Below are 57671 nucleotides of genomic sequence, written 5' to 3'. Positions count from 1 at the left end.
GCCTGCGCCCCTATAGTGTTCACAAAAAAATCACGAGAAGGCTGGGTGTTCTGACGATCGATCAGCCAAGCGTCTCTTGGCATAATCCACGTGATATGGTCTGGGTCAATTTGGTTCTCAAGTAGCCATAAAACTGCATCAATACCTGTTTTCCCACCACCGATAATGACGTAACCATCACGGGGTTTGGTTAGACTCGGCAAGTCATTTAACGGGCCAAATTTCACGCCTTCAGCAATCTCGAAGTTTGGGGTATGGGTTGCTGGTACTGAAGTTTTGAAATAAGTGCCATCAATGATTTTTTTGTTGACCTTGACCTCATAGCTGGTATCAGACAGTAACGATGAAAACTTACCGTCGCCTTTGTATTCACACATCGGGAAGTATTTCACGCGGCCACTTGGTAAAAACGTATGCTTCATGACTTTATCAAAGTACGCAATGACTTCTGCGCCTGACGCCAGCTCGGACAAGCCTTTGTTTAAACCAATCTTATCAATCATACCGCCGCAAAGCTCACGTGAGCTCACACCATAAAAAGACGAAGGTTGATGCAGTGTGACAAACGAATAGGCATCGTTCCAATGACCACCTGGCTTATGATGTTTATCGACGATAATAATATTGGCATCTGTCTCTGTAAGTAGTACGTCGGCAAAAGCCATGCCCACCGCGCCACTGCCAATAATTAAGTAATCTGTTTCTAGGTGTTGAGTATTCATAGCATCCTTACTCTTAAGTTGAATTTATCCATATAAATCTTATATAACTGTTTGTGCATAACAGTGTTATATACTAAAATAACACTGTTATAATTGTCAAGACCTAGTGAGAATCTAATGGATGCCAGAACCAAAATATTAAATGCTGCATCAGAGCTTTTCTTAGAAGGAGGCGGGGATGCCTTAAGCGTGCGTGGTATCTCTAAACGCGCAGGCCTGTCTACAATCGGTATATACAGTCATTTTCAAGGCAAGCAGGGCATACTAGATGCGCTGTACATAGAAGGGTTTAACCTAGTCCGTGAAGCCATGAATGTCATTCCGGACGGTAGGGCAAATAAAGAACAAGTACTAGAGGCGTGCCTAGGGTATCTCAATGTCGGTGAGAAATATGAGGCGCATTATAGACTGATTTTTGGGGAGTCTGATGCAGGATATCAGCCCTCAATCGAAGCCATTGCAGCAAGAGACAGTGCGTTTTCGAAACTGGTGCGGGTGGCGGGTTCATATCTACCAGATGGTGCTACTATTGAGGAGCGCAGACAAATAGCGCTAGATATTTGGGCTATCGTACATGGGTACGTGAGTATCAGTCATCACATGGTGTTTACTGATGATATAAATTTGGACTGGAAATCAATGGCGCTACGAGTGGTAGAAGTACAGTTAGATGCCATTGATATATGACATATGACATAACTAAAGCTAAGCATCAGTAAAGCATTCCGAAATGAACCGACAAATCAGCAGTATGGAGGTGAAAATCAATATCAAACAGCGATCCGTAAGTATTGATTATAGCTATGTAGATAGCTTTTTGATGGGCCACCATTTTGCTTAAAAAGTTAATTAAAAAACATATGTCTTTTATCTTGTAAACTGTATTGCTTTAGGTTATTTTTTACTATTGATTGCAGTTCTTTAACCAAGGAGAAGCAGTTTGGATACTAACTTATCACCGCTTAAGATTTCAGTGGTTGCGGCGCTGACACTGCTTACAGGCTCGCAAGTATTTGCAGAGGCCAAGTATGGTGATTATGGTACAGAAACGGCGCTGACGCTTGCCCGTGACTATGCTGGTCGTTATACAGGTTCCGATAAAGAAGTCCAAGCTGTTGATTATATGCAGCAGCGTATGACAATCGATGGCAGTAATAACCAAGTCAATCGTCAAACTTTTGATTTCATAGCGCCTCGTGGTTTATTCAAAGGTCAAACGTTAACGAGTAATAACGTTGTCGTAACCCAAAAAGGCAGTGCTGACACCAACAGAACGTTGTTTGTTGGTGCACATTACGATTCTGCCGTCGCCTATCCAAACTATGCAAATTTAGAGGCACTGGATGATAATGCTTCTGGGTCTGGCGTCTTAACTGAGTTGACCAGAAACCTGACAGGCATTGAGACAGAGTATGATATCCAGTTTGTGGCATTTGGTGCAGAGGAGGGCGGTCTCAATGGTTCAAAGGCGTTTGTTGATCAGCTAACGGACGCAGAAAAATCAACAGCGTTGGGCATGATTAACCTAGACAGTCTGATTACAGGCGATAAAATGTACGCCAATGCAGGGCGAAATGCTTATGACAATGATGGCAACGAAGTGGCTGCCAATGTAAGTTTGCGTGAAAACGCACTACGTATTGCAAAAGAGCTTGGTATTACACTAGAAGTCAATCCAGCCATTATTGCACCAGGTGAGACAGCGCCATACGAGCCTTATGGCGTTGGATGCTGTAGCGATCAGGAGTCTTTTGATAGTGTCATGCAGGTCGTCGGATTTGAGGCTACTAACTGGGGCCTTGGGCCTGATTATGATGGTTACACACAAACTGAAAACCCAGATATTCCAGGCGGCTATACGTGGCATAACCCTGCATTAGATAACGAAGAAGTGCTTACTGCGGCCTTTGGTGAAGAACGCATAGCGCAAAGAATGCGTGACTACTCTCGTATCATCAGTAGATTGATTGTTGAACAAACCAATGCTGATATCATCGCCTCAACCAAGAGCGCTATTAATCTGCAAAATACGATAGGTGCTGCGTCAAAAATCAATGCTACCGACTCGCACTCAGCGGTGCTTGAGCGCGCCAATGCTTTAGCATTACATACTCTCGATGATGCGGAGCCTTTGGATTCTGAGTCGCGTACTCAGGTTTGGGTAGATGGCTCCCAAAGCTACGTGGATGCTAATGAGGTGCAAGAGGGCACTCGCGCCAATATTGGTCTGTATGGCGAATATACTGTACAGCCGAGCTGGCGTGTTGGCGCAGGTGTGCAAGCGGCCAATCAAAACAATAACACCGTAGAAAATGGTATTAAAAAAGATACGAGTTATGGTGTTCAGGCCTACTCGTTACTGGGCGGAAAAGACACGGCTTGGTGGAACACCACATCTCTGAGCTTATCTAAACATAACTTAGACGTTAATAGAACGGTAAAACTGGATGGTAATGACGGCATCAACATTATCAACAATAGCGAACGCGGTGATGCGGATGCCGATGTGTTCAGCGCATACAGTGAGCTTGGCTACAATTTTCTTATCAAGAAAAATGTCGCGCATGGTGCATTTTTGGGTCTGAATTATAGTGATACAGATATAGATGGTTATACCAGTGGTAATGCTAATTCTCGCACTGCACTAAAGGTTGATAGCACGTCTAGCGAGGCATGGGATTCAGAGCTTGGTTACCAGTTGCAGTATGGTTTTGATTTGATGGGCACGCCGGCCAAACTTCAAGGCAAAATCGCTTACGTGCATGTTTTCGAAGATGGTTTAACAGACAGTTTATCGACAACGTCTTTAGCTGATGGACAAACGAGAAACGTTAGTATTACCCAAACAGATGAAGAAGACGACTATGGGCGTTTTGAGCTGAGTGTGAGTAACAAGGTTCATAAAAACGTTTATGCTTACCTGAATGGCGATACCACCTTTGCACGTGACGATAGAGACAGCTCAGTACAGCTGGGATTGCAATATCAATTTTAAATCTTAATGTGTGAATGTCAGTATGCGCTGCTCAATAATTCATTTATGAGCAGCGTTTTTTGCTTATACATGTCAATATATTAATTACAAGTGCGTATTACTAATTACCGCTACAATACTCAGGTTCAGTAATACCAATGTGTGCGAAATATTAAAATAATAGGGGTGGCGTATATGTTTAGCATCATAAGAGATTGGCGTGAGCAGCGCATACTAGATAATAGTGAATTTACCCATGCCGATTGGATGGAGGCAGCTGAGCGTATCGTGATACTCGACAGGTTGAGTGTTGACGAGATGACGCATTTATTCGAGCTCGCGACGTTGTTTTTGGCTGATAAATCCATCACTGGTGCACAAGGTTTTGAGATTACCAATGCTGTCAGGCAGTCTATTGCACTGCAAGCGTGCCTACCAATATTAAACCTAAGTCTCGATTGGTATACTGGCTGGTCATCCATCATCATTTATCCTGGCTCGTACAAAAGTGACAGCACCACGGTAGATGAGTTTGGTATCGTCCACGAAGGCACTCAGCACCGTAGCGGAGAAGCATGGCTGCGAGGGCCTGTTATTCTTTCATGGAAAGATGCCAAACACTCAGGTGAGCGTGATGGACACAATGTTGTCATTCATGAGTTTGTACATAAACTAGACATGATGAATGGGCGTGCCAATGGCTTTCCACCGATGCAACCTGATATGGATCCTGCTCGATGGACACAGATTATGAGCCGCGATTTTGAAAATTTTCAAACACATCGCAGGTCAGGTCTAGATCGTTATGGAGCGACCAATCCTGCTGAATTTTTTGCGGTTCTGAGTGAAGTGTTTTTTGAAACCCCGCAAAAACTGATAGATGCTTATCCGGATATTTATGAGATTATGGTGAAGTTCTTTCGTCAGACGCCGTTATGAGTGATATTTATAGAGATTGTGACAGTAAACTGTATTCAAGACAGCGTAAGCACATATATTAGGATTGGGAAGCTGAGATGATTAACGCTATAAATGACGATACGGCAAAAGTAGAGATCTATGAAAGTGCTGATGGAAAGGCGCAAGTAGATGTACGTTTTGAGCAAGAGACAGTCTGGTTGTCGCAAGCACAAATGACTGAGTTATTTGGTCGTGACCAATCAGTGGTTTCTCGTCATATCGCCAATGCCATAAGAGATGAAGAAATCGATGAAAAAAGCAATATGCAAAAAATGCATATTGCATATTCAGACCGTCCGGTGACTTTTTATGACCTAGAGGTTGTTATATCAGTCGGTTATCGCATCAAATCTCCTCAAGGTGTGCAATTTAGACGTTGGGCAACGCAGCGCTTACGTGAATACTTGGTACAAGGCTATACACTCAATCAACAGCGCTTCGATAAAAACTCTATTGAATTGCAACAAGCGCTAAAACTAATCAAAAAAACCGCACAAAGTCCCGAGCTTAAAACCGACGAAGGACGCGGACTGGTTGAGATTATAAGCCGCTATACGCAGACATTTTTATGGTTGCAGCGCTATGATGAAGGTTTACTGGATAATCCTACAGGACAAGATGGAGGTATCTTACCAAGTACGACTGGGGCTATGGCAGCACTGACTGATTTGAAATATCAGCTGATAGATAGGGGTGAGGCGACTGAATTATTTGCCAAGCCTCGCGGTGACGGTTTAGATAGTGTATTGGGTAACTTAGAGCAAACGGTCTTTGGTGAGCCTGCGTATCCGACTATCGAGAGTAAAGCGGCACATCTACTATATTTTATGGTAAAAAACCATCCTTTTACTGATGGTAATAAACGCAGCGGTGCGTTTCTATTCGTGGATTTTTTACACCGTAATCACCGACTGCTGAATGATAAAGGCGACATGGTCATCAATAATACTGGGCTTGCGGCATTAACCTTATTGGTCGCTGAATCTGACCCCAATCAAAAAGAGACTTTGATTAAATTGATTATGAATATGCTGTCGTTAGAGGGCTAGTAAAAAAGCTTGTCATTAAAAACTATACCAAAAACAAAGTAACATAAGTTGCAAAATATATATTAATATTTGAATATATGGTATTTATAATCAGATGGCGTAGGCTGCCATTTTAAACGCGCCTTACAAAAGTGGTCAGTCAATCGTTTCTATAAACTCTAAACCGTCCATTGGTCATTAATAATCGCCACCAGATAACGTTTTCCTTGATATTCATCAAATACTAGGCGTAGAGCGCGCCAGTCCATTCCAGCGTATTTTTCTGTACCTTTATGATAGAACTCTACAACATCTGATTTTTGATATATGTTGTCTATGTTATTAATCATATTGCCATGAGACTTGTCATTGCTGCTAGGCGTAACGCTATTAAACTTGTTGGCTGCAACCCAAGCATCTAAATATGTTGTTAGTGGCGTGATTAATAGATCGCCAGTGCCGTCTTTTTCGCCCCAAGTGAAGCGAATTTTGGACTGCTGTAGATATTGCGCATATTGTTCACGACTAAAGACTTTGTCAGTCTCTGGACGCACATAAGCATACATGGAAAAGCGAACGCCACGTGTGGGATGAATATCATCAATGATAGCAGCATAGTTTTGATTTGCTAATGCTTGCTGAATATTTGTGGCTTGCTGTATCAGCATCTGTTGGTTGTTTTCCAGTGTAGCGTGACTTTCAGATGAATGACCGCTGTTATGAATATCAGATGTTGTCGCCAAAGATTGGCAACCAGTGATAAATAATACTGGCGTTAAAATCCCAATAGTCGACAGTTTTGAAAAAGAGGCTCTTGTCATAAAAATTTCCTTAAATACGTGATCAAGTATGATTAGACGTTAGCATAAAAATACTGGAACAAGTTAGTAAAGAGAATTTTAATGCTGTTCAGAATATTTATTCAAAACCACTTCAAACCGTTGGTTTGTTTTCGCATAATGTATATTATGTTAAATGATGTCTATTGAGCATTAGATTGATGAATCATTCACTACAAAATATTGCATGGCGTTGTGTTGTATGGTCGTGATAAAAAATATACCGTATTACATCATCACAATCACAACCGCTCAACCAACTTGTTAACCAATCTTTTCATCAACCTACTCAGTGGCGTTAAGCCAATTCAAAAATATTTTTTGTGCTGCTAAAGTGATCGCCGCTCCATATTTTTTAGCCTCATAGCGAATCTGTTTAACATCGATATTCGTGCTATTCAACTCGTGAGCATGGCCGACGAGCCACTGTTCAATATTATCTGGCCGTGCTTCTATATGAAACTGTAGCGCCAATATGTTATTCCCACGTGCAAAAGCTTGATTTGGGCAGATATCCGTTGCTGCCAAAGCGCGACAGCCTTGAGGAATCTCAAACTGATCACCATGCCAGTGCAATACAGGAATGTCTGACAGTCCTATAAGAGGATTACCAGTTGAGTGATGAATTTGCATAGCACCAAACCCAATCTCTTTGCGACCCATAGAGGCGACGTTAGCTCCCAGTAATCGAGCAATGAGCTGTGCGCCTAAACAAATACCCAATAAAGGCTTGTTTGCTTTTAAGCGCTTGTCAATAAATGCCAATTCTGACTTGAGGAATGGGTAAATATCCTCATCGAAAGCACCAATTGGCGCACCAAGAACCACCAATAAATCTGCAGATAGAGGGTCTATCGTATCGAAATCGACAGTAGCAGCATCGATATATTCGATGTGGAAGTTTGAGTTTATGAGTACTTCCTCAAACACGCCAAGGTTTTCAAAATACACATGTCTAATAGCCAAGACATTTTTCATGTTCAATCCTTTATCAAATGATTGAGTGAGTTCGAATAAGCAGACCTAATGCATCAAAATTTACGGACTGTTAAAGCGTAAATAACTGACACAAAAGATCTGATTTGTCGAGTACTAGGGCATATCTCCCGTCTGAACCCTAAACGGTAAATGACCTAAGAAAAACAGCCTAAATCGATTAGCATGCTTTTCAGCTTTTCTTGCTTCAAGGGCGTTAGAGGCAGCAAAGGCTTTCTAGGATGACCGACTTGGATACCCTGTGCAGACATGCCAGCCTTCACTGCAGCAGCCAAACCTGATTGGACAATAAACTCTAAAAACTCGTACTGTTGATAAAACAGTTCTCTAGCTTTTTCGTTATTGCTGTTTTTGATCGCGTCAAACAATTGCTTTGGTTGATCGCCAATCAGGCACGGAGCGATAGTACACCAGCCTACTGCGCCTGCATTGAGTGCCTCTAAAGCCATATGGTTACAGCCGTTAAAGAAAGGCACGCTCCCCTTTGATAATTTATAAATCTTATGCATGCGCTGTATGTCACCGGTGCTTTCTTTAATCCAACGCGCATTTTCGATGCCATCTACCATTTTTAGCATAAACTGAGGAGACATATCCACACCGCAAGTCGCTGGGTTGTTGTATATCATGATAGGAAGCGGTGTGGCATCTGACACACTTTTATAGTGTAAAAATATCTCATCTTCATTCAATTTATAATAAGAGAAAGGAGACAACATGACGACGTCAGCGCCAATTTTGTGAGCATATTTAGCACGCTTCACGGCTTGTGCAGTCGTCAGTTCAGCGATACCAACCACCACGGGTACTTTGCCTGCGACATAGCTGACAGTATGGCTGGCCACACTCTCCCACTCGTCTTCACTCAAATAAGCGGCTTCCCCTGCACTTCCCAAAGCCGCGATTGCATCGACTTTTGCATCAAGTAACGTGTCAATCACTGTTTCGAGTTGCTTAAAATCGACGTTATTATTTTCTGTAAACGGGGTTATCGTATAACCTATAATGCCTGTTAAATTCATTGGTTAATCCTTACATAAAGTCAGTATGGTTTTTGAGTGCTTGTCTTACATAATAGGCGAAGTTCACTTTGTTTCTTCTGTCTGTAGAAACCCAATCGTGCGCTTCTTGTGCCAACTCAGGAGATATTGGTTGAATCTGGCCACTGGCCATTGCCAATAGTTGTAACTTAGCTGCCCGCTCAATGAGTATTGCTAGGTTGCAAGCCTCTTCTATCGTTTCGCCAGCGACCAGTTGTCCATGATGAGCAAGAAACACGGCACGATTGTTGCCCAGCGCATTCGATATGAGCTGCCCTTCTTCATTTCCCACAGGCACCCCTGGCCACTCAGCGACAAAAGAGCAATCGTTGTATAGCGCGCTCGTATCCATGTGAGAGATGATTAACGGCACTTTCAACATGGACAGTGCAGCGATATAAGTAGGATGTGTATGGATAATACAGTTCACTTTTGGATGTTCTTTATATATCCATGTGTGAAAACGGTTGGCAGGATTGGCCATGCCCTGTCCATCTAAAGGCTTGAGGTCTTGATCTACTTCTATCAGATTATCAGCACTGATCTCATCAAACCCTAGTCCAAAGCGCTGAGTTAAAAACGTTCCCTGAGCCTCAGAACGGCAAGTGATTTGTCCTGCCAATCCAGCATCATGACCTTTATCAAACAAAATGCGGCATGTCGCTGCTAGCTTTTGACGATCGGTCAAACCAATGTCTTGGATAAGCGTTTCCATATCGTGCTGGGCTTTTTTCATGAGTGTGTCTTTAGTCATATTCATTGTCGTCATGGATATCTCCTTTAAGTGATGCGTTGACAATGAACACAGATTAGCGATAATCTGGACTAAAACAAAGAGCCAGATATTAAAAACTCACTGGTCCAGATACAATCTACCGTATGGTTCTGACAACATATTCCAGAATAGTCCAGAAAAAGGAGCGACAACGTTTATGCTTTGGGATACTCAATTTACTTTAGAAGATGCGTCGGGTAAGACCCTGCACTTGAAGCTACTAAACTATATAACGCAAGGCATTCAAAGTGGCCGTCTGAATGCAGGGAGAAAGCTGCCAGGCTCCCGTTCTTTAGCAAAGCAATTAGGCATAAACCGTAAAACGGTCCAGCAAGTATACGAAGAACTTGAGGTGCAAGGCTGGCTTGAAAGTAAGTTGAGACAAGGGACTTTTGTCTCTCATGTGCTACCAGAGCATCACTTACTAGAGTCAGATAAAAAATTAATCAGCCCTTTAAAGACAACCAAATCATCGTCTAAACTGACGGAAACGCTATATGAAAATGCGATAGTGTTGTCTGATTATTTATCCATAAAAAATGACGGCATACCCGATGCTCGATTGATTCCTTACGAGCTGTTAGCAAGAACCTATCGCCGAGTATGTATTAGCCTCAGTCGGCACTCCAAGCTTGGCTATGGCGACCCTAGAGGAGCTATTGAACTGCGCTGTTCTGTCCAAAAGATGTTGACGAGCGAAAGATTTATGAATTGCTCTGAACAAGAAATCTGCATTGTCAGAGGCAGTCAAATGGGGATTTATTTAGCATCAAGGATACTTAACCCGCAAGAGGGTGCTATCGTCATGGAAGAATCATGTTACTTGCCAGCACAGGCGGCATTCGAAGCAAGCGGGTTTAAAGTCTTAAAATGCCAGCTGGACGAGCAAGGTTTGAATATCACCCACTTGCGCCACATCCTGTCAAATAATGACGTGGCAGGGGTTTTTGTGACGCCTCATCATCAATATCCCACCACCGTTTGCCTACCGATGCATCGAAGACTCGCTTTGTTAGAGTTATCGAAACTCTATAATTTTGCGGTCATTGAAGATGATTATGATCATGAGTTTCACTATGACACCAACCCTATTCCGCCATTAGCAAGCCTGCACAACTCCGAAAATGTGGTTCACATTGGTTCGATGTCAAAGGTGTTTGCACCAGGGCTAAGATTGGGGTATGTCGTGGCCGATCAGCATTTTATAAAAAGAGCCGCTCAAGAGATCGTGCTTATCGACAGACAAGGCAATACGATTACAGAGCATGTTTTATCTGACTTGATGGAATCTGGAGAAGTAAAAAGGCATATTAGAAAAGTAAGGCAACAATACAAGGAAAGGAGAAATCATGCTGCTAAAGAGTTTCAAAGGATATTTGGTGATCAAATATCCTTTATCTTACCTACGGGAGGATTGGCCATATGGGTAGATATATCGAAACTTTCTAAAGGGGGAAATCTGGCAAATTTTGACAATGATGACTCGACGTTAAATGTTTTTTTTAACAAAACACAAAAAGAGCCATCACATATACGCTTTGGGTTTGGGAGTCTCAATGAATATGAAATCACTCAATCTATTGACAAGATTTTTCAAACACTAAGCGATGTTGAACCGTAAATCTTGTGAGACAAGCCCTAATCTAACGGCTGTAATCACAGGTCACTGAGTTATTTTCTAAGTTAAAAACAGCACCGCTATAACCACCCAACCAATCTACATAGACTTGTTTGAATGAAGGCTTTAAATCGACAAAGTTCTTATTTTTAAAATACAACGTATCGTAAGCGTAATCAGTTTCAGGCTTAAAGAAAATCACAAGCTTGTCGAGGTCATGGTCGCGGTAGGTCGAATTTTTGAAGTAAACACTATAACGCATACTGCCTTCTTCATCTTGCTCTATCTGAATATCATCAATGGCCTTACGGTACTGCTTGGGTATGCTGGACAATGGTTTTAGATAGTATTGGTCTTCAAATGCGGCATTAGAATCATGACCAATAAAAGAAGATTTGAACGCATCAAAGTCTTTTTCACTCGGGCTAGCATCAAAGCCATTATTTTTTGCGCCATCTACAAAACCACAGCTGTCTTCAAAGAATCGCAGAGCTTGAAGCAACTCTTGCTTTGGTTGTTCATGATTACTGATGAGTTGTGTAGGCGCGCTATCGACCTTGGCTGACACAGCTGCACTATTGGCCTTCTGCTCAGTACATCCCGATACGATAAATCCTGCACATAATGTTAGTAATAGTATGTTTTTATTATAAGAAATCAAAATTAATCACCTTAGATAATGTTATGACAGCTGCTTGGCTGATTACGTCCATACGCCATCAGTTAACAGCACTGAGCCGCAAAAAACCAGTGGCATCATACCATCTAACAATAGATAACTGACCAAGTTTACATAAAGGCAATTAAAAATAGACTGCAAATATTCGTTGGTACCCTTGATTAATACTTTGTTGTGGAGCGCATAACGAATTACTCATGTCCAATGGCATAGGAGCAATTCGTTATTCCCTCTAAATAAAATTAAGTAACCTGAATTCTGGATAATAAATCCATCTCAAGCAGCTATTGACACGTAAATTAGCTCTGTTCAATAGACCCTAAAATCTCTGGCTACATAAAGTTTTAAATATCAGATAGTTCAGTTGCTTAGTAAATATCTTAACTAGCGTTCAGGTTAATTAACGTGATCAGGGGCATCAAGTGTTGCGCCATGCATTGAACCCGTTACAGCAGCAACATATGCCTTAGCTGTGTCATCTGCCGACAGGCCACCTTCGGTGTCCATGCCCATCATAGCCATTGTTTCCTTTACAAAAATTGGAGACACAACATTAAGTCGAAAGCTGTCAATTTCAAGTGCCGCTGCTTTAACAAAGCTTTCCAATGCGCCATTAACCATACTAACGGCTGTGCTACCAATCATAGGCTCTCGTGACAATACACCCGAGGTTAACGTTATTGAACCACCGTTGCTAATATAAGCACGTCCCAAGCGTACTAAGTTAACTTGCCCCATTAGCTTGTTGTTAAGTGCTAGTTGATACTCATCATCAGAAAGTTGATCAAAAGATCCAAAGTTTGCAACCCCAGCGGTTGAGATAACCGCATCAACTTGCCCGACTTGTTCAAACATTTTTTTAATTGACTCTGCGCTACCTAAATCTACAATCACATCTGCGTTTGAGTATCCTGCAGCTATAATCTCATCGTTATTTGCTAGGCGTTTAGTTACTGCTTTTCCGATAGTGCCAGAGACACCTATTAATAAAATTTTCATATTGTTTATTCCAGTCTCTTTAAGGTTGAGTAAAGTATAACAATAGACTTATAATTGAAAAACAATCTAAAAACAAAAACACTATTCATATGAAGAGAAAAATAGATATTGTTCGTGCCATAACAACTTTTCAAGTTGTTCTCGATTTGGGCAGTTTTAGCAAGGCAGCGGACCAACTGGGTATTGTTGTTTCTGCGGTTAGCAAGCAGGTATCTGAGCTAGAAAAGCACTTTGGTTGTCAATTGCTTCATCGCACAACGCGTGCGATGAACCTCACTGCAGAAGGTGAGCATTATTTAGAGCAGTTCAATCTGATTGTTGATGCTTTGGAAAACCTTGAGGGTCGAGCTGATATCAATCAGCGCATTATTGCTGGGCACCTTCGAATTAGTGCTCCCCCTAATGCTGAACAACTTGGTATCACTCGTTTAATTGGGGAGTTTTTGCATCAACACCCTGCTGTAAAAATCACGCTTATATTACTAAATCGTTATATTAACCTGGTTGAGGAAGGTATTGATCTTGCTATTCGAGTACATGAATTGTCGGATTCTCGGCTTATCGCGCGAAATTTTACTGAATTAAATGTGTTGTATGTCGCAAGTCCTGATTACTTAGCAAAATACGGTACACCCCAACATCCTAAAGAACTTACAAAATACAACTGTATACTTGATTCCTCAATTCGTACCCCCTGTCGCTGGCGCTACTTTGAAGGTAACAATGAGCGACATGTTAATGTTACAGGAACGATTGAAGTTAATTACGGAAATATTACGGCTGAATACTCAGCCGCAGGTCATGGTATCGCGTTTTTGCCTGATTTTTTAGTGCAGGACTATATTAATAGTGGCCAACTCGTGTCTATTCTTGAACCATTTCATATGCCTGCAACACCAGTTTCATTGGTCTATCCAGCCAATCGCATGCAAAACCCCGTACTGCGTGAAATGGTACAATATTTACTTAACAACAAACCTAAACGTATTATGTAAAGCAGTACAACGGGCTATTACTTTATTACTTCTTTTTAAATATAAAATTTGGTTTACGTCACAATGCCAGTAACTTAAACACATACTTTCTAGCAATAGGAACAAATACAGCAGAAGCATGCATCCACTTATTTAAAAAATTTGCAGTGAATCCTACATTCATAGAAACCATAACAAAGGACATCACAAAACTCATCCCTAAAGAAATAATAAGGCCCATTAAGAGGCCGGCATACTTGGGGTTAATGATCACTTTTTATTCTCCACTTGTATCCCAAAAAATAAAATTAAACGCCTACTCAATAGCGAAATTAACAAATCGGGTTTATGCCCTGTCAATATGTATATTCATAGCATTGGCAATAACTATAAAGTCAGCCTCTTGTACTTCAAATAATCCGCGTCGAAATGGATAACCCCAATACTTTTTATCTTTGATGAAGGTAAGCGACTCAAACGTTACTTAAGTGCATTGAGAATTTAACCATCGAGAATTAATTCATTCTGCAATATCACTCGCTATTTAGCTATCTGTAGCCATGCTTCAGATTTGCACAGAACAGTACTATGACCCTGATTTTTATATTCTGTGCGAGTACAGGAGCATGGATTTTATTGAAAACCCTCTCAACTGCTTACCCAATCGACTGCCTATACCAAAATGACGTTTAATTATCTATCAAAATAACTGGCAAAAATGGTGTGTAGGCTAACAGTGACATGGCTCACCCCCTATTTTGACCATTATGCTATAATCATCCCCAAGTGAACCTTGGGGATGATTAGATATGAAAATCTATTATTTAAAAGGGTTTATAGATTATATATGAAAATACTGGTGTCCATACCAGTGTCCAATAGCTCTCTATGTTTGTAGATAAGAGACTTCTCATGAGTTATAAACCCTGAACCTACCATTCACCTTACTTACTATATTTACGGATACACATCATGGCTGTCGACAATGCAAATGACATTAATAAACTTGAATGCCGAGATAAAGACTATTCCGTCAGCGTCTCAGGTGTGGCTGGTTTAAGTCTTCGTATTTATCCAAATGGTAAAAAGGAATACTACCTGCGATATTCTCATCCGCACATCGATGGCAAACGACCTAGGATGATGTTGGGTAAGATTGAAGACATCAGTCTGCATGAGGTTAAGTATAAAGCAGAGACCATCCTTAATACGGTCGCAAAAGGCTCTGACCCCAAAGCCATTCAGCAAAAAGAGCAAACCAATAAATATGCTCATCTAAAAAACGCACCGTTTTCTGAGATTGCAAAAGCGTGGCGAGATCACAAAACATCAGGTCGCCAGCAAGGCAAATCTAAAAAGCTGTCATTTAGTGAGTCGACCCTCAAGTTCTGGGATTTATGCTTAGGATATATGTGCCAAGAAATTGGCGACTTGAGAATGAACGATATCACCAGCGAGATGATACTAAGCGTGTGTGAGTCTATCCAAAACAATGAGAACCAAGCGACCTTCGTTGGTGCAAGCACTCGGCTATACACTGAAAAAGTGTTTTCATTCGCTGTCGCACGAGGACTGTGTGAGAGAAATGTGGCGATTGATACACGTGGTGAGCTTGCACCTGCCAACTCAGGCAATCATTTGCCAGCCATTACCAAGCCAGATCAATTTGCGACTCTCTTAAAGGATATGTCTGATTTTAGAGGTGCAAGTAAGATTACATTAGAGGCGATGAACTTATTACCTTATGTGTTTGTGCGTAGTATCGATTTACGCTCTATGCGTTGGGATGATATCGATTGGGACAATAATTTGTGGTCATTCTCCCCTATTAAAGGCGAAGGTCGTGATGATATGGTCTCGCATTTAGTCGTACCATTGGCGACACAAGTGATTGCACGTCTAAGAAACATGCAGTCCATCACAGGCCATAAGGAATATGTATTTGCTTCGATGCGCGGTTCAAGCAATGCTTATATTAGTAAAGCCACGTTGGTGCAGGTATTTCATCGGTTGGGATACAAAGATGTGCAATGTGCGCATGGATTTCGGGCATCGGCTAAAACATTGCTGATGGAACAGCCTGAGTTACGTTATTCGGATATCGTCACAGAATTGCAGCTGGGTCATAGAATCAAAGATACGCATGGTGGTGCTTACAATAGACTCGATGAGATAGATATCAGAGTAGATATGATGCAGGATTGGGCAAATTATATAGATGAGCTCCGAAATAACTCTAAAAAGTAATGATGTCGTTTCTACGACGTGTAGGTAGCCGTATTACTGACAATCAAAACATAAAAAACCCTTCACGCTAAATTTTCATAGCGTGAAGGGTTTTTATACGTTCTGCTTTTAGTAATCGACGGTATAGCTTAAACCATAAGTGGTGCCTGCTGCTGGTAAGCGATTCAGGTCTCCGTAAGTGGTTTGATGATAAACCGTTAAATAGTCTTTATTAAGTAGGTTATAAATACCATAACCTACTCGGCCGACTGGCATTTCTACTTGTCCCAACACATCCAATGTCATGTAACCCGTAACTGGCAATGCACTAGAATCAGGGTCTTTTTGTTGATCTTTAGAAGCTCTGTCATCACCGCCAACGGCCAATGCTTGCAGACGTATATTACTGCCTTCATCAAAGTTATACTGAGCAAATGCGGTGCCTTTTAGTGGTGTTAGGCGCACAGCATCTAACTCCAACCAATCGCCATTATAGTCATATTGACCACGAGTATATGCCACACTACCACCTACTTGCCACTGATCGCTAAGGTCATGAGTAAGTGAACCTTCTACGCCATAAACACGCTCGTCAGTATCCACAACCTCGACAGTATAGCTGTCTGTAAAGCGTACTACTTTATCTGATTCGTTATAAAAACCGCTCAAGCGTGCCGCTGTATCACCATGTTTTCCCTGCCAACCAAACTCGTAGTTATTGGTTGCAATCGGTTGAACATTGTCTGAATTAACCACGAAGCCGGCACGCACATCTCGCAGTGCTCGCTGTATATCTGCGGTATCAAGACCTTGTGAAAAATTGGCAAACAATTGATCTTTCGGTGTTATCTGATAGCTGGTACCAAGATTAAAGAGTACTTTGTCATGGTCGGTACTGCCTGCTTCTACCGTTCCTGCTTCATAATTATTTGTAGGATCGTTAGCGTAATACTCTTCCATCATTTGTTCGTAGACCGGTACAAAGGCATCAGTATCCGATGACAGCTTTTGATAACGCACGCCAGCACTGGTATGCCACTTATCGGTCAAATCCACATCTGCATTGACAAAAGCACCCAGTTTATCAATGGTGGTCTCTGGTCCAGCATTATAGGTGAGTCCGTTTGTTTTAGCCGTTAAGCCATTGCTAACATAAAATGCCGTAAAGTCTTGTCCATCGTAGGTTTGCTCGCTGTTTTCACGTTCAAAATCAGCGCCGTAGCTAAATAATGTCTTTTTACCAGCAAGTTCAGTTTCTGTTTGCATGGCGGCACGCAGACCCATGACATCAATTTCCGCTTCTGACTGAGTGATAAAATATGGATTACCATTTGCATAATAAACATAATCATCTTGCTCTGTTACAGCTTTAACGGAAGGGTAAAAACGACCTTTTTCGTTTCTGTAGTAACCAGTCAGGCTTAAGCTAGAACCTGAGCCTACAAAATCATCATCACTATAATTTAAATTTACCGAGCTTTTTTCGGTATAAGGCTGGTTTTCTACGTTGGCGCCATCAATGGCTACTAAAGATGGGCTGGCACCATATAACACGGCTAAACCATCACCGTAGTCTGGGCCGTAGTCAGTATCTTGCTTATCTTTATAATAAGTCACTGCGAGATCAAGACGTTGGGTGTCCGTTAGCTCTACACCTAGGCTACCGTTCACACTTAGTGATTCGGTATCTTGTTGATCCGTTTGGTTGACATCAGGGCTAACTCGGTCGCCTTTGCTATCAAACTTACCACCTTTGGTCTCATAATCAACATCTAAGCGCCCATAAACCCGCTCACCGCCATATCCTAAAGATTGCCCTACGTTATAGCCAAATGAATCTGAATCAAAGTCACGACTGCTACTAACGCCCACTCTGGTTTGTCTAATAGGGCCATAACCCACCAGAGATTTAGTCACAAGGTTAATCAAACCACCTGACGCGCCAGCACCATAGATACTGGTGGCACCCGAAAGCACCTCTACCCGCTCAAGCTGTGACGTATCAATACTGTTGAGCTCACGTGAAAGACTGCGTGAACCGCTTAACGGTACACCATTTAGCAAAAACTGTACTGGGCGGCCATGCATGGTGGTGCCATAGTTACTGGTCGAACCACTACTGGTACCCAAGCTCGGAATCAGCTGTGCCAATACGTCACCAGTGGTACGGTTGCCCGTCGCCTGCATCTGAATCTCGCTTTCAGTAATCACTTGCGTGACGGCTGGCATCTCACTAATCTTCTGAGCCAGTGCAGTACCTGTTCTGGCATTAGCAGTGACTTTAATGGTATCTAAAGTCACATTAGGCGTCTCAGTTGATGCCGCACTCGACGCCAGCTCTGCTGAAGTATCTTCGGCCACAGATGCCGTATTATCATTGGTTTGTGCATATAACTGCTGGCTAATACAGAGGGTAAGAACGGATAGAGCAACTTGATGATGGCTTTTCATATTTACTTCACTTAGTTGGGTCGTCAAATAGTGGTATCAGTTATATTTAGCTAATAATACTGTGTGTACTAACTTTGTGAATAGCATTGTAAATGATAATTGTTTTTATTTCCAGATGAATTTTTACCTTGTTGTAAGTAGTAATATATGCCAATTTTAGGTGCGCTTGAGTCATTCTATTATTAATAACTTCACTGGCTTTCAAACAACTTATCCAACTGATTATTACGGTAAGCCTCAAAAAACATCTGAAACTTCATCTCATCTTTTTTGTGCTTTTTTTGACAATCTGATAATAGCTGCTGCGCGACATCAACAGGTAATATAAACACACCATCATTATCCATCATAGCGATATCGCCTGAACGGATAATCGTTGTCTGCTCACCAAAGCGATAGGCAATATCGGATGCTAGCGTGCCTTGTATGTGATCGCTTTTAAATGTGGTCACAGCACTGATACCTTGTGCAAAGACAGGAAATCCCAATTGTTGAATCTGTACTGAGTCCGTTGCCTGTCCAATGACAATGACGGCGGACAGCTTCTCATAGATAGCCGCGCAAGTTCGCAGTGCTCCCCAACACGCGGTGACGCCCAATACCTGAGCATCAATACATAACACATCATTAGGCGCTGCTTGAATGAGTGCCTGATTGATCACATTCGTGTTGTCAGAGGCTAGCTGGACTGTTAACACTCGGCCTACTATGGTAGCCGTGCAGGGATTCAGCGCTTTAATATCTGGTAAATACCCCTCTCCCGTCAGATGACCAATGGTTGAGGTGCCTATCTCTTTATAAGCATCCATAAGATCGTTAATATCGATGTCATTCATTATATTCTCACTATTGTACTTTTTAGCTTGTGGTTATTGTCTCAATCACTATTGTCTCGATAACTTTTATCGCATTACTAAGCAGCTATTAGTTAGTTAAATGGGCTAGCGGCTTTTCTTAACACGCTTGAACGGATTTGTTGTTTTACCTTCTCCAGCTGGCATACTGCCATGAGGATCAGCGCCACGTGCAATCACAGGCAACAGCAATGTTTTATGCGGATAGTGTGAACTGCTTAATAACTCGTCATGAAGTATCTGACGTTGATCGTCATCAAAATCGATAGTCACCAAGGATTCCTCGATGCTGGTCATTGCCTCGTGCCACAGCGTATCTTCATTAATATGATAGTGCTCAACCAATGACTCGATAATCGCCCGAAGATTAACCAGTAACCCTAGCGACTGTAGATAAAATATTAGCGCTTGCGGCGTCTCGCGATATAGACGGTTTTTAAAATCTGGTGGGCTTAGATATTCAGGATCTGATATTTTATGGCGTGCCAGCCATGGTAGATGAATGCGTACGGAGTCATGGTCACGCAATAACAGACTGGTAAAACGATTGTCTTTTAATACGATAACAATATTTTGCCCGTGCATCTCAGGGGCGAACCCTAGGCGTAAACAGCGCAGTATAGTCCCCAAAAACACATCACAAAGATTCTTAAAGCACGCTATCACAGCGAGTTTTTTGTTCTGTAACGATCTTTCTTGAAAGCTGTCTTGACTACTATTCTGGTTAGTACTATGAACAATCCCGTCAAAAATGTGATGGCTAACACCCTGCTTGTAAACCAACATACCCAAGCTTGCCATCGGTAACAGTTGAATCTTATCGTCACAGAGGTCTTCTGGTAGTTGACGCAGCATCGCGCCTAAATGCGTGGGTTTTTCTTGATAAAATTGCGGATTAATAGCGCTTTTATCATGCAAATGAGACGGAGACATATAACCCCACCATAGGCGCTCATCCCATAACCGTAGCTGTGCTGATAGTACAGGGTCTAACGTTCTTGCCTGCATCAATATGGCTTGGTTTTTTTCACCATTGATCAGCTTGAGGGCTGGCAAGTAGCGCTTTGAGTTCAGTGCGTACACACCTATGGGCAGCTTAATGCTATTTGGCATATCAGCATCAATTAACATACTGCGCATAGATGAGCTGGCATAAGTAATTAGCTCGTCAAACTTGAGGGCGACAACTGTGCCATTGGCCAGATCGTTGGTATACATCTCATCAATCACATGAGTCATTTGCCAAGGGTGTACGGGCATCGCAATGTGCGTATCCGCTATGCCTTTGTCATCTAGCTCTCGCATCAAACTCTGCTGCTGTGTAGTGTCCAAAAGATATTTCGCTGGATTTTGCGTTGTTGTGTCTTGAATATGCTCTGCCACCATGACATGGCTTTTGGCAATGGCGACCCATACCAGCGTAATGGGCTGGTTAAACTCTGCCATATAGCGTTTATATTCTTGTGCAGTAAAGCCCAATTTACCTTTTGCCAATGGATGAAAAGGACGATCCATGAGCGAGGCCCACTGCTCCGCTGCAATCAAGGTTTGATGCCAATGCGTATGCTGACATACTGTAGTCGCGATATTTGCAGTTGCTGATTGTTTCTGAGCTATAAAAGAAGCCTCTAAGCTCTCTTTTAGCTTTAAGACACCGACATCAGACAACGTGGCACTATCCATCATTAATAAAAAGATGTCTAACAAGTGCTGTGCTGAGCTTACTGGCTCGAGCAAAGCGCTATCTACATGATGGCTATTATTAAGGATGCTATTAAGATTGCTGTTAAGACTGACATTAACGTTATATACGACAGGCAGACAAGATTTAGATAATCGCCACTGTGAAGCGTAAGCAGGCTCTACCAATAGTAATAACTGTCTATTTTGGTCAACTTTCATAACCATTAACGGGTTATTTTGGTCAAAAAAATCTTGATACTGCTGTGGTAGTAACTCTAAAAATTGATGCGCATCTTGAGCTTGTGACGTTTGATGATTTGCCAAGTACTCAGTGGTGGTTGTCACTTGAATAAGATGCTCATCCACCCACTGCTCTAATAAGAAACACTCTACCAAATGGCTAATCAGCGACCATTGGATGGCCTCGATATCTGGTTCAGGATTTACATCAAGATGGCTGTTTTGCGCAGAAGTTTGCACAGGAAATAAGGTATGCATCGTCTTACCCCCGACTCTTAAATAGTGGGTTATTGATATATTTAATCGGGAATGCTTTGTCTCCGAATAATCGACGCTTAGCCAATGACTCAATGCGCGTTTGTTCAGCGAATACATCAAACAAGTCGAACCGTACTTGATGCTCTGGATGGGAGGTTTGATAGTCGGTCACGCAGTCAGCAACCTGTTGCCAAAACGCCACTTCAGAATAGTGATAATGCGTCTGCATAAAAATCGCAATGTCTGACAACGCCACAAAAAACAAGCAAGCAACCGTCATATCCCGAATGCCATCTGTATCTTCGGTCTCGATAAATGAGCCTCTATTTAAGGCAGCATGGGCAGGTGGCAAGCTATAAAAGTCTGGACGCAAGTGTTGTTGGGTTAAGTGCTCAGGTGAATAACGAACCCCATCATGCAAATCTTTTAATAATATTTTTACGGGATAGCCATTTTCATGTACCAAGACGATGTTTTGTGCATGGCATTCTAGTGCCACACCATAACCAAATAAGATATGCAATAAAGGGGTGACAGCGACCTTAATCAACTGCGCAATCCATGTCTCTACGCCATATTTATCAAGCCAAGGTGCTATCAGATGCGAGCCATCAGCATTGATATAACTGACACCATTGAGCGGAAATGCGGTTTGACCTTTTGATAGATACTGGTTCACGTTTTCCCGCCAAATAGCAGCTAGCCCGCCATACATATTTGGATGCTGATAGCCACGTGTGCGTAACGCCTCATGGTCTAAACTGACGCCAACGGTCTCACCTAAAAACGCAATGGGTAATGCTTGGGCTGTCTTATCTTCTGCAATCAGTTGATTTAACCAAGTGGTGACAACAGCCGCATTCATCACGGTATGCTTTGCCAATATTCGCGTGCTTGAGGTATTAATCAGGTGCATACTCAGCTTTAAGTAAGCTTTATTATTACTGACGTCATTATCACCGTTAACATTGCCATCAGCATTACCAAGCATCGTCAATGAGCGAATAGACTGCTGAGCGCGGTACTGATGACCTGCACTACCTAAGTAGATAACTTCTTGCGTGGCAAGCAATGGCTGTAACGCTTGAATCAAGGTGTTTTGCCATTGCCAAGGATGCGCAGGTATCAGGCAATAATTATTAGCCGTCTCGTCTACTTCATGACTAGCTGTACCTTCGTCTTGCTTATTTGTGATTGTAAGTACTTCTGTGAGTTTAGTATTGAGTGCATCAAATTCATCAGCACCTACATAATCTTTCACCCATTCATTTATATCGATACCAGTAGTGGTATTACTCACCAGTAGCTGTTTTTTGACCGCTAACCACACCACATCGATGTTTTGATCAAACTCTGGGCCATAGTCATAGTTATCTTGTAAATCAAAACCGATACGAGATTTAAAGCACGGATGATAAGGATGCCCTGCCGTCAAATAACCTTCGAGTTGCTCATAAGTGAGTTTATTAATAGCTACAGGCACATTAGAAGCCAGTATCTGAGACTGTGTTTCGTTCACTAAGGTATGACGCAGCTCTTTGATAAAGCTGTCTTTGAGTTCTGCACCTTCAATGTTGAGCAAGATGTCACTGATCACATGCTCAAGAATGGCGTCTTGGGCAACACCATTAACCACTCGCTGCACATTTAACTCATTCAAACGAATGATGTCAAAACTGTAATGAATATAGCCTTGCGCGGTATAACAGACATCACCATCTACTTTGATAATAAAATTCAGCAGAGTCTCACTATCAGCACTGTCATTAGCGGTGTTCGCACTTTCAGATTCAAAATCAATGATATTTTCATATAACAATGCTTGTAGCAATTGCTTAATCACTCGTTGCTCAGCGCGTGCCATGATTTTAGAATCGACAGGTGCTTGCCACGGTTTAGTCGCATAAGTGACGTCAGTACTGTGATTGCTATTATTGTTTTTGGTAGAGTTTGCTAGATTATTGGACATAGATATAAGCTTCCTGTCTGGAAATTGAATCAAATAAAAGTATGAATTTAGATGCATTTAAAGCGAATGATAATTATTTACTTTAATAAGTTAAAGTAAACCCCGATACGGGGTATTTGTTTATGGGGATCGTGGTAATTTGCACGCTGAAGGAATCGTGAATAATAAAATCACCGCGATGACTACCAGTATTTCTTGGATGGCGCTTGCCATGCCGTCACTACTACCTGCTGCTAATAACTGCGCACTTCGACTGCCTATATAAAGGGTGGACAGCGTGATAAATATGGTAGAGATGATGCGGCGACTGATGTTATTAAGGGCAGCTCCCTCAGTGACCGAGTCTTTGGGTAAGCTGCTAAACCCAACGGTCGTGGTTGGTAGGTATGCTAGACCCACTCCGACACCTCGCATACTCATAATCAACATTAATAGCCAAAGCGTGGGCTGATACAAGCACCATGCCAGCATCAAGGTAGACAGCGCACTAATCGCAATTCCTACGATGCCAATCCCTCTGGCACCTTGCTTATCTACCATCTTGCCAGCGTAATGCGTGGTGATACTGGCCACGAGGGTCGCGACCATTAGGACAACGCCTGTCCATAAAGCACTCTCGCCCATCACGTCTTGTATCAATACGGGCAATAGTAAGAGACACAGCATCAAACCAACTGTTTGGCTAATACTAATGATATTACTGTGCAAATAGGTTTTATTACGGAACAAGCGCACGTTCAATAACGGATGACGCTGCCGCCGCTCATATGCCCACCAAACCATTGCGGACAGTAAAAATCCGACAGACAGTAAACCCAACGTGGCTATCTTTAATAAGCCCTCACTGCTGAACAATCCACCAGTGAAGTCTATCTTCAGCGTGCTCAGCCAAACCATCATCGCGAGCAGCCAAGTTAGTAAGCTGACAAACCCGATGATATCGAAAGGGCTCTTTTTGTCATATGAGCGCATATCAGGTATTAGTCGCCATACCATCGCCATGACCGCCACACTGAGTGGTAACGTAATGGCAAACAGTGTCCACCACGCAAACTGCTCAACCAAATAAGCACCGACCAAAGGGCCAAACGCTAATGACATCATAATAACAATGCCCCATAGCGCCATTACTCTGCCGTGCTGCTGCTGCGGATAAATCTGATACAGCATACCAATAGACAATGGAATGATCAGACCGCCACTCAGTCCTTGTATGGCTCTGGCAATGATGACAAAGCTCATACTATAGGCTAGCATGCCAATGACTGAGCCCAACATAAATCCAAAAATTGCCGACAAATAAACATGCTTAAAAGGAAATTTTTTGTTTAAATAGCCGCTTAGCATCAGCCCCACACTCATGGCCAATACATAAGCATTTAGCACCCAGCCGCCCATCACGATATCGACATCAAACACCGACATAAAGACAGGAATCGCTGGATTGAGCGCGCTATTACTAAAGCTGACCACCGTACCGCCGAGCAGTAGTGTCAGTAACACCTGCTGTATCTGTTTGTTGCTCAAGCCATTACCACTACTATTCGAGGCTTCGTTTATAGGCGACTCATTGGTAGATGTCTTATTTATAAGTGCTTTGCTCATTAAGCAGTGGCACCATAAAAGCTGAGATAACCTCTAGATTCTAAAAACTCATCGCGATTGCAAAAATACAAGGCGGCGGTCTTTTCTGGCATCTCAATCAGGCGTTGTACTCTATAGGCAAAGCTATCGGCCACCCACTGATACACCTCAACCTTGCTATCAGGCTCACCCACGATTTTTTTGGCCTCAGTATGCTCAAATATAAACTTGCTGATCATCAGGCCTGTTGGTTTTAGGTAGCCTTTGCCAACCACCGCTGGATCGCCAAGCAAAATATGCCAGCCCATGTCCGTCTCTTTAGCTTTGTAATAATGAGATAACCGGTCACGAGCCGTCTCATAAATCTCTGTATAGCCAATCGGCTTACCATCACAAAGTATGAGGTAGAGACGCTGATGGTCATCGGCCAGCATTTTTTCAAAATGGGTTTTTAGCTGCGGCATCGGGAGATGTAGCTGCCACTGATCGACCACATGCTCAGCATGCATCCATTTATACAGCAATGGCATATCATCTGGGTAGCTGACAGGTCTCAACGCAAACGTCTTTTGATAAGCCTCAATGCTAAACGTATCGGGTAGGTTTTGGGTGATGGTCGGCATGACTGACTCCTGATTGTTATACAGTTATGTGATTAATAGGATTTTTATGAAATACGAGTCTTATAAAACACTACGCGCCAAATTTTTGAAATACTTTTAAGGCGTCAGTGTCGTAGGTCTGCTCACCTGTTAACTGATTGATGATACATCCTGCTCGATAAGCACCCAGCCCCAAGTCTGGTGCGCCAACGCCATGAGTATGGACCTCTTGGTTTTGTACAAAAATATTGCCATCAGTCGCGATGTCTTTTTGATCCGTCAGCACATATTTCAGTGCATAGTCTCTATCAATGACTGGCTGATCAAACTCATCGTGCGCGATGCTAGGCAGTATCGTGTTTAAACACTCAGGCAGACCGTAACGATAGCCTGTACCAGCAATCACACAGTCATACTCAGCAGTAAAATCTTGATTCTGTTCACGCTGTCTACCTACCAGTTTTATGGTGTCTGTCGGCTCTGGCACTTCTAGCATTGTTGTCAGAGTAGCCTCAACCACTTCACAGTTGGATAGCAACGTCGAATACAAATCTTGATTGGTAATACTACGCTCATAGAGACGGTGATAAATATCGCGTATGGTCTCAAAGCCCATGCCTTTATAGAGCAGGTCTTGCTTGGCAATAACTTGTGGCTTGGTTGCTGAGTCTAAATCATAAAAGTAATCTGTATACGCCGGGCTAAAATGCTCTAAACCTAATGGGGAGTATTCCATGGGGAAAAATCCTGCCGAGCGAGTCATCCAATCTAGCTGAAACTTAGGGTTGTCATTAGTACTATCATCGCCATCAAACTGCTGATCAAACAGCGTTCGATAGACCTCTGCTGAGGACTGCCCAGATCCCAGTACCAATACTTTAGTCAGCTTGTTGTCTGTCTTGGTGCTATTCAGATCAAGGCTACTAACATTATTGAGGCTGTCCAAGTCAAAATTATCTGCAAAATGGGCGGTGTGCATACAGCGGTTAGGCGCTTGTTTGGCAATGTCCTGCAATGATGGTGGTAGCGTGGCCTGTGTGCCCGTCCCTATAACTAAATTTTTAGCATGATAGGTGTTTTGCATGCCCTGCTCACAGACGGTCACCACAAATCCATCATTGCTATCGTCAAACGCCACGTCTATCACTGCCGCATCAAAATTCAGACTATCCAGTTGCCCTGCTACCCATTGGCAATAGTGATTGTATTCTTTACGATAAATTTTAAACTCTTCTAAAAAGTAAAACTTGAGCAATCGGTGCTGAGTATGCAAATAATTCAAAAAAGAATACGGACTGGTTGGGTCTATCATCGTCACCAAGTCTGCCATAAAAGGCACTTGCAGTGTGGTGTTTGGCAATATCATGCCTTTATGCCAGTTAAACTCAGCTTTTTGCTCAAAAAACTTGGCGGTTACGTCGGTCTTTGTCAGTAATGCCGCCAAACTTAAATTAAACGGCCCTACGCCAATACCAATAATATCTAACACGGTCGCCCCTTAGTGATTTGGTGGTCACGTTAATTCTGCTGCTAGTTCTTGTCGAACCCTAACTTTTATCGTGTGCTAATCTTTGCCGTCTCAATATGACTTGCTACGTCATCATGGGGTTTGGGATATCGACATAAATAGACTGGGTTTCAACAGGTGCGGTCAGCTCATCGAGTGCATAGAGTCTGGTGAGTAGATTGCCCTTAAACGGTAATGTAGGACTACGCAATAACAAGTCAAATAACGAACGATGCGGGTATTGTTGCTCTAACGCCATTAGACATTCTTTAAACGTCGTGATTAATGTCTCCTCACTCACAAGCTGAGTACGAGCAATAGCAGTAATAAGACCAAATATACTGTTGCCAACTAGATAGTAGGCAAAGCGTGAGTCAGCAAAGTCTTCTGGAATGACACACTCTCCTTCGCTAATCAGCTCGGGATAAGTGTCAATGAGCGGCGTGGCATACTCTGCAATATAGCCAAAGCCTTGATTGTCTCTGGCCCAAAACTTAGTAGGATAGCCGTCTTTTAGCTCGATGAGACTGTTTTGCTGATGTACCTCAAAACCAATACCATGCTGATAATACATATGAACCAGCGGTATAAAACCAACTTGCAAATAAGTGTCAAACCACTGGACAGCCACCTGTTCTAAAGGTTCATCTGTCTGTTTATGGATAGACTTAAACAGTGTCTCTAAGCGATTGGTAAGACGGGTTGGATGGTCTTGGCTTAAGCTGGCAAGATTGGTGACTTGCGTATCCTCTGTAAAAGGGTTGTCACGTAAGATACAAATGGTCTCATCAATAATTTTTCCATCCACACTTAAGGCAATCCAAGCAGGGTCATTCAATACGGCAATCGTAGGATACTCGGTCTTGAGCTGAGTACCATAGTCGCTACGCCAGATTCGGCAGGCATGCATACCGCGTTTACATTCTTTGGGCAGGTTAATCCGCACCGAATTGGTAATCGCCACAGACAACGACAGTTTAAACATCCAAGGCGCATCAAAGGCAGCCAGTGTGCGTACTGATGTCGTTGGATGCAAATGCCACCCGAGCTCGCCCAAATCAAACAATTGACCTTGTTCTAGCAGCTTTTGATACCATGGCTGCTGCTGCAAAAACCTTGCTTGCCAAGGGTGCAATGGCAACAGCTTATAGTCTGGATACTCATCCACAAGTTGCTGCTGATAGCCACTCATATCAGCTTGTAACTTTGATTTGAGCGCTGTGGTAATGCTGTCGCCATCTACGAATTCTTCTGTAATGCAGCTGGGGTGCACTAGCCAATAATGCAGCTGGGTTTTGCTATTGGTCTCGGGCGCATACTTCGCCCACTCGGCACCATAAAAACCAGCACGGCCTTTGGGTGTAGGGTGCATAGCATGACCGTAAATAAGGTTTTGTTCGGTTTGAATAAAATCTTGCTGATAGTCAATGATGTCATCAATCTCATCATTGCGATGCTCTAAGATAATCTGTAGCCCCTCATAACTTTCAATCCAGCGCTTTAATACGCCATTGGCATCTAGCGTCGCTTTATCTTTATAACGATGCACAATGTCTTCAATAATCAAAGATGCTAGGCTCATAGCAGAGGATTTTATCCATCGGCTATTTTGCAAAGGGTCGTCCAGTTGCGTGTCTAATGTTGAGTCTGATCGTATGCTTACCTGCTTATTCAATATAAGCGGCGTGCCCGCCAAACGATGCTGACCCAATTGGCTCACTCTATCGACAGGTACGACCATTACCGTGTTCGAAGGCAATAGCATTAGCACTAATAGAGGCTTATTTTGTGAGGCCTGCTTCTGTATATCATCCTGCTGCTCTACGGCAATAATATCGCCGTGCCCAGTTTCAAAACAGTAAGCATTGATTAGATTTTGTAGTGTAAGTCGATCAAGCGTTTTGTGCTGCATCATGTTATTTCTTCCCATCAACGTTCAGGTCGTCAGAATTAAGTTGCTTAAAACCAGTAATAGCCATCTGCTCAATGATGTCTGCAATATCATTGATTTGGGTATTGGGATTTAGAATGGTGAATTTAAGGCAAAGGCACTGCTTAAACTGGGTGGTGGCCACATTGGCGATATTATTGACCAATAATTCTTGCGCAATGTGACGATTGAGCTGAGCGAGTTGGTTATCAGATAGCGCGGTATCTTTGGGTGCAAAGTAAAACAAAACACTGCTAATAATAGGCTCATGTACCAGTACAAAATTTTCATTTGCATCAATCAGCTTTGCCGCCTGCTTGGCAGTATCCAGACAGCTATCAATCAAGGCTCCATAGTCATCCGTTCCCAGTAAGTCCAGCGCCATCCACAGCTTTAAGGCATCGAAACGGCGTGTGGTCTGTAAAGAGTAAGTCACCAAGTTTGGGATATTGTCTTGTTCGTCATCAGCAGAGTTTAGATACTCGCTATGATGGCGAATACTCTCGAAATTTCGATTGTCTCGTAAGAGAAAAGCACCGCAGCTGATCGGTAAGAAGAAATGCTTGTGAAAATCCAAGGTGATAGAGTCAGCTTGATTCAGCCCCTCAATCAAGTGTCGATAGCGCTGTGACAATAGCAATGCCCCACCCCATGCCGCATCGACATGTAGCCATATCTGTGCATCATGACAAATTTTGCCAATAGCCATGAGAGGGTCAATAGCACCCAAATCCGTTGTGCCCGCAGTTGCGATGATGGCCATCACATTGTCAGCACCTAGCCGATTTATCTGATGTTGTAAATCAGACATTAACATGGCACCTGATGCATCAGTCGCTACTTTAATGACAGATTTTTGACCCAAACCCAATAGCGCCGCGTTTTTTTCGATAGAAAAGTGTGCTTGGTCTGAGCACAGAATTGCGCCAACAGGCTGACCCACCAGGCCGTCCTTTTGCACATCAACGCCCTTAGCCTTATAGAATTGATTGCGTGCTAAAAGTAGACCCATCAGATTACTTTGCGTACCACCACTGGTAAAGACGCCACCAGCGTTATGACCTGTCCATTCATCAAAGAGGACACCAGAGATATCATCAAACCCACAACGTTGACACAGCCAATGGATCAAATCTTTTTCGATATAGGTCGCTGCTGGACTTTGATTCCACGAGTCCATACTTTGGTTAGTAGCCGCGATAATCATCTCAGCAATCTGACCAATAACTAGTGTGGGTGGATGCAAATGAGCTAAGCAATTCGCATTGGCCGTCGACACACAACTGGGTAAAAACTTACTTTGAATATCAGCGAGTATCGTGTCGATGTCTCGGCCTTGCTCACGGATGCTAAAGGTATTGGTCGCTTGCACTTGTTGCGGCGTGCCGCCCAAGTACACATTATTGTCGTCTAGCCATTGTTTGATGACAGCGCTGGTTTTTTGCATATGCGTGACATATTGCTCACTGGTTTGCTGATTTAATAAATGCAAAATATCCTCACTTGTTTATTCCACGATGGTATAAATCGCAAATAAGTGACTTATTATTAGAGTCGTTATTAGAGTTGTTATCAGAGCTTTTTTATAAATGTGTGAATCATGCTAAAGCGCTGGCAAGACTATTGATTGTCCTCTAGCGCCATATCAAGCCTTTGCAAGACTTGCTGCAGCTCATCTTTGGTTATATTGAGGGGCGGCAATAATCGCAGTACTGTGCCACCGCGCCCGCCCTTTTCAATCACCAATCCATGTTTGAAACACGCTTGTTGGATTTTGGCAGCCACATCGCTGTCTGCTGGATAGCTACCATCATTTTGCTTAGGTAGGCTGGGATTGATAATCTCTATACCAATCATGAGACCACGTCCTCTGACTTGGCCCATTTTTTGATAGCGCTGTTGGCGTATTTTTAGCTGCGACATGAACCATGCGCCTATTTCTAAAACATAGTCAGCAACGTTATTGTCTTTTAAGTAATTGAGAGTGGCAAGGCCAGTCGCCATGGCTAATTGATTGCCTCTAAACGTGCCAGAATGATTGCCTGCCTGCCATACATCGTATTGTTTTTTGATACCCAATACTGCAAGTGGCAGACCACCACCGATTGCTTTTGACATCACAATCATATCAGGGTCAATATCGGCATATTGATAAGCGAACCAACGTCCTGTACGGCAAAACCCTGTTTGTACTTCATCGATGATCAGCATGATTCCTAGCTCTTTTGTCACTCGGCGCACATGCTTCAGCCATTCTATGGGCGCAGGGTTGACACCGCCTTCCCCTTGTATAACTTCCAAAATGACCGCGGCTGGTTTCACCACGCCACTCTCTACATCTTTTAGGAAGTTTTCAAAGTAGCTCATATGGGCATGAATGCTTTGCTCAAAAGGCAAGCCAAACGCGCAGCGATACATATTGGGATAAGGTAAGAACTGTACCGAGCTCATCAGACCTTCGATACCTTGTTTAGGTGCCAAGTTCCCTGTCACCGCCAGCGCGCCATGTGTCATGCCATGATAGCCACCGCTGAAGCTAACAACACCTGAACGACCCGTGACTTGTTTGGCCAGTTTAATAGCCGCTTCTACCGCATCAGCACCCGTCGGGCCACAAAACTGCAAGCAATACTCATCGCTATTGGTGGCGAGTAGTTTGTACATGAACTCGCTGAATTTGTCTTTTAAAGGTGTAGTAATGTCCAATGTATGCATCGGTAGGTTGCTGTCTAATAGCGCTTTGATGCTTTCTATGACTACGGGATGATTGTGTCCAAGTGCCAGCGTGCCAGCACCTGATAGGCAGTCGATATACTCATTACCTTCCACATCAGTAATCCACGCCCCTTTGGCTGATTGAATCGCAAAAGGTAGCTTACGTGGATAACTGCGAACCTTCGATTCAAATTGTTCTTGACGGTGTAAGTAGCATTCGTTATCAAGTGGTTTGTCTAAAAGGATCGTGTCCATAGCTTTAGCCTTGTTATTGTCAGTCGTCTTGGATAAACATTCAAAAGTAAGTGTTGACGCTTACTTCTTAAAATACTGCTTATTTTTATTGAATAACAATGTAAATGATAATCATTATTATCAATGACGCGTAGTATCTACCTCTGATGATTTTCTGTCAACCCCTACTTATTGGTTTTTTCGATATGTTAGGGTGTATCCTCATTTCAAAAATGGAGATAAAAATAAGATAGATGGCCATCAAACGAGAAAAAATTAGCGCGAATGTTGATTTGATAAACGAAAAAGAGCACAGAGGATATTCTGTGCTCTTTTGTTATATCTGCCTGCTATCTAATGCCTACTAACTACTAACTACTAACTACTAACTACTAACGGATGCAGTAGTCTAACTATTAGACCCAACCATCTTCCAACAGGTGCTCAGTATTACTGATCTTAAAACCGTTGCATAAGTCATAAAACGTCATTGGATCTTCAACATTATCGAGCAACTCTCGTTTATGCAGCGCCACAAATAACGCTAACGCATATGCCGCACTATGGATGGACTTTTTAGGATTAAAAGTGATATCAGTGAACCCTTGATATTGAATGACCTCCTCATGCAGCTGAGGGTTTTGCTTTAGAGCATTCACGTACAGCCAGTCATAAAACGTGGTCAATGGCTCTACGCCCCACTCCATACCAAAGTAATTATAGCCAATGAGCTCGCCTGAGGTGGTGAGTCGCTCATCTTTGCGGGCTTGTCTTGGCGCTACTGTTAGCAGATCAAGATAAGGACCACCATCTTCAAAAATCATGCTGGCTTGAAAGGCATTTTCGACACTATATGGATTGCCATCATGCTCATCCGTAATCTGTAAGCTGAACGGGCTTAGCGGAAAACTCAGCTTATTGCCAGACTTGCTAGAGAGCTCAAGTACTTGCTTAAATCCATACTTTTTGCGAATGACTTGTTGTAGGTCATTGATGGATTTTTTCTTTTGTCTGGTTGCAAATCCCACATGTCGCTCAAACATAACCATGTCTGTTTTTACCAAATTGTCACTGTTGACTTTGGGCATGAATACGGGTCTTTGTTCTATCGTGTTTGGTGCGTCTTCCATAGTGATGTGCCTTAATATCAATGGTCTTGTATAAAGTGTGCTTTCATCATTAATCTAGCAAAAATACTTATGACAGCTGATTCTGTCACTGCTATCAACGTTCTTTATTATTGGGGTTTTACTTTCTAGTAATAAAATATCGCTGCTCAATCTGAAATGCGCTGAACCGAGTCAACGCTCGCGGAGGCAGTTTATCTTATTCTTAGTCATTTATCCTACCCTATTTCAAGGTTATTGATAACCTTACTGAGTTTTTTGCATCAATGCTTTGCATGGTGTAAACATAAGCAGTGTATTTGACCTATATTCGTCTTACTTTATCCTAAATGCATTGAATAACCGTGACAATCTCCGCATAATATGCATTGAATAGCATTATTAATCACCGCATCTATGAGAAAGTTATGAAATATGTGACATACAACCATGAGCGATCAGATTGGACACAGTGGCACTGGTCAGATAAACAATTGCTGCCATTGGTTAGCCGTGTGCGTATATTACAAGGTTATTTACTCGGGCAGCTATCAACACTAGGGTTTGATTTAAACGTTGAAGCACAGTTGGATGCGGTGACGCTTGAAGTGGTTAAAACGTCTGAGATTGAAGGTGAAACGCTGAATAATGAGCAGGTACGCTCCTCTGTTGCGCGTCACTTGGGCATAGATACTAGTGACATGCCAGCGGCGACGCGTGAGATTGATGCTATCGTTGAGATGATGCTCGCAGCCACTTATGGCTATCAGTCACCGCTGACCCTGACTGACTTGTTGGGATGGCATCACGCTTTGTTTCCAACAGGGTATAGCGGTCTATATCGTATTAACACAGGAGAAATCCGTGATGATAGCAAAGGCCCTATGCAAGTGGTATCTGGCGGCTATGGGCGCGAACAGATTCATTTTGTAGCGCCAAGTGCTGAGAGGCTGCCTATAGAGTTAGAACGTTTCTTGTTATGGTTCAATACAGCAGCAGATGCGCAAGACGACTTAGATCTGGTTATCAAAGCCGGTATCGCTCATTTATGGTTTGTCACATTGCATCCTTTTGATGATGGCAATGGCCGTTTAACTCGTGCCATCACTGAGCGGGTGCTGGCGCAAAGTGATAATAGTCAGCAGCGATTCTATAGTATGTCGGCTCAGATACTCCAGCAGCGCAATGACTATTATAAAATACTAGAGCGCACACAAAAAGGCGACTCCGATGTGACTGAGTGGCTAACTTGGTTTCTACAGACGCTAGAGCAAGCACTGCTATCTGCCCAGACAACAACCAATAAGATTATCAGCAAAGCAAAATTTTGGCAGACGCATCGTCAACAAGCTCTAAACACTAGACAGGTAACTATGCTCAATACCTTACTAACGAGTTTTTATGGCAAGCTGACCACCAAAAAATGGGCAACGATAACCAAGTGTTCGGCTGATACTGCATTGAGAGATATCAATGACTTGGTAGAAAAAGGCATGTTAAAAAAATCTGATGCCTCAGGACGTAGTACGAGTTATGAAGTCATGCTGTGAATTCAGGATTTTAATAAACAATTTTCTAAGGACGCTCTACAATTTGAGAAACGTCCAATTAAGGATTGTTTAGAGTGTTAGGGCTCGCGGTCTATTATTAGTGGTTCCATTATACCAGTCTGTTAATAGGTTTGAAGGCTGAAGTAGCTGGTTCCCTTGGGGTATACATTAATAGAACTACAGCTTTATCATATTGATCAAAAAGTAAAGTGAGTGAGTTCTAAACTATTATAAATTGAATGGATTTAATTTTTATGAAACATCAAAGTTACCAACCTGTGTCATTGATACCGTATATTTTAGGTTTTGGTATATTAGATATTAGCGTTTCCATCATGTTGGGCTTAATAATTGGCAAGTCCATTGGGATATCTATCAGCGCTATAGTAGGTGGTTTTATCGTAGCACATTGTTTTTTAAAGAAAAATAATCGACTTTTGAATAAAGTCGAACAAGTAAAAATAGCCTTTGGTAGCCTTCTGATTGTTATGTCATTATCATTTGGTATACTTTATTTTTTATTCCCAAATATAATATTGAAGTCTTCTTTTAAAAGTTCGTTCTTTATTATGATGATTTTAGGATTTATGATCTATAAGTTTGTCAGCAATTTTCTAATATTAAAAGGCTGTAACTACCTATTAAAAAATGATAAAAACTATTACTTTAATGAATATGGTTATCTAATTGAAAAAATGCCACATACAGCAACACATTTTGAAGGTAGAACTACCCAAGTACCACAACAATTAACCGAACTACTGGCACAAAACAAACAACAATATCACTCTCAGTTCAGTCAAGGATCAAAAAAACGTTGGCTGATAAATATCAGTATTTTGTTAGTTATTTGTATAATTGTAATTGTCATTATTCAAGTCATCGCAATCTCTAAATAAGCTTTATATGTTGAAAAAATCGTATATTTAAGCTTGGTAAACTAAACGAATAGATAACAGTTTAGATTTTTGAAGATGGATTGAGTCATGTCTGATTTACCATAAGCACTGCTATGGTAAATCAAAATAATGTTATCTATTATTCGATAAGCTAATTACATGTACACTATGAAGTACATTAGAATTGTCCTAATAAATCAGGCATTGATACCATTATCCTACAGCCAAACATTTAAGTCCTCACTAGGTAAGGTACCGCCTTTGTTTCCATGAGATAAGTTATCGGCAATACCCTTCTTACCCTCCTTTGTTATCTACAACTCCTCTCATTTAAACCTTTCGCACCCTTACTTCGTCATCACAACACGGTTCAGGAGTAATGTTTTGAAAGTATTATAGAAATACGCTTGACCTTACCATGATGTCAACCTATATGCTGTCACTATAGATTTGAAAATAAGATTAAAAATATAGTTAAAAACGACAGAGGTTGTTATGAAAACAAAAAATACTAAAGCCCCTACTTATCATGAAGTGCTGAGCATTGAAGGCATGAGCTGCGCCTCTTGTGTTGGGCGTATCGAAAAACAATTAAAAAATATTGAGCATGTTGAAAATGCCGAGATAAACCTTGCCACTGAACAGGCGACTGTTTACTCATCTCAACCTGTAGATGTTGCCCAGTTAAACAAAGCGGTAGAGCGCGCAGGCTATAAGGTGACTAAAACCCAGCCTATCGAGCTATCCATAGAAGGCATGAGCTGTGCATCGTGTGTTGGACGAGTAGAAAAATCCTTGGCCAAAGTCGCTGGCGTGCAACAAGCTACTGTAAACCTTGCGACTGAACGCGCTTGGATTAAAGGTGGTGCTCAAATACAAACGAGTAAATTGATTGAGGCGGTCAAAAAAGCGGGCTACGAGGCCAAACTGGTAGAACAAGATCAAAGTGATCGACAAGATAAGAAAGCCTCGGAGCAAAATCAGCTTAAACGAGATTTAGGGCTTTCTGCGCTGTTGTCACTGCCCGTATTCATTTTAGCAATGGGCTCGCATATGATTCCCGCCTTTCATATGTGGGTGGTGAATAACCTCGGCACTCAGCAAAGTTGGCTGATACAGTTTGTTTTGACCACATTGGTATTACTCTTTCCAGGCCGACGCTTTTATCAAAAAGGCGTGCCAGCCTTATTGCGTTTTGCGCCAGATATGAATTCGCTAGTGGCGATTGGTACTATCGCAGCGTATGGCTTTTCCCTCATAGCGACATTTATCCCGCAAGCGTTACCTGAAGGCACGGTGCACGTCTATTACGAAGCCGCTGCCATGATTGTGAGCTTGATATTATTAGGTCGTTATTTTGAAGCAAAAGCAAAAGGTCGTACTTCTCAAGCCATTCAGCACTTAGTAGGCATGCAGGCAAAGACTGCCCGTGTACATCAAGATGGCAAAGTCATTGAAGTCCCTGTAGAGGACGTCACTGCACAAATGATAGTTGAGATTCGTCCAGGCGAGCGTGTGCCTATCGATGGCGAAGTCGTTGACGGTCACAGCTATATTGACGAATCGATGATTACGGGTGAACCTGTTCCTGTAAAAAAACAAGCAGGCGCTCAAGTGGTCGGCGGTACTATCAATCAAAACGGCACTGTAAATATTCGAGCCACGGCCATTGGTGAAGATTCTGTATTAGCACAAATCATTCGTATGGTAGAACAAGCCCAAGGCTCTAAATTACCGATTCAAGCATTGGTGGATAAAGTCACTATGTGGTTTGTACCAGCGGTGATGTTTTTATCAGCATTAACCTTTATAGTTTGGTTGATTTTTGGTCCTGACCCTGCCTTAACCTTTGGTTTAATCAATGCGGTTGCCGTGCTTATTGTAGCCTGCCCTTGTGCAATGGGATTGGCCACTCCCACCTCTATTATGGTCGGTACGGGTCGTGGTGCCGAATTGGGTGTGCTATTCCGTAAAGGTGAAGCGCTACAAATGCTTCAGGACGTGAGCGTGGTGGCCGTTGATAAAACAGGCACATTGACTGAAGGCAAACCTACGTTAACGGATTTCCAAGTCCAACAAGGGTTTGAGAAAGAACAAGTCCTACGTGTGGTGGCATCGGTTGAAGCAAAATCTGAGCATCCCATTGCCTTAGCCATTGTACAAGCCGCAGAAAAACAGAATATTCAACTGCTCCCTATCACTGACTTTGAGGCGATGACTGGTCTAGGTATTCAAGCAAACGTGGCAGGCCAAGTGATTCATATTGGCGCGGATCGTTATATGCAACAATTGGGGCTTGATGTTGCGCCTTTTGAACAAGATGCGCTACGTTTGGGGCAAGAAGGTAAAACCCCACTCTATGTATCTATTGGCCAGCAGTTGGCCGCTATCATCGCCGTTGCAGATCCTATTAAAGAGACGACTCATGCCGCCATTGCCGCACTACATCAGCTGGGCTTAAAAGTAGCTATGATTACAGGCGATAATCGTCATACCGCCCAAGCGATTGCCGCAACATTAAATATCGATCAGGTAGTAGCAGAAGTACTACCCGAAGGCAAGGTAGATGCAATACGCCAGTTGCAAGAACAATATGGCCGAGTGGCATTTGTTGGTGATGGTATCAATGACGCCCCTGCATTGGCTCAATCCGATGTTGGATTGGCTATTGGTACAGGCACAGACGTTGCGATTGAGGCGGCTGAAGTGGTGCTAATGTCAGGTAGTCTGCAAGGTGTGCCTACTGCAATTGCCTTGAGTAAAGCCACCATCAGCAATATCAGACAAAATCTGGCTTGGGCATTCATTTATAATGTTGCTTTAATCCCGATTGCCGCAGGTGTCTTGTATCCCGCCTTTGGTATCCTGCTCTCACCCATTTTTGCGGCAGGCGCCATGGCGCTGTCTTCTGTTTTTGTCTTAGGCAATGCATTACGCCTCAAGTACTTTAAAGTATAGTCAGCGAACTACTAAACCGCTACAGAGTGAATGTAGAATCGTAAAGGATATCCATATAGGGTTTAAACATTAATGCTTAAACCCTTTCTAGGTTAGGATGATAAATATGAATATTGGTCAAGCATCAAAGCAATCAGGTATCTCTACCAAAATGATTCGCTACTATGAGCAGATTGGCTTGCTAGAAACAGTCAATCGATCGAACTCAGGTTATCGCTTGTATTCTAAAGACGATATAGACGACTTATGCTTTTTAAGACACTCTCGTGACTTAGGATTCTCATCCAAGCAAATGAAAGAGTTACTGTATTTGCGCAAAAATGCCAACCGTCAGAGTGCAGATGTTAAGCAACTGACACAAGAGCATATTGAAACATTAAACCAAAAAATTGCCCAATTGCAAGAGATGGTCAATTCGCTACAAAACTCTTTTGATCATTGTGCAGGCGATGATAATGCAGACTGCGCTATCTTAGAGGATCTTGGGCAAGCTAAATGAAGCGGACGCTAGCATTAACTCATTTATAGCGCGTTCTTATTTGGAGTCATTACTCGTAATAATCTTGAGTATCAATGTTTGACCAAACTTACTATGCCAATACACCTCTAAAACAAGTCAATCTATGGTTTAGAGAATCAATGGATTCACTAATGAATTTGATCTGTTTGCGGTTATAAGAAGAAACCCTTCTGAATTTGTATTTCATTCGGCTAACATCAACTTTACTTTAAGAAATGTCAGGTTAATTTCATCACAACTAGTGAAGTTAAACTTACCTTTTGTAACTTCATTGAATCGTTCAAAGTAGTAGTTCAATAGTGGATCGTATCTATCACCGTACACCCAACTATAGAACTTTGACAGTTCATAACTTAACTGCACGCCAAGGCCTGAGCGAACTCTAACCATAGAGTCATTTTCTAAATCAACGAGGTTCATCACTTGAAGATTAGTCTTAATTTCTCCAATTAGAGGTAAGAGAGAGTCTTTGTAATTATCGGCCATTTGCACAAGTTTGGGTTCAGTAACTTCTGCTTCGAAAATCATAATTAGATCATTAATTTCACTATCATAATAATCGTTGTCTAAGCGTTTTTTAGACTCATTCCTAAGAATATAGAGCTGTTCAAGCGGATCATGTTTCGTTTCAATCGTTTGGTTTGAAAGGTTTTTCTGATACTCGCTGAATAAACTTTCTATCCTGTCTGCAATAACATCTAGATAGTCATATCGAGTAATGAGAAATTCCAATAACTCATTTATGTTGAGGTTTAACAGTAGATCTTCTGCATCTACATCTCTACTGTATAAATGGACACTTAAATCGCCACTATTGACATGACTCTCAAAAGGCCAACTAGCAAAGCGTTTTGATTTCGATTGCTTTAAATCCACAGGGTGAGCACCAAAGCAAGCTCTTATAGTCTTGAAATAGTTGTTATCATCTTCACTAGGAAACAAGCGTTCATTAAAACACTTTTTTTCACCTGAAAATGGTATGTTTTTTTCATTTATAAATACTCTGTGCAGTTGCTTAATTGATTCGAATATAAGGTCAATCGAAGATATTAAAGAATAGACCTGCATAGATTTTGTATCTATGTTTTTATCAAAATTAGTGACGTTCTCCAAATGTCGAACTGACACTGTAATCCAGTCTAAACAAGAACAGACTAGGTTAAAAAGGTTCTTGTCACCTTTATTTTTATAGATTTGATATACAAAGCTTGAGTTAGAATTTACTAAATTCCGGAAGTCTCTTATCTTATCATCACTAATGACATCTCTCATTTGTTACTAACCTCATAATTAGCTGAAATTTGTGAGCTTCCCAGCTTTTACTAGATAGCTTTTAACTCAGAATAACATCCTTCTTGAGACTTAACATTGGAAATAAAGACCTATAGCAATCGCAACTCCAATACCTATTTCGCTTACTGCTAAATTTCGTCAAAGTTCCAAATAGTTTCTTTGTTTTTACCAAAATAAGCGCCATTTCCTTGTAAAAGAACCAATTGTTATTTGCCCTTGTTTCACACCTTATTAAACCACGATTTCCGTAAAAAATTCAGTTTTCACAGAGTTAGCGATAAAACATTGCTTAAGCGATGATAATACTCAGCACATAAAAAAACCCTTTAAGCGACAGATGATGCTTAAAGGGTTTATATTTTGATTTAACCAAAACTACGTTAACTGTTTTAACTACGGACTAACTCAAAAATAGGCTGTCCGTACTCAATGTTTTGGCCACTTTCAACCAAGACAGCCGTGACAACACCTTCTTTATTACTAATCACTGGCTGCAAACGGGTCAATTCATCAATGAAGCAAACGGTCTGACCTTTTTGAATATGGTCGCCTTCTTTGACCAAGTTGTCTGTTGCATCGTCTTCACTTAAGTAGACCTGCCCTACATAAGTGGCACCTACTTGCAAGACATCACTACCAGTCTGCTCAGGCTCATTAGTAGGCGTGGCCTCTATAGGATTAGCGCTAACATTATTCTGCGCACCTAGATTGTTAACCACCGTAATAGACTGCCCATTGTCTGCAATCGTGACTTCGTGCAGCTGACTGCTTTCAACCAGTTTGACCACACGTGCTATTTGCTCTATATCCATAATACATTCCTTAACTTAATTTTTTAACTCATGCCCAGATATTTAGCAATGGTCATGACACTTAGGATGCTCATCACGATGGCGATTAACCAACCAAATACCGCAATCCAAATAGGATGCTTATAATTGCCAACGATATTTTTTCTGTAGGCGGCAATCAAGATGATGACCATGGCGATAGGCAATACCAAACCATTTAACGTACCGACCAATACCAGTACTTGGGCTGGTTTACCGATAGTGGCAAACACCATTGTCGAGATCACGATGAAACCAATAATGAAGTAGCGTTTGTGCTTCTCAATGAATGGATGGAAGTTGGTCATAAAAGACACAGAGGTATAAGCAGCACCAATCACCGAGGTCACAGAAGCCGCCCAAATCACCATACCAAAAATAACTTTACCCGCATTTCCTAAAATATACTGAAACGGCGACATGGCTGGGTTTGCTGGGTCCAATGCAAAGCCTTGAGATACCACGCCTAATACTGCAAGGAATAAAAATACGCGAATAACAGAGGCAATTAAAATACCAGAGACCGAGCTTCTGGTCACTGATTTTAAATTCTCTTCTCCACTCACGCCTGCTTCTAATAAGCGATGCGCACCTGAGAAAGTAATATAACCGCCAACCGTACCGCCGACTAACGTCACGATAGCGACTGCATCAATTTTGTCAGGCATGATCGTTTTGCTGACGGCTTCTGCTAATGGTGGATCAGATTTAAAGACCACATAAATGACCAATACAATCAGGATAAAGCCCATTAACTGAGCGAACTTATCCATCATAGGGCCCGTTTCTCGGCCTAAAAATATCGCTACGGCAATCACACCACTGATCAGGGCGCCTGTAATGGGCGACATATTGAACATGGACTGCATGCCAAGTCCGGCACCGCCAATATTACCAATATTGAAAGCCAGACCACCCGCAATGATTAAGAAAGCGAGCAAGTAACCGACACCAGGGAACACCAAGTTGGCGATTTCCTGTGCACGTTTTTTGGAGACTGCGACTACTCGCCAAACGTTAAGCTGGACACCGATGTCCATAACAATAGATATTAAGATAACAAAGCCGAAACTTGCCATTAGGCTTTCGGTGAATGTGGCCGTTTGGGTCAAAAAGCCTGGCCCTACTGCTGATGTAGCCATCAGAAAGGCCGCGCCTAAAATGGCGGTATTGTGTTTTTTTATAGTGCTCATAAACATCCTTGTGCTATATGGGATTATTTAATCAAATGATTAGGGCGTGTCCTCATTTTAAAAATGGTGGTAAAAATGAGATAAATTGCAGTCAAACAAGGAAAATAGCGCAGATAATATCGAGATATTAGTCAGCTATTTGACGCTGTTTGGCAAGATTTAGCCATTTTTAACCCATTTAGATGACCATCGATTGAATTGAGGACATGCCCTAGCGGGCGGATATTTAGTGGGCAGATATAGTGATACCTTTGAGCTCTAGTTGTTTCTTTATCTCTTGCGCAAACAAAATGGCGTGTTCACCATCCCCATGTAGGCAGATGCTTTGCGCCTCGACGGGTACGGTTTGACCGCAGACACTGGTGACGGTCCCTTCAGTAATCATCTGCAACACATGCTTAACCGCATCATCCGTATCGGTTATCAGGGCATTGTCTTTGCTACGAGAGACCAATGAGCCGTCTTTTTCATAGTTCCTATCGGCAAACACTTCTGATATCGCCTCTAGACCCTGTTTCTTAGCGGATTTAACCAAATAGCCGCCAGACAAACCCATGACTTTTAGGCTTGGATCAAATCGTTTGATTTCACTCACTAAAATATCTGATAAATTTTCATCGATTGCAGCTTGGTTGTACAACGCACCATGCGGTTTTACATAGTCCAAAGTCACGCCGACTAAGTCACAGAGCGCTTTGGTTGCGCCCAATTGATACACCAATAAAGCACGATAATCGGCTTCACTTAACGGCTGATGAATACGGCCAAAGTTTTCTCTATCGTTTAGACCAGGGTGCGCGCCTACGCTGACGTTGTTTGCTTTTGCCAATTGCAACGTGGCTAGCATCTCGCTATAAGACCCAGCATGAAGGCCGCAGCAGACATTCGCTGAGCTGACTATCGTTAATAACTTATCGTCTTGCCCGCAGCCTTCCGCCACATCAGCATTTAAATCAATTTTCATTGGCATACTCCTTTATTTGATCGATGTAATGTTGTCTTTTCTGTTGTTCATGCAGCGCCTGTTCTAACGACACAACGACGAACTGACAGGCTTTGCCAAATCTAATCTGTGCCATCAGACCTATGTCTGCGTTAATAACGGTGGCAATTTTGGGGTAGCCCCCCGTCGTTTGCCCGTCTGCCATTAGGACAATCGGTTGTCCTTGTGGTGGCACCTGAATCATGCCAATATCAACGCCATGTGAGCTCATTTCTACTGGCTTACTAAATTCAAGCGCTGTAGCTCCCTCTAAGCGGTAACCCATACGGTTGCTACTGCTTTGTAGTTTCCATGGCTGGGTCTCAAATGCTTGTTTAGACGACTCAGTGAAGCAATCATACTCACTGCTTTTTATCACTCGAATAACCTCGGTTGGGGCAAGTCGAGCCACCCCAATGACAGGCAGACTCGATTCGGATTTTACCGTTAAGCTGTCATCGGCTTTTAGGTATCTGCCTTCAAATCCGCCAAATCCTGCTTTGAGATTAGTGCTAACTGACTGCAATACTGGCTCAATATCAAAGCCGCCATGCACACATAAATAGGTATACATGCCTTGTAGCGGACGCAAAAGTTTGAGCGTCTGCCCAGCTGTTGCATTGATACGCCAATAGCAAGGAACACGCTTGTCGTCTAGATAGGCTTCGTATAGAGCACCTGTTAAGCAAAAGCTGACGCTTTCTTCAAACTGTATGGTTAGCTCACCGAGCGCTATTTCAATAGCGGGTTCGTTGGCCTCATTTTTCATCAAAGCGTTGCCGGCTTGTAGCGCCCAGCTGTCCATCACGCCATTTCTACCCACACCCATGCTTCGGTAACCCAGTCGTCCCGAATCTTGAATACTGGCAAGGGCACTCGCAGTTAAAATTTTCATTGATACCACCTGTTTATTTGTCTTTTTGATTCATGCATCTTTTATTTATCGCTTATTGATGAATATCAATCGCTTTAAATGTCAAAGTATCGCCTGCGTTAAGTAACGTCGGAGAGGTCTTGGTTAAATCAAATAAAGCAGTATCCGTCTGGCCGAGTAACTGCCAACCGCCTGGAGACTCAAAAGGGTACACCCCTGTCTGCTCGCCGCCGATACCCACTGAGCCTGCGGGGACTTGAGTTCTAGGGATGGCATGCCTTGGGAAATACAGCGACTCAGATAAGCCGCCAAGATAAGGAAATCCTGGCTGAAAACCGATAAAGTAAACGGTATAAGTGGCTTTGGTATGTAGCTCAACAACAGCTTCAACCGAGAGATTTAGGTCATTCGCCATGGCCGCTAGATCGGGGCCATACTTACCGCCGTACTGCACGGGTATCTCGACGTGCTTGCCTTGGATGGTTTTTGAAGGGATATCATTGAGTAGGTCTGACAGCCTATATTTAAAGGTAGTAAGCTCAGCCCAAGTTAATGGCACGATGAACACACTGAGCGTATTCATACCAATCACCACTTCGATGACTTCTGGCATTTTCTGGATACTGTCTGATAAAGCCCAGCATTTTTGTTGTTTTTCTAAGGTGATCGGTTTAGGGAAAAACAACGCGAGATTGGTTTCACTGCATAGTTGCCATTGTAATTCCATTAGCACGTACTCCATTATTTTTTATCTGCTATAGTCAAATCCTCTATAAATTGGATACGGTGTCAGTCTCGCTTAGTCTACGACTTGTAGTACTTTCACTCGCCTTCCTGGTATCCAAATTATATTGAACCGACTATATCTTGATTCTGACGCTTCTGACGCTAATGTCAGATTTGGTTTTCGCTTTTGCGGGCAAGAACTGATTTATATATTGTCTTGTATCCACTGTTCCAGATAATGAATGCTCATTTGACCTTCACAAAACACCTCATCTTCAAACAGTCGTTGATGCAGACCAATATTGGTATCAATACCCGTAATTTGCGCTTCCGATAAGGCCGCACGCATTTTTTCTATCGCTTTTTCTCTTGAACGATCTTGTACACATATCTTGGCAATCAAACTGTCATAAGATGGCGGCACAATATAGTTCGACTCAGCATGGCTATCCACTCTGATACCAAATCCTGCTGGCATGTGGCAGTAGTCTATGCGTCCAGCATTTGGCAAAAATGTCTGCGCGTTTTCAGCATTGATACGGCACTCAAAAGCGTGTCCGGTAATGACGATATCACTTTGCTTGTATGCCAGTGGAAGCCCTGCAGCTACTCTTATTTGCTCCTGTACAATATCGACGCCCGTCACCATCTCAGTAATGGTGTGCTCAACTTGCACACGAGTATTCATCTCGATAAAGAAGAACTCGCCGTTTTCATATAAAAACTCAAACGTGCCTGCGCCTCTATACTGCATTTGCTCGCAAGCTGTGACACATGCCTGGCCTATTTTCTGACGCTGCTCTTCGGTGATACCGGGTGCTGGCGCTTCTTCAATGACTTTTTGATGACGACGCTGCATAGAGCAATCACGCTCGCCTAAATAAATAGCATTGCCGTGAGTATCGGACATGACCTGCACTTCGATATGACGAGGGGCTTGTAAGTATTTTTCAAGATAAACAATGGCGCTACCAAAATTGGCTTTGGCTTCTGTTTGCGTCATAGAAATCGCAGAGAGTAAGTCGGCTTCTTTTTCGACCACGCGCATTCCACGCCCGCCACCGCCGCTTGCCGCTTTGATAATGACTGGATAGCCAACGTCACTGGCAATCTTGATAACTTGCTCTGAATCAGCAGGCAATGCGCCATCAGAACCAGGCACACAGGGCACGCCAGCCATTGTCATTTGTTTTTTGGCTTCAACCTTGTCACCCATATTTCTGATATTGTCAGCCGTTGGGCCAATAAACGTGAGACCTGAGTCTTCAATCAAAGCAGCAAAGTCTGCGTTTTCAGACAAAAAGCCATAGCCTGGATGGATGGCTTGTGCATTGGTGATTTTTGCAGCAGAAACCAGCGCTCTTTGATTGAGGTAGCTGTGTGTGGCATTGGCAGGCCCGATACAGATTTTTTCATCGGCTAGGCGTACGGGTAACGAGTCTTTGTCTGATTCAGAATGCGCAATGACGGATTTAATACCCAGCTGCTTACAAGCTCGGATAATACGTAGAGCAATCTCGCCACGATTGGCAATTAAGATTTTTGTGAACATATTTATTCCCTTAAAATATAGTGTCAAATACAGTGTTTGTGCAGCGTCTATACAATATTGAGTAGCTATTGAGTGGCTTTAACTGTCTGGCGCTATAATAAATAAAGGCTGTGCATATTCTACGACATCACCTTCCTCAATCAGAATCTCTTGAATCGTACCGTCAGCTTCTGCTTTTACTTCATGCATCATTTTCATGGCTTCAATGATACATAGGGTCTGCCCTACTACTACCTGATCGCCCACTTCAAAGAACGCCTCAGCGGTCGGCTCAGAGCGAAGATAAAAAGTGCCGAGCATAGGTGCCAATACTTGAGATGAAGATGAAGAGGCAGATGAATTGGCGACCTCAGTAGTCACCGTTTCATCCATAGAACTGTTGTCTGCACTGGTATTATTAGAAGTGTTATTGTGGGAGGTTGCTGTACGTGATTTTGAATGAGCAGTTTTTGAGTGGCGAGTATTACCAATATGATTGCTGCTTTCATTGCCATCAGCCTGACAAACGATAGAGATACGTGCATCACCATCGGTTACTTCTAATGATTGTATGTCAGCGCTTTCTGCGATTTTGATCAGCTTTTCTAGATCTGTAAAGTTAATATTCATATTATTAGCTATTCCATTAGAGTAAAAGTGAATAATTGTTTTTTATAAAAAATTTGTGCGATGTAACTGATGTAAATAGGGCCTTACTGTTAAACACTACATTTTTATTTATTGAAAGCTTCGTGGACAAACAAGATTGGATGCCATTACATTTTAAAAGGGCGTTTCAAAATGGCGTTGTCACCCAACATTATAGAACTGCCAAGTCTTCATCTTTTGGGTCGCAGATAAACATATGCCCTGGCGCGTGCGTTATCATCAGTTCAGGTTTACTGGTCATTGCGATGCTTTGAGGCGTCACACCACAAGCCCAAAACACAGGCACTTCACCTTCCTTTATGAGTGATGCATCACCAAAATCGGGAGAATGGATGTCTGTTATACCGATGACACTAGGGTCTCCAATATGGATAGGCGCGCCATGTACTTGCGGAAACCGAGAGGTGGCTTGTACGGCTCTGGTGATTAATGGATAAGGTATCGGTCGCATGCTGACCACCATTTTTCCATAAAACTGTCCTGCAGGCTCAGTTTCTATATTTGTGATATACATCGGCACATTGTGATTGTCTTCGATGTGTCTGACAGGAATAGACGCATTGAGCATGGCAGACTCAAAGGAAAAGCTACATCCTAAAAGAAAGCAGACCAAGTCGTCTCTCCAATAGTCTGTTAGGTCTGACACCTCCGCTACTAGCTCGCCAAACTCGTATATTCGATACTTTGGGACATCAGACTTTAAGTCTGCGCCCTTCGCCATCAGCCGCGGTTCCGAACTACCAACATCTGTTACGTCTAAAATAGGACAAGATTTTGGGTTTCTTTGTGCAAACAATAAAAAATCATAGGCCAATTTCTTGGGTACTATGACTAAGTTTGCTTGTATGTGACCTTTGCACATGCCAGAAGTCGGCTTGTTGATTTCGTTCTTACCAATTAGTGCTCTGACCTCTTGTGGCGTCATATTTGCTAAATCTAACATGATTACAACCTCTTACGTTTTGACATTTCTGGCAGATAAAAAATCATCTAATAAAAACTGTATAAAGTTGGCGCTTTGTAACAGTATTTTATATATAGATAACTATATTATCGTTATGTAACCTAGCAGAACATTTTTAAAATGACAAGACGTAAGCGTTGTAAATAAACGCATGTGATACATAAATGAGAGTAGACAAGGAGGGGTGGTTATAATTATGAGCACTTGTGCAGTGTTTATTGTAGGCATTATCCAACAACTGTTCTTTATTGGTACTTACTGGCATTTATTGATGCTACTTATTTAAAGCAATCGCTGCTGACTTTAGCCAAGTCGCCGCTTTACCCAAAGAGCGCTGCTTGTGCCAAATCAGCTCTAATGCGACTGGCCAATCATGATCGTCAAAATCCAATATCGGTGCGACCAGATAGCCATTATCTAAGGCGCTAGCAACCACGTGCTCAGGCACAAACGCCCAGCCTAGATTGCGCTGTACCAACTCAACGATTACCCACTGACTCTCCACCCACCAAACATCAGAAGCGACTCGTAACCGGGCTTTTTCATCGCTGTGATTGCGTGTGGCTACCATTAACTGCCTATAGCGTTTTAGCTCCTCCCATGCAACTGGTTGATGTGCCAGCTCATGTTCTGGCGCGCATACCAATGTCAATGATACCCAGCCAAGCGTATGAAAATTCAATGCTGAAGGGAGGATTTCTTGACGCCACATAATGCCCAAATCTGCGCGATCTTCTAATACCAAGCGGCTGACATCTTCCATCAGTGGAAACAGTAGCTCTAGCTCTACACTGGGGAAGCGACGAGAGAAATCTTCCATTAGTGTGCCCAGTTTGGATTCCGGATACAGCTCATCAACCGCTAATACCAGCCTGCTCTCGACCCCTTCACCCAAACTCTGTGCAACCCCGCGAAAATGCTCACAACGCTCAAGTATCACTCGAGCTTCGACCAGTAACCGCTCTCCAACGGGCGTTAGCGTTGGGTAACGGCCACTGCGTATAAACAAACTACTGTCTACATCGACTTCTAAATTTGAGACAGCCGTGCTGATGACTGACTGCGCCTTACCCAGTTGCCGTGCTGCCGCTGAGAAAGACCCTGTTTCTACGGTCGCTACAAAGGCTTTTAGTTGCTCTAATGAAAAGCTCATCTATCTGTATATCCTATAGGTCCTAACTTGGTTATCCGATTTTAACAGATACAATAGCCCGATAAATCACTAATTCAATTGGGAAGTTCGATGCGTACTACTAAAGACCGTATTCGCCATACGCTAGGTTTTGAGATAGTTGGCTTAATCATATTTGTACCGCTGGCAAGCTGGTTATTTGGCTTTGATATTCATGCAATAGGTCTGATTGCGGTGGCTGGATCCATCATTGCAACCGGTTGGAACTATTTTTATAACCTACTGTTTGATCACTCTATGGTGAAGCTGCGTGGGAATGTGCATAAGACGGTGCCAATACGATTGCTACACGCCTTTTTATTTGAAGGGGGCCTACTGTTATTATTCTTACCGATGATTGCATGGTATTTGGGTATCAGCCTATGGCAGGCCTTTATGATGGATATTACGATGGCTACTTTCTATGTGGTCTATGCCTTCTTCTATAACTTAAGTTACGACAAGGTATTCCCTATTCCAGAAAACCACCTTGCCACTCAATTCAATCATTAGATTCTATGGTTGAATCAAGCTAAGTCTATATAACGGTAGTTTTTCTTAGAGTGTTCTATATCTGTTAAGTCGATATCTACCACTGCTATTTCTTGCGTCGAACCAAGTTTTTTTATAATGCTTCCTGTAGGAGAGACGACTAGACTCTCTCCTACAAACTCACCGCCATGACCGGCGCCCACACCGTTGCAGGTAATCACAAAACATTGATTTTCAATGGCACGCGCTTGAGTCAGTACATAATGGACATTCGCATAGGGAGACATGTTGCCGTTTGGCATAAAAATGATTTTTGCGCCTTTCTTTGCCAGTGCCCTTGAACCTTCTGAAAACTCTAGCTCAAAACAAATCTGAGCACCGCAAACCACATTATCAATTTCAACGACGGAAAACTCATCTCCGCTGGTAAATACGCCAACATCATCAAGCCAAAGTTTTGATTTTCGGTGCTTATGAATGATTTCGCCGTTTTTTATAAAAAAGCATGCGTTGTAGAACCGTTGATCGTGTTTTTCAATATGCCCAACAATGATGGTTGAATCCGTATGTTTGTTGGCTATTAGCAAGTCTTCAAAATGCGATTGTGATTGGCTGCATAAAGAGTCAATATTATCTGCTGTCGGAAATCCTGTAAAAGCGAGCTCTGGAAAAATAATAAAACCTTGACAGTTTTTGTGCTCATTGATGGATTTCAATATCAAGGCGGCATTTACCGACACTTGATAATCGGTGATATCAATCTGATTGATGACGATTTTCATAGAATTTTATTCTCATTCGTGAGAGGTGGTTATAATGAATATTATTCTTTAATAGCACTGGGATTCCAACCAACGGCTCAATTTAATAATGTCAGCTTGATTTGACTTTAAATCATTATAAAAGAAATAGAAACTGTCGCCAGTGAGTAATTCATGCATTGGGATTTTAACGAGATTTTGCTGATGGGTTTGTTCTAGCATCATATAGTTGTCGATAAGCGTAATACCTAAGTTATAACGCGCGGCCTGTGCTGCAAGAAGTACGTGGCTAAACTGATTGATTTTTACATTGCTTGGTAACTCGAACCCACCTGCTTTGCACCACTTTAGCCAATCATTGGCCGCATTTTCGCTTTTGCCAGCGTATTTTACGGACAGTATGGGATGTTGCCATAATGCTTCAGGCAACGGTTGGTCTTTTATTTCTTCCCACAGCCTTTGACCACAGACAGGGAATAGTTTTTCAGCGAATAAAAACGTACTGACCACGTTACGCTTTGGCGGATGGACGGTAATAAAACAGTCAGAACATTGCTCATTATAATCGTCTTGGTCTGTCACCATGTTTAAGGTGAGCTCAATTTCTGGGTGTTGTGTATGGAAGTCTTCTAATCGAGGAATCAGCCAATTAACAGCCACCGAGCTATACAGTGCTAGGCGAATATGCCCAGGCTGGTCATTTCGAATGGCCTGACTGGTATTGGACAGAGCCGTCAGCGATTGATTTACTTCTGTGAAATAACGCCCGCCTATCTCCGTCAATGAAAGTGTCCGACCCTGCCTATAAAACAACGCTTCTCCAAGGTACTCTTCAAGCGTTCGAACCTGATGACTCACGGCGCTTTGCGTCACGTTGAGGCTTTCTGCTGCCTTTGAAAAGCTATTCAGTCTTGCAACGGATTCAAAGCATTGTATCGCGCGCAATGGCGGTAGTTTCATTATTATCTCAGCTAATACTAAAGGGCTTTATATCATTATACGTCATGTAAATATATGAATATACTGCTTACTCAAATATTAAATGAACGTCATTTGATGTCAATTTCTATTTATTTTTAGAGTAACGCTGAGGGTTATTATGCCAAAGATGAGTGTTGGGTTTGCCATGATTCTATTGGTTGTGGGGAATATGATTGCCGTCCTATCAGATGCGTTGATCAAAGAATTGCCAGATGGCGCAGCGGTCTATCAATTTGTCCTACTACGTCAGCTGACAGCTGTTTTAATGCTACTGCCCTTTTGCTTTTTGAATAAAAAAACCAAGTTGATTAGTAATATAAAATGGCATTTTGTACGGGGCCATATTTGGTTATTTGGTGCGGTATTTATGGTGTTGTCTATTCAAGCGCTGCCGCTGGCAACGGTGAATGCTATTTTTTATACCGCTCCTTTAATGATGTTGCCGTTAGGGTTTTTGTTTTATAAAGACAGACTCACCGCGCCAAGCATCATTGTGGCAATATTGGGTTTTGTCGGTATTCTTATCATTGTAAAGCCAACGCAAATTAATATGGGCGCTATATTTGCACTGATAGTGGCCTTAACCATGGCGACGAACAATCTACTAGTGCGAAAATTACCTTCGAATCATACCGTTGCACAAACACTGTTTTTGACCAATTTAGTCGGCATACCATTTGGGCTTAGTTTGGCCATTTGGGAAAATGCCCCTTTGAGTTGGTACGCGCTATGGATAGCAGCCGGCTCAAATCTGTTTATTTTGATTTATGCGGGTATCTGCGTACTGGTCTACCGAGCGGTGGAAGCCCATAAAATCTCTAGTGCAGAATATACGGGGCTGTTAGGTGCAGTATTCATCGGCATCGTGTGGTTCCATGAGATACCAGATATCAGCTTATTGATAGGTTCAGCATTGATTATCATCCCTCTCATCTGGCTAGCCACACGAGAGTCTGTTAAATATAAGAGATCGGTTCCGATAGAGTAAATCTTAATCTTGGCAATCTATCTATCCTTAACCTCTATTGAAAATCAGGCATCACGTCAAAAAATCACATCGAGTTGATGTGATTTTTAATCGATGAAATCTTACTGCGCATTTTTCACTTTTATTTTCTCAACCAAAAAGTCTACGGCGGCTTTCACTTTTGGTACGAGATAGCGCTGCTTTTGATACAGCAAATACACAGCCATATCCGCATGTTGCGTAATCGCTAACGGATGCTCAAATTTAATCTCTTGTAACGCGCCTGACTCAAGGTATGACGACAACGCCCAGTGCGTTGACATTAAAATACCTTCACCATTACAAGCCTTTTTGGCGAGCCATGGTCCATTGTTTGAGATCGCAACTGCTGGCCCCGAGACATCATGCCACTGATCATCTACATGGCATAACCAAGGCGTTGGCCCATTTGGCGCTTTGAAATACAGGCCTTTATGTTCTTTTAACGCCATTACATGGTTAGGTGTACCATGTTTTTCTAAATAACTGGGAGACGCAACTGGAATAAACCCATTGTCCATTAGCCTAATAGCAATCACGCGCTCATTGGGTGCATAACCACCGCGAATCGCAATGTCTACATCGTCACGTCCTAGTGCTGATAGCTCATCGCTGAGACTGACATCCAATACAATCTCTGGGTACAGATTTCCAAGCTCGTCTAACAACGGCAGTAGTATCCTTTCACCAAAACCCACCATCGAACTGATTCGTAAGCGCCCCATTGGCGTGGTTTGATAACTGCGCACCGTTTCTTTACTTTGTTCTAGTTGGTTCAGTATGTGCTGCATATCATTGTAATAAACCTGCCCTACTTCGGTCAGTTTAACAATTCGGGTCGAGCGCTTTAATAATGTCGCGCCTAGACTTTTCTCCAAATCAGACACCCGTCTAGATAGTGAGGATGGTGGCACATTAAAGGAACTTGCCGCCTTAGTGAAACTGCCTGTTTCTACGACTTTGCTGAAATACCGTATCGCACGTAATTGATCCAACTGACCTCTCCATTTAAATGAATATTTGAGTATTCTCGCCTTATTATTGTCTTAATAGCAATAGTGATTCACGTTATTCCTTATATATAACCACATTAAAACCAGTAATAATGTGGTTAACTTATGGCGTGCTTGATATTCGACCATGGCACTGACAGAGACTATTTTTTAGACAGTTCGACGTTAAAAATAGTAAGTTTAGTCATTCTAAGCGTCTATGTTTTAACAATGAAGTGGCAAAAAATAGTCCTGTCTCCTTCTGTTTATATTGGAGCTGATGCTAAAACTGCCCCATACTGTGTTGTAAATCTAGTTAAGGCACGAGCATTACCGTCGTTTTACGCCTTGTCTGGAACCGTTTTAGAAATCAGCAATGCCTATTTGTAAATATCAAACACGCCCTAAACGTCGCAATGAAAACACGATTAAAAATAACCTTTACGTCAACAATGGAAGAATGACTTATGATTACTTTGCACGGCTTTGCTGCAAGCAACTATTACAACATCGTAAAACACGCTCTTTTATATAAGGGCATTCCGTTCCAAGAGGACCTTTTGTACGCTGGTAGTGATGATCTACTAACCGTCAGTCCAGTGGGAAAAGTACCTGCAATCACCATGCCTGACGGTTTTAATCTGTCGGAATCTAGCGTGATTTGTGACTTCCTTGAAGAAACCTATCCTGAAAAACCGCTATACCCTACCAATGCAGCAGAACGCGCGGCTGTACGTCAGATTATGAAAATAGCAGAGCTTTACTTTGAGCTACTATGCCGCCGACTGATTCCTTATGTGTTTTCTGGTACTCAAGCACCTAATGCAATCAAAGAGGAAGTACGTCAGGTATTGAGCCGCGGTATTATTGCCATGAATCGCCTATGTAAATTTTCTCCTTGGATTGCAGGTGAGCAATTCACAATGGCTGATATTTATGTTCATCACGTCAATACCATTGTCAGCGCTTTTGGATCTACTCAGCTGGAGTGGGATGTACTGGCAGAAGTGGAAGGCATGAAAGAATGGAACAAGGCCATGAGTAAAACCGACATTGCACAAAGCGTTCAGGCAGATAGCCAAGCGAATATGCCTGAGTTCATGCAGCATGTGGCTGCCCAAATTAAAGCCGCAAACGCTGGCTAGTTCGATGCTGGCTAGTTCAATGCTAAAAAGCATTCAACGATAAAACAATCGCTATTGAAATTCTTACTCACAACTAAACGACCAAAAAATAGGGCCAATGCCATCAAGTGATTGGCCAAAAAAATAACTATTTGCAGGAGCAAATCTTATGACCGATAAAAATATCCAACTGACCTCAACCATTAGCGAAGACAATAAACTAACCTTGGCTTTGCAAGAAATTGATATGCCACAACCGGGTGCCGACGAAGTTGTCGTTCGTATTGAAGCCGCACCGTTGAACCCATCTGATTTAGCCGTTCTATTTAGCGTCGCTGACATGTCGACTGCCGCGCAATCAGGCACAGACGAAAACCCAGTCATTACGGCTGACGTGCCAGCTAAGTTCATGCCATCTGTCAAAACTCGTGTGGGTAAAAACACGCCAGTCGGTAATGAAGGCGCAGGTACCGTAGTTGCCGCAGGCTCATCAGATGCCGCACAAGCATTGATGGGTAAAACCGTTGCTGTGATCGGTGGCGGCACGTACCGTCAGTATCTTCGTGCCAACGTACAGAGCTGCTTAGAACTAAAAGAAGGCACCACAGCTAAAGAAGGCGCGTCTTCTTTCGTGAATCCCCTTACTGCTCTAGCCATGGTCGAAACCATGCGCGCTGAAGGCCACAAAGCCATCGTTCATGCGGCGGCCGCTTCTAGCCTTGGTCAAATGCTAAACCGTATCTGTATGGCAGACGGTGTTGACTTAGTGAATATCGTCCGTAAAGACTCGCAAGAAAAGCTATTGCGTGATATGGGCGCAAAATATGTGGTCAACTCAAGCAGCGATACGTTTATTGCTGATTTAACAGCGGCCATTACTGAAACAGGTGCCACGATTTCGTTTGATCCAATCGGCGGCGGTCAATTGAGCAGCGATATCCTTAACTGCATGGAAGCGGCTATCAATGTTGATGTAGAAGAATACAGCGTTTATGGCTCTAATACGTTCAAACAAGCCTACATCTATGGCGCACTAAACCGTGGCCCTATCACGCTAAACCGTAACTTTGGTTTTTCTTGGGGCGTAAATGGTTTCCTACTGTTCAATGCGCTAGGCAAACTAGGCACTAAAACCGTCGTAAAAATGCGCCAACGTGTGGCTGAAGAAATCACCACCACTTTTGCAAGTAGCTATACACATGAAGTGTCATTGGCTGAGGTATTACATTTACAGTCAATCGCTGCTTACGGCAAACAAGCAACAGGTGAGAAATACTTAATCACACCTCAAGCTTAATAATTGTTTGAAGCATAATATAGAAATAAAAAAAGCAGATATTCTAGGATGTCTGCTTTTTTGTGCTTGATTGCTATAGCAACGTTTATTTTAGAGTCGAATAATATTTATTCATTGTAATAATTCTTCTTTAAGTTTCTATTATGAAATTTTTTTTAGCGTAAATTTCTAATCAGAAAATTGCTAATACCTAAAGGCCATGACATCTTTTATACTTTTTTCCACTTCCGCAAGGACATGAAGCATTACGGCCGACTTTTCGTTTTTGCTTTGGCTCTAACTTCCCCTCAACGGCACGATCGGCTCTAGATTTTATTTGCTGATTCATCCGTTTCGCATCTTCAAATATAAGCATATTTTCTTTAGTCTGCTCCACTGGAACATTAATTTTTAGAGGTTGTGCTGCTTCATAAACACCTCGTTTACCAACTTTAAGTAGTACCCCTATTAAGTTTTCTGCTTTAATCGATATAGCAACAGCACTTGCTTTATGGTTTACCTTCTCCCATTCAACTTCATATTTTGAGTTTTGCATCCAGACAAAAATTGGATTAGCTTCCCCACCAAATGCGAAATAGCGAGCTGGATGCTGGTCGATAGTTTTGTCTAGATCAGTAAGGTATTTTGCAAAGTTATTACGTGCTTCCTCACCAAAATCTCGAATTAGGCTATCGACAGAGAGCCATCCTGGTTCACGAGAAATATCAAGTGCTGAAAGTACCTTTAAAACTACTTCAGGAAATTCTTGAGTAGGTTTTGAGCTTGTTTCCCATTGTTCACTTGCGAAAGCGCTGTCTACAACGTCACTCATTCCATTATATATTACTAAACTAGCATTTTCGTCCTTAGACTGGTCAATGATATCCTGATCAAAGCGATTTTTAGTTAGGTAAGCTCCTAGATGATCGAATTCATCGAAAAGAAGTCCTTGTTTAATGCCTGCAATTGCCTGTCGCACTTCCATATAATGTGCAAAGACTCCAGGAGTAGGCAACATACGTCTTAAAACAAAAAGGTCATCAATGGAAATCGATATAAAATTATATTGCCCAAGCAGTGGTTTAACTTGGGGTAAGTTTTTAGAAAATGATGAAAATGGAGAGAATGACTCAACTGTTAGTCCAATAGGTATCATTACACGATAGTCTGAATGACGGAGTTTTCCTACCTCTTCATATTTTCCATTTATTAGGTTAAATAGTGGGACTTCGTCAGCCGATTTTAAATATTCAAAAAAACGTGCACACTGCTTGTAAGCCTTTATTATCAAATCTTTTATAGATTGTGAATGGCGCTTAAAATCAAGTTCAGGTGAAGCTATGCTCGCAGCGGCGCCAGCTTTAGCTTCAACGAGGTAAAGTACATCATCAATTAAAACTAGGGTATCGTTTTCAGCCCATTGTTTAGTTTTGGGGTCTTTATAATAGACTTCTTGATAGATTACTGCTCCACTCAGTTGTTCAGCAAGTATTTCGGGGAACGCAGCTTCACTCATTACTTTCTGTCGTTCTTTAAAAGCTTCTTTGTAATCAGGCTTTTTTTGCAACAAATTAAAAAGAAGCGAACGGTACCCTGCGTCCCGGATAAAACAGGGATCTACAGCATAATAGTCTTCACCAAGTTTGATTAAAGGTTTTTTACGAGCAGGTAATGTCCTGTAAGGTGTGCCGGAAAAATCACCTTCACTGAAGAAATCAAGCTCCTCACCACGTGAGTACGCCAAATCTGCTAAAAGTTCTGAAGGTAGCTTTGTATGTCTACTGACATTGGATATACCACCTCTTAGCATATCATCCACAGCTAAGCCCGCACTTTTCGTTTGTTGAGCGTTTGCTTCGACCCATTCTTCCATAGCATCTTCGAGCGGTTTATTCTGCTTTTCAGCGAAATCTTGA

General features: G+C 42.3%; 48 protein-coding genes (2 of these 48 cut by a window edge). 15 read left to right on the top strand and 33 right to left on the bottom strand.

What is annotated here, in order from left to right; all coding sequences use genetic code 11:
- Nucleotides 1-722, bottom strand: partial view of an NAD(P)-binding protein gene (locus DFP82_RS09395; protein ID WP_110923476.1) — the 5' portion only. It extends 718 nt beyond the left edge of the window; only the first 722 of its 1440 coding nucleotides appear in the window; it begins with the start codon at nucleotides 720-722; its stop codon lies beyond the left edge, outside the window.
- 117 nt (nucleotides 723-839) lie between these two features.
- Here DFP82_RS09395 and DFP82_RS09390 point away from each other — a divergent pair, with 117 nt between their 5' ends.
- The 4 genes from DFP82_RS09390 to DFP82_RS09375 all read left to right on the top strand — a co-directional run bounded on the left by DFP82_RS09390 (nucleotide 840) and on the right by DFP82_RS09375 (nucleotide 5705).
- A complete protein-coding gene (locus DFP82_RS09390; RefSeq protein ID WP_110923475.1) occupies nucleotides 840-1409 on the top strand; it encodes a TetR/AcrR family transcriptional regulator in 570 nt (189 codons plus the stop codon).
- A gap of 253 nt (nucleotides 1410-1662) precedes the next feature.
- Complete coding sequence (locus DFP82_RS09385) at nucleotides 1663-3717, top strand: autotransporter domain-containing protein (RefSeq protein ID WP_110923474.1); 2055 nt, start codon at nucleotides 1663-1665, stop codon at nucleotides 3715-3717.
- A 174-nt stretch (nucleotides 3718-3891) separates the two neighbouring features.
- Nucleotides 3892-4635: a M90 family metallopeptidase gene (locus DFP82_RS09380; protein WP_110923473.1), complete on the top strand. Its 744-nt coding sequence runs from the start codon at nucleotides 3892-3894 to the stop codon at nucleotides 4633-4635.
- A 77-nt stretch (nucleotides 4636-4712) separates the two neighbouring features.
- Nucleotides 4713-5705, top strand: a complete 993-nt coding sequence (locus DFP82_RS09375) for a virulence RhuM family protein/type II toxin-antitoxin system death-on-curing family toxin (RefSeq protein ID WP_110923472.1) — start codon at nucleotides 4713-4715, stop codon at nucleotides 5703-5705.
- A 158-nt stretch (nucleotides 5706-5863) separates the two neighbouring features.
- On the opposite strand, the gene DFP82_RS09370 is transcribed toward DFP82_RS09375, so the two are convergent.
- The 4 genes from DFP82_RS09370 to DFP82_RS09355 form a co-directional block, all read right to left on the bottom strand.
- The gene (locus DFP82_RS09370) at nucleotides 5864-6505 is read right to left on the bottom strand and encodes a hypothetical protein (RefSeq protein ID WP_110923471.1); all 642 of its coding nucleotides are present in this window, start codon (nucleotides 6503-6505) and stop codon (nucleotides 5864-5866) included.
- A gap of 303 nt (nucleotides 6506-6808) precedes the next feature.
- Nucleotides 6809-7501 carry a glutamine amidotransferase gene (locus DFP82_RS09365; protein WP_110923470.1) on the bottom strand — a complete coding sequence of 231 codons (693 nt, stop codon included), beginning with the start codon at nucleotides 7499-7501 and terminating at the stop codon, nucleotides 6809-6811.
- 155 nt (nucleotides 7502-7656) lie between these two features.
- Complete coding sequence (locus DFP82_RS09360) at nucleotides 7657-8541, bottom strand: dihydrodipicolinate synthase family protein (RefSeq protein ID WP_110923469.1); 885 nt, start codon at nucleotides 8539-8541, stop codon at nucleotides 7657-7659.
- A gap of 10 nt (nucleotides 8542-8551) precedes the next feature.
- Nucleotides 8552-9328, bottom strand: a complete 777-nt coding sequence (locus DFP82_RS09355) for an aldolase (protein ID WP_110923468.1) — start codon at nucleotides 9326-9328, stop codon at nucleotides 8552-8554.
- A 163-nt stretch (nucleotides 9329-9491) separates the two neighbouring features.
- Between DFP82_RS09355 and pdxR the strand changes: the two genes are divergently transcribed.
- Nucleotides 9492-10955 carry a MocR-like pyridoxine biosynthesis transcription factor PdxR gene (pdxR, locus tag DFP82_RS09350; RefSeq protein ID WP_110923467.1) on the top strand — a complete coding sequence of 488 codons (1464 nt, stop codon included), beginning with the start codon at nucleotides 9492-9494 and terminating at the stop codon, nucleotides 10953-10955.
- A gap of 22 nt (nucleotides 10956-10977) precedes the next feature.
- Here the strand turns inward: pdxR and DFP82_RS09345 are convergent, their stop codons facing one another.
- Together DFP82_RS09345 and DFP82_RS09340 are read right to left on the bottom strand one after the other, a co-directional pair.
- Nucleotides 10978-11613, bottom strand: coding sequence for a hypothetical protein (locus DFP82_RS09345; protein WP_110923466.1), 636 nt, complete (start codon nucleotides 11611-11613; stop codon nucleotides 10978-10980).
- Nucleotides 11614-12027: 414 nt separating this feature from the next.
- The gene (locus DFP82_RS09340; protein WP_110923465.1) at nucleotides 12028-12630 is read right to left on the bottom strand and encodes a short chain dehydrogenase; all 603 of its coding nucleotides are present in this window, start codon (nucleotides 12628-12630) and stop codon (nucleotides 12028-12030) included.
- 89 nt (nucleotides 12631-12719) lie between these two features.
- Here DFP82_RS09340 and DFP82_RS09335 point away from each other — a divergent pair, with 89 nt between their 5' ends.
- Nucleotides 12720-13625, top strand: coding sequence for a LysR family transcriptional regulator (locus DFP82_RS09335; protein WP_110923464.1), 906 nt, complete (start codon nucleotides 12720-12722; stop codon nucleotides 13623-13625).
- A 58-nt stretch (nucleotides 13626-13683) separates the two neighbouring features.
- Here the strand turns inward: DFP82_RS09335 and DFP82_RS14950 are convergent, their stop codons facing one another.
- On the bottom strand, nucleotides 13684-13878 hold the full coding sequence (locus DFP82_RS14950) for a DUF2798 domain-containing protein (protein WP_110923463.1): 195 nt from the start codon (nucleotides 13876-13878) through the stop codon (nucleotides 13684-13686).
- Nucleotides 13879-14576: 698 nt separating this feature from the next.
- Here DFP82_RS14950 and DFP82_RS09325 point away from each other — a divergent pair.
- Nucleotides 14577-15851 (top strand): tyrosine-type recombinase/integrase, encoded by a 1275-nt coding sequence (locus DFP82_RS09325; protein ID WP_110923462.1) that lies wholly within the window; start codon nucleotides 14577-14579, stop codon nucleotides 15849-15851.
- Nucleotides 15852-15959: 108 nt separating this feature from the next.
- Here the strand turns inward: DFP82_RS09325 and DFP82_RS09320 are convergent, their stop codons facing one another.
- The 11 genes from DFP82_RS09320 to DFP82_RS09270 form a co-directional block, all read right to left on the bottom strand.
- Entirely contained in the window at nucleotides 15960-18281 is a 2322-nt protein-coding gene (locus tag DFP82_RS09320; RefSeq protein ID WP_110923461.1) for a TonB-dependent receptor, read from the bottom strand.
- A gap of 191 nt (nucleotides 18282-18472) precedes the next feature.
- On the bottom strand, nucleotides 18473-19117 hold the full coding sequence (locus DFP82_RS09315; RefSeq protein ID WP_110923460.1) for an RraA family protein: 645 nt from the start codon (nucleotides 19115-19117) through the stop codon (nucleotides 18473-18475).
- A 105-nt stretch (nucleotides 19118-19222) separates the two neighbouring features.
- Entirely contained in the window at nucleotides 19223-21316 is a 2094-nt protein-coding gene (locus DFP82_RS09310; protein ID WP_181416286.1) for an IucA/IucC family protein, read from the bottom strand.
- A 4-nt stretch (nucleotides 21317-21320) separates the two neighbouring features.
- Nucleotides 21321-23285 carry an IucA/IucC family protein gene (locus DFP82_RS09305; RefSeq protein ID WP_110923458.1) on the bottom strand — a complete coding sequence of 655 codons (1965 nt, stop codon included), beginning with the start codon at nucleotides 23283-23285 and terminating at the stop codon, nucleotides 21321-21323.
- A 120-nt stretch (nucleotides 23286-23405) separates the two neighbouring features.
- Nucleotides 23406-24890: an MFS transporter gene (locus DFP82_RS09300; RefSeq protein WP_110923457.1), complete on the bottom strand. Its 1485-nt coding sequence runs from the start codon at nucleotides 24888-24890 to the stop codon at nucleotides 23406-23408.
- Entirely contained in the window at nucleotides 24890-25492 is a 603-nt protein-coding gene (locus DFP82_RS09295; protein ID WP_110923456.1) for a GNAT family N-acetyltransferase, read from the bottom strand. Before DFP82_RS09295 ends, DFP82_RS09300 begins: the two co-directional genes overlap by 1 nt.
- Before the next feature lie 70 nt (nucleotides 25493-25562).
- Nucleotides 25563-26960, bottom strand: a complete 1398-nt coding sequence (locus DFP82_RS09290) for a lysine N(6)-hydroxylase/L-ornithine N(5)-oxygenase family protein (protein WP_110923455.1) — start codon at nucleotides 26958-26960, stop codon at nucleotides 25563-25565.
- A 103-nt stretch (nucleotides 26961-27063) separates the two neighbouring features.
- Nucleotides 27064-28893: an IucA/IucC family protein gene (locus DFP82_RS09285; RefSeq protein ID WP_110923454.1), complete on the bottom strand. Its 1830-nt coding sequence runs from the start codon at nucleotides 28891-28893 to the stop codon at nucleotides 27064-27066.
- Nucleotide 28894: 1 nt separating this feature from the next.
- Nucleotides 28895-30400: a pyridoxal phosphate-dependent decarboxylase family protein gene (locus tag DFP82_RS09280; RefSeq protein WP_220034734.1), complete on the bottom strand. Its 1506-nt coding sequence runs from the start codon at nucleotides 30398-30400 to the stop codon at nucleotides 28895-28897.
- Nucleotides 30401-30528: 128 nt separating this feature from the next.
- The gene (locus DFP82_RS09275) at nucleotides 30529-31878 is read right to left on the bottom strand and encodes a diaminobutyrate--2-oxoglutarate transaminase family protein (RefSeq protein WP_110923453.1); all 1350 of its coding nucleotides are present in this window, start codon (nucleotides 31876-31878) and stop codon (nucleotides 30529-30531) included.
- 395 nt (nucleotides 31879-32273) lie between these two features.
- Nucleotides 32274-32987 (bottom strand): DarT1-associated NADAR antitoxin family protein, encoded by a 714-nt coding sequence (locus DFP82_RS09270; protein WP_110923452.1) that lies wholly within the window; start codon nucleotides 32985-32987, stop codon nucleotides 32274-32276.
- Between the two features lie 404 nt (nucleotides 32988-33391).
- On the opposite strand from DFP82_RS09270, the gene DFP82_RS09265 reads away from it, so the two are divergent.
- From DFP82_RS09265 to cueR, 4 genes are all read left to right on the top strand, one after another.
- Nucleotides 33392-34513: a Fic family protein gene (locus DFP82_RS09265; protein ID WP_110923451.1), complete on the top strand. Its 1122-nt coding sequence runs from the start codon at nucleotides 33392-33394 to the stop codon at nucleotides 34511-34513.
- Nucleotides 34514-34767: 254 nt separating this feature from the next.
- Nucleotides 34768-35412: an ABZJ_00895 family protein gene (locus DFP82_RS09260; protein ID WP_110923450.1), complete on the top strand. Its 645-nt coding sequence runs from the start codon at nucleotides 34768-34770 to the stop codon at nucleotides 35410-35412.
- A gap of 495 nt (nucleotides 35413-35907) precedes the next feature.
- A complete protein-coding gene (locus tag DFP82_RS09255; RefSeq protein ID WP_110923449.1) occupies nucleotides 35908-38370 on the top strand; it encodes a heavy metal translocating P-type ATPase in 2463 nt (820 codons plus the stop codon).
- Nucleotides 38371-38476: 106 nt separating this feature from the next.
- Nucleotides 38477-38869 (top strand): Cu(I)-responsive transcriptional regulator, encoded by a 393-nt coding sequence (cueR, locus tag DFP82_RS09250; protein WP_110923448.1) that lies wholly within the window; start codon nucleotides 38477-38479, stop codon nucleotides 38867-38869.
- 204 nt (nucleotides 38870-39073) lie between these two features.
- Here cueR and DFP82_RS09245 read toward each other — a convergent pair whose 3' ends face one another.
- The 10 genes from DFP82_RS09245 to DFP82_RS09200 all read right to left on the bottom strand — a co-directional run bounded on the left by DFP82_RS09245 (nucleotide 39074) and on the right by DFP82_RS09200 (nucleotide 49105).
- The gene (locus DFP82_RS09245; protein WP_110923447.1) at nucleotides 39074-40162 is read right to left on the bottom strand and encodes a hypothetical protein; all 1089 of its coding nucleotides are present in this window, start codon (nucleotides 40160-40162) and stop codon (nucleotides 39074-39076) included.
- A 410-nt stretch (nucleotides 40163-40572) separates the two neighbouring features.
- The gene (locus DFP82_RS09240; RefSeq protein ID WP_110923446.1) at nucleotides 40573-40995 is read right to left on the bottom strand and encodes an acetyl-CoA carboxylase biotin carboxyl carrier protein; all 423 of its coding nucleotides are present in this window, start codon (nucleotides 40993-40995) and stop codon (nucleotides 40573-40575) included.
- Between the two features lie 23 nt (nucleotides 40996-41018).
- Nucleotides 41019-42206: an NRAMP family divalent metal transporter gene (locus DFP82_RS09235; RefSeq protein ID WP_110923445.1), complete on the bottom strand. Its 1188-nt coding sequence runs from the start codon at nucleotides 42204-42206 to the stop codon at nucleotides 41019-41021.
- Between the two features lie 226 nt (nucleotides 42207-42432).
- The gene (gene pxpA / locus DFP82_RS09230) at nucleotides 42433-43170 is read right to left on the bottom strand and encodes a 5-oxoprolinase subunit PxpA (RefSeq protein WP_110923444.1); all 738 of its coding nucleotides are present in this window, start codon (nucleotides 43168-43170) and stop codon (nucleotides 42433-42435) included.
- Nucleotides 43160-44083, bottom strand: coding sequence for a 5-oxoprolinase subunit C family protein (locus DFP82_RS09225; protein ID WP_110923443.1), 924 nt, complete (start codon nucleotides 44081-44083; stop codon nucleotides 43160-43162). The genes pxpA and DFP82_RS09225 overlap by 11 nt, the downstream gene beginning before the upstream one ends.
- A gap of 52 nt (nucleotides 44084-44135) precedes the next feature.
- Entirely contained in the window at nucleotides 44136-44789 is a 654-nt protein-coding gene (pxpB, locus tag DFP82_RS09220) for a 5-oxoprolinase subunit PxpB (protein WP_110923442.1), read from the bottom strand.
- 204 nt (nucleotides 44790-44993) lie between these two features.
- Nucleotides 44994-46340: an acetyl-CoA carboxylase biotin carboxylase subunit gene (gene accC / locus DFP82_RS09215; protein WP_110923441.1), complete on the bottom strand. Its 1347-nt coding sequence runs from the start codon at nucleotides 46338-46340 to the stop codon at nucleotides 44994-44996.
- Between the two features lie 78 nt (nucleotides 46341-46418).
- Nucleotides 46419-46949: an acetyl-CoA carboxylase biotin carboxyl carrier protein gene (accB, locus tag DFP82_RS09210; protein WP_110923440.1), complete on the bottom strand. Its 531-nt coding sequence runs from the start codon at nucleotides 46947-46949 to the stop codon at nucleotides 46419-46421.
- Nucleotides 46950-47139: 190 nt separating this feature from the next.
- Nucleotides 47140-47931 carry a putative hydro-lyase gene (locus tag DFP82_RS09205; protein ID WP_110923439.1) on the bottom strand — a complete coding sequence of 264 codons (792 nt, stop codon included), beginning with the start codon at nucleotides 47929-47931 and terminating at the stop codon, nucleotides 47140-47142.
- A 295-nt stretch (nucleotides 47932-48226) separates the two neighbouring features.
- Nucleotides 48227-49105 carry a LysR family transcriptional regulator gene (locus DFP82_RS09200; RefSeq protein ID WP_110923438.1) on the bottom strand — a complete coding sequence of 293 codons (879 nt, stop codon included), beginning with the start codon at nucleotides 49103-49105 and terminating at the stop codon, nucleotides 48227-48229.
- Between the two features lie 90 nt (nucleotides 49106-49195).
- On the opposite strand from DFP82_RS09200, the gene DFP82_RS09195 reads away from it, so the two are divergent.
- Nucleotides 49196-49636, top strand: a complete 441-nt coding sequence (locus DFP82_RS09195; RefSeq protein ID WP_110923437.1) for a PACE efflux transporter — start codon at nucleotides 49196-49198, stop codon at nucleotides 49634-49636.
- Between the two features lie 14 nt (nucleotides 49637-49650).
- On the opposite strand, the gene DFP82_RS09190 is transcribed toward DFP82_RS09195, so the two are convergent.
- Together DFP82_RS09190 and DFP82_RS09185 are read right to left on the bottom strand one after the other, a co-directional pair.
- Nucleotides 49651-50397: a carbon-nitrogen hydrolase family protein gene (locus tag DFP82_RS09190; protein WP_110923436.1), complete on the bottom strand. Its 747-nt coding sequence runs from the start codon at nucleotides 50395-50397 to the stop codon at nucleotides 49651-49653.
- Nucleotides 50398-50445: 48 nt separating this feature from the next.
- Nucleotides 50446-51336 (bottom strand): LysR family transcriptional regulator, encoded by an 891-nt coding sequence (locus DFP82_RS09185; RefSeq protein ID WP_110923435.1) that lies wholly within the window; start codon nucleotides 51334-51336, stop codon nucleotides 50446-50448.
- 139 nt (nucleotides 51337-51475) lie between these two features.
- Between DFP82_RS09185 and DFP82_RS09180 the strand changes: the two genes are divergently transcribed.
- Entirely contained in the window at nucleotides 51476-52345 is an 870-nt protein-coding gene (locus tag DFP82_RS09180; protein ID WP_110923434.1) for a DMT family transporter, read from the top strand.
- A gap of 101 nt (nucleotides 52346-52446) precedes the next feature.
- Here DFP82_RS09180 and DFP82_RS09175 read toward each other — a convergent pair whose 3' ends face one another.
- Nucleotides 52447-53358, bottom strand: a complete 912-nt coding sequence (locus tag DFP82_RS09175; protein ID WP_110923433.1) for a LysR family transcriptional regulator — start codon at nucleotides 53356-53358, stop codon at nucleotides 52447-52449.
- A 464-nt stretch (nucleotides 53359-53822) separates the two neighbouring features.
- Here DFP82_RS09175 and DFP82_RS09170 point away from each other — a divergent pair, with 464 nt between their 5' ends.
- A complete protein-coding gene (locus DFP82_RS09170) occupies nucleotides 53823-54500 on the top strand; it encodes a glutathione S-transferase family protein (RefSeq protein WP_110923432.1) in 678 nt (225 codons plus the stop codon).
- Nucleotides 54501-54648: 148 nt separating this feature from the next.
- Nucleotides 54649-55776: a zinc-binding dehydrogenase gene (locus DFP82_RS09165; RefSeq protein WP_110923431.1), complete on the top strand. Its 1128-nt coding sequence runs from the start codon at nucleotides 54649-54651 to the stop codon at nucleotides 55774-55776.
- 190 nt (nucleotides 55777-55966) lie between these two features.
- Here DFP82_RS09165 and DFP82_RS09160 read toward each other — a convergent pair whose 3' ends face one another.
- Nucleotides 55967-57671, bottom strand: partial view of a YecA family protein gene (locus tag DFP82_RS09160; RefSeq protein WP_110923430.1) — the 3' portion only. Its footprint extends 617 nt past the window's final position; only the last 1705 of its 2322 coding nucleotides appear in the window; the start codon falls outside the window, past its right edge; its stop codon occupies nucleotides 55967-55969.

Source organism: Psychrobacter fozii, assembly GCF_003217155.1.
GTDB classification, from domain to species: Bacteria; Pseudomonadota; Gammaproteobacteria; order Pseudomonadales; family Moraxellaceae; genus Psychrobacter; species Psychrobacter fozii.
Note: the sequence above shows the minus strand (reverse complement) of the source record. Positions and strands in the feature narration are given on the sequence as shown.

Excerpts from the sequence above, each read along its gene's own strand:
- DFP82_RS09390 (WP_110923475.1), top strand. The coding sequence starts at position 840 with ATGGATGCCAGAACCAAAATATTAAATGCTGCATCAGAGCTTTTCTTA.
- DFP82_RS09380 (WP_110923473.1), top strand. The coding sequence starts at position 3,892 with ATGTTTAGCATCATAAGAGATTGGCGTGAGCAGCGCATACTAGATAAT.
- DFP82_RS09375 (WP_110923472.1), top strand. The coding sequence starts at position 4,713 with ATGATTAACGCTATAAATGACGATACGGCAAAAGTAGAGATCTATGAA.
- DFP82_RS09370 (WP_110923471.1), bottom strand. The coding sequence starts at position 6,505 with ATGACAAGAGCCTCTTTTTCAAAACTGTCGACTATTGGGATTTTAACG.
- DFP82_RS09365 (WP_110923470.1), bottom strand. The coding sequence starts at position 7,501 with ATGAAAAATGTCTTGGCTATTAGACATGTGTATTTTGAAAACCTTGGC.
- DFP82_RS09360 (WP_110923469.1), bottom strand. The coding sequence starts at position 8,541 with ATGAATTTAACAGGCATTATAGGTTATACGATAACCCCGTTTACAGAA.
- DFP82_RS09355 (WP_110923468.1), bottom strand. The coding sequence starts at position 9,328 with ATGACGACAATGAATATGACTAAAGACACACTCATGAAAAAAGCCCAG.
- pdxR (WP_110923467.1), top strand. The coding sequence starts at position 9,492 with ATGCTTTGGGATACTCAATTTACTTTAGAAGATGCGTCGGGTAAGACC.
- DFP82_RS09340 (WP_110923465.1), bottom strand. The coding sequence starts at position 12,630 with ATGAAAATTTTATTAATAGGTGTCTCTGGCACTATCGGAAAAGCAGTA.
- DFP82_RS09335 (WP_110923464.1), top strand. The coding sequence starts at position 12,720 with ATGAAGAGAAAAATAGATATTGTTCGTGCCATAACAACTTTTCAAGTT.
- DFP82_RS09325 (WP_110923462.1), top strand. The coding sequence starts at position 14,577 with ATGGCTGTCGACAATGCAAATGACATTAATAAACTTGAATGCCGAGAT.
- DFP82_RS09320 (WP_110923461.1), bottom strand. The coding sequence starts at position 18,281 with ATGAAAAGCCATCATCAAGTTGCTCTATCCGTTCTTACCCTCTGTATT.
- DFP82_RS09315 (WP_110923460.1), bottom strand. The coding sequence starts at position 19,117 with ATGAATGACATCGATATTAACGATCTTATGGATGCTTATAAAGAGATA.
- DFP82_RS09310 (WP_181416286.1), bottom strand. The coding sequence starts at position 21,316 with ATGCATACCTTATTTCCTGTGCAAACTTCTGCGCAAAACAGCCATCTT.
- DFP82_RS09305 (WP_110923458.1), bottom strand. The coding sequence starts at position 23,285 with ATGTCCAATAATCTAGCAAACTCTACCAAAAACAATAATAGCAATCAC.
- DFP82_RS09300 (WP_110923457.1), bottom strand. The coding sequence starts at position 24,890 with ATGAGCAAAGCACTTATAAATAAGACATCTACCAATGAGTCGCCTATA.
- DFP82_RS09295 (WP_110923456.1), bottom strand. The coding sequence starts at position 25,492 with ATGCCGACCATCACCCAAAACCTACCCGATACGTTTAGCATTGAGGCT.
- DFP82_RS09285 (WP_110923454.1), bottom strand. The coding sequence starts at position 28,893 with ATGATGCAGCACAAAACGCTTGATCGACTTACACTACAAAATCTAATC.
- DFP82_RS09275 (WP_110923453.1), bottom strand. The coding sequence starts at position 31,878 with ATGGACACGATCCTTTTAGACAAACCACTTGATAACGAATGCTACTTA.
- DFP82_RS09270 (WP_110923452.1), bottom strand. The coding sequence starts at position 32,987 with ATGGAAGACGCACCAAACACGATAGAACAAAGACCCGTATTCATGCCC.
- DFP82_RS09265 (WP_110923451.1), top strand. The coding sequence starts at position 33,392 with ATGAAATATGTGACATACAACCATGAGCGATCAGATTGGACACAGTGG.
- DFP82_RS09260 (WP_110923450.1), top strand. The coding sequence starts at position 34,768 with ATGAAACATCAAAGTTACCAACCTGTGTCATTGATACCGTATATTTTA.
- DFP82_RS09255 (WP_110923449.1), top strand. The coding sequence starts at position 35,908 with ATGAAAACAAAAAATACTAAAGCCCCTACTTATCATGAAGTGCTGAGC.
- cueR (WP_110923448.1), top strand. The coding sequence starts at position 38,477 with ATGAATATTGGTCAAGCATCAAAGCAATCAGGTATCTCTACCAAAATG.
- DFP82_RS09245 (WP_110923447.1), bottom strand. The coding sequence starts at position 40,162 with ATGAGAGATGTCATTAGTGATGATAAGATAAGAGACTTCCGGAATTTA.
- DFP82_RS09240 (WP_110923446.1), bottom strand. The coding sequence starts at position 40,995 with ATGGATATAGAGCAAATAGCACGTGTGGTCAAACTGGTTGAAAGCAGT.
- DFP82_RS09235 (WP_110923445.1), bottom strand. The coding sequence starts at position 42,206 with ATGAGCACTATAAAAAAACACAATACCGCCATTTTAGGCGCGGCCTTT.
- pxpA (WP_110923444.1), bottom strand. The coding sequence starts at position 43,170 with ATGAAAATTGATTTAAATGCTGATGTGGCGGAAGGCTGCGGGCAAGAC.
- DFP82_RS09225 (WP_110923443.1), bottom strand. The coding sequence starts at position 44,083 with ATGAAAATTTTAACTGCGAGTGCCCTTGCCAGTATTCAAGATTCGGGA.
- pxpB (WP_110923442.1), bottom strand. The coding sequence starts at position 44,789 with ATGGAATTACAATGGCAACTATGCAGTGAAACCAATCTCGCGTTGTTT.
- accC (WP_110923441.1), bottom strand. The coding sequence starts at position 46,340 with ATGTTCACAAAAATCTTAATTGCCAATCGTGGCGAGATTGCTCTACGT.
- accB (WP_110923440.1), bottom strand. The coding sequence starts at position 46,949 with ATGAATATTAACTTTACAGATCTAGAAAAGCTGATCAAAATCGCAGAA.
- DFP82_RS09205 (WP_110923439.1), bottom strand. The coding sequence starts at position 47,931 with ATGTTAGATTTAGCAAATATGACGCCACAAGAGGTCAGAGCACTAATT.
- DFP82_RS09200 (WP_110923438.1), bottom strand. The coding sequence starts at position 49,105 with ATGAGCTTTTCATTAGAGCAACTAAAAGCCTTTGTAGCGACCGTAGAA.
- DFP82_RS09195 (WP_110923437.1), top strand. The coding sequence starts at position 49,196 with ATGCGTACTACTAAAGACCGTATTCGCCATACGCTAGGTTTTGAGATA.
- DFP82_RS09190 (WP_110923436.1), bottom strand. The coding sequence starts at position 50,397 with ATGAAAATCGTCATCAATCAGATTGATATCACCGATTATCAAGTGTCG.
- DFP82_RS09185 (WP_110923435.1), bottom strand. The coding sequence starts at position 51,336 with ATGAAACTACCGCCATTGCGCGCGATACAATGCTTTGAATCCGTTGCA.
- DFP82_RS09180 (WP_110923434.1), top strand. The coding sequence starts at position 51,476 with ATGCCAAAGATGAGTGTTGGGTTTGCCATGATTCTATTGGTTGTGGGG.
- DFP82_RS09170 (WP_110923432.1), top strand. The coding sequence starts at position 53,823 with ATGATTACTTTGCACGGCTTTGCTGCAAGCAACTATTACAACATCGTA.
- DFP82_RS09165 (WP_110923431.1), top strand. The coding sequence starts at position 54,649 with ATGACCGATAAAAATATCCAACTGACCTCAACCATTAGCGAAGACAAT.